Origin of the sequence: Pseudomonas sp. CFBP2511, assembly GCF_030209255.1 — a bacterium.
Taxonomy (GTDB): Bacteria; Pseudomonadota; Gammaproteobacteria; order Pseudomonadales; family Pseudomonadaceae; genus Aquipseudomonas; species Aquipseudomonas avellanae.
This window is the reverse complement of sequence record NZ_JARVSI010000007.1, coordinates 113,779-171,449: the sequence shown is the minus strand read 5'-3', so window position 1 is coordinate 171,449 and position 57,671 is coordinate 113,779. Positions and strand designations below refer to the sequence as shown.

The window sequence follows — 57,671 nt, the reverse complement described above, 5'->3', positions numbered from 1 at the left end:
CCAGTAACAGGTTGCCCAGACGCAGCGACAGCGTGTCCATCGCCCCCGAGGTGCCGACGCCGTAGCCCAGGCTGCCGTGGCGGCCCAGATCCTGAACGGTGGCCAGCGCGGTGGCGCTGATGACTTCGATCATCGAATGATCCTCTCGATGCGCAAGCGCAATTGATCGCCGGGTTGCAACAGCGCCGGGGGATGCTGATCAGCATCAAAAAACACCATTTCCGTGCGCCCTATCGTGTTCCAGCCACTGGGGCCTGCCGAGGCAGAGATACCGGTCTGCACGCCACCGATAGACACCGATCCGGCACCGATGTCGAGCACCGGCACTTTGCGCCTCGGCGTCGCCAGACGCAGGTCCATGCCGCCCAGGTAGCAATAACCGGGATGGCTGCCCAAGGCATACACCGGGTACAGCGGCTCGCAGTGCAGGTTGGCAATGGTTTCGATGTCCAGCCCGGTGTGCGCGATGACATCGGCCATGTGCGGGCCGCCGTCGCCGCCGTACACCACCGGCAACTCGATGATCCGGCCCTGCAACGGTAAAGGCTGGCAGTGCTCCCAGGCTTCCATCAGGCGGGTTTTCAGGCCGCTCAGGTCCCGTGGCGGCGTCTCGAAGGTCAGCATCAGGTTGTTCATGCCCGGCACCGCTTCGCGCACCTGCGGCCAGTTCTTGCTCAGGTCCGCCAAGGCCCAGATGCGTTGCTGCGGGGCCAGATCCAGCTCGCCGGGGGCTTCAAACAGCAAGGCAGTGGTCCCCAGCAGGGTAATCCGCGGGATGTTCGGCAACTGCAAGACGCTCATGGCTGGCTCCTTGTCTGCAACCAACGCTCCAGATGGTGAATGTCCATACCGCCCTTGCAGAACACCGGGTCCTGCAGAATGTCGCGGTGCAGCGCGATGTTGGTGGAGATCCCTTCGACGTGCATTTCGCTCAGCGCCAGACGCATGCGCGCCAGTGCCTCGTCGCGGCTGGCACCGTGGGTGATGACTTTGGCCACCATCGAATCGTAATAAGGCGGGACCCGGTAACCGTGGCTGACATGCGAATCGACGCGCACGCCAAAGCCACCGGGGACCTGCCAGCGAGTGACCTGCCCCGGCGTCGGCATGAAGCTGCGCGGGTCTTCGGCGTTGATCCGGCATTCCAGCGAATGGCCCGAGACGCTGACGTCGGCCTGACTGAAACTCAGGCGCTCGCCCATCGCCATGCGAATCTGCTGCTGGACGATGTCGATGCCAGAGGTCATTTCCGTGACCGGATGCTCGACCTGCAGGCGGGTGTTCATCTCGATGAAATAGAACTCGTCGTTTTCAAACAGGAATTCAAACGTGCCCACGCCCTGATAGCCGATCTGGCGACAGGCTTGTGCGCAGCGCTCGCCAACCCGGCTCATCAGCGCCGCATCAACCCCAGGTGCCGGGGCCTCTTCAAGCACCTTCTGGTGGCGGCGCTGCATTGAGCAATCCCGCGAACCGAGCCAGACGGCATTGCCATAGGCATCACACAGCACCTGAATTTCGACGTGGCGCGGCTGGCCGAGAAACTTCTCGATATACAGCTCGGGATTGCCGAATGCCCGACGCGCTTCTTCACCGGTCAGCGCAATGGCATCGAGCAACTGCTGTTCTTCGTGAACCACGCGCATACCTCGCCCACCGCCGCCGCCAGCGGCCTTGACGATGACCGGGTAGCCGATGTCGCGGGCAATCGCCAGAATGCTGTGCGGATCGGCAGGCATGCTGGTGTCCGGGCCGGGCACGCAAGGCACACCGGCTTCACGCATTGCGCGTTTGGCCGCAACCTTGTCGCCCATCACGCGAATACAGGCGGCGCTGGGGCCGATGAAGGTCAGGCCAGCATGCTCGATACGTTCGGCGAAGGCGGCGTTCTCGGAGAGAAACCCGTAGCCTGGGTGGATCGCCTGAGCGCCGGTCAGTTCTGCCGCATAAAGCACAGCGGCCTGATTCAGGTAACTCTGCCCCGGCGCAGCAGGCCCGATGCACAGCGCTTCGTCGGCCTGTTGCACATAACTGGCGTCCCGATCCGCTTCGGAATAAACCGCAACGGTCTGCAGGCCAAGGCCTTTGCAGGCGCGCAATATGCGCAGGGCGATTTCACCGCGATTGGCGATCAATACTTTATCGAACATCAAAAAACCCTCTAGAACCCCGGCTGGCAACAATCGCCTTTCAGCCAAGGGTGAACAGCGCCTGACCGGCCTGAACTTCTTCGCCGTTGGTAACCAGAATGTCCGTCACGACACCCGCGATTTCAGCCTTGACCGGGTGAAACATCTTCATCGCCTCGACCACCGCCAGGGTCTGGCCGGGTTCGACACGGGTGCCGACTTCAACGAACGGTGGCTGATCCGGTGCTGGGGTCAGGTGCAAGACCCCGTACAGCGACGCACAGGCCTGCGTCGAAGTGCCGGTCTGTGCAACAGACGTGGCGGTGGCATCAGTTGCCGCACGTTTTACCTGCTTCGAAACGACCGGTGTGACGGGGCTTGAGACCTGAACGTGCTCACGCAGCAAGCGCAACTGCGCATCCCCTTCACACAAGCTGAGCTCGCTCAGGTCCGATTCAGCCATCAGGTCGATAAGTGCTTTGATACGTTCTGGCTTCATGCAACGGCCCTTGCCTGACAAAAGAAATGTGGCTGAGGGCAATGTAACGAGCGCGCTTTTTGACCGCCAAGACGGTTTGACTGTGGGGTGATAAGCGCCCCTTATGACCTTTCACGTCGTTACGTACGGCGGTTGCCGCGCATTTCTGCGACCAGCTCCAGCAGGATCGCCTTGACCGCCTGAGCCGGGACCGACAACGGCAAGTGGCCTGAGAGGCACAGGGCCAGAGGCGCTTCGATCTCGGGTTCGACGATCCGGCTGAGGTTGACCGCATGCGTGTCGGCGAGCACCCGCGCAGCGGATTCGGGGAGGATCGTCGAGCCGAAACGATCGGCCACGGCGGCGGCCAGAGTCGTCGATGACTCGATTTCTGCCACCACCCGGGCGCTGCGCTCGATGCGCAAGAACGCCTCGTCCACCAGGCGGCGGATGGTGTTGTAGGTGCGCGGCAACAGCAAATCGATGTCGGCAAGCTCCGCCAGCGGTATTTCCTCGCGACTCTGGCGGGCGTCGTCAGCGCTGACCAGGTACAACTGTTCGCGCATCAAGGGTACAAAACTCAGGCCGTGCACCTCACGTCCGCCATAAAGCACCGCCATGTCCATGCGCCCGTTCATGATCAGTTCGCTGAGGGTGGTTCCGAAATTTTCATTGAGGTACAGCAAAATGCCCGGATGACGCTCGCGCACCCGTTTGAGCAATGGCAACGACAGCGTCGAAGCAGCCGTGCCAGGCGCCAGCCCCACCGAAACCGGCCCCGACAGTGCGAGGCCACTGGCGTTGACGTCGCTCTGCGCCTGCTCGCACTGACGCAGGATGACCTGAGCATGCCCGTACAGCACTTTGCCCGCTTCGGTCGGGGTAACGCCGCGCTTGGTGCGGATCAACAACTGTTGTTGCAACTCGGCCTCCAGCGTCACCAACTGCTGGCTCAACGCAGGCTGCGCGATGTGCAGCACATCGGCGGCCTGAGTCAGGCTGCCGATATCGACTATTTTCACAAAGTATTTCAAGCGGCGAAGGTTCACTTACTGCACTCCCGGGTCAAGACTGCGATGCCAGAGCAAGACGCAGGCCAGCTCGCTAATAAAGGGCTGTCAGCCTCATCATAAGCATTGCCTATGTCAGTTCAGCCTCCCTGCATTCGCTTTACCCGAATGCCCCCGCAGGCGTTGATCGCCTCGTTTTGGTGCGGGCGCGGTTCATCTGCGGTCATAAGCGCTGCCTATCAACCCAGAACAAACTCGTCTTATGGCCTGCCCTGCGCAGGCTCGTAACGTAGTCCTCGTCAAGGCCATCAACGAGGAATGCCAACGTGACCGCATCTCGCATCGCCGCACGCGTGCTCCGCATCAAACCATCGCCAAGCAGCGCTGCTGCCGATCGGGCCAATGAACTGCGGCGCGCCGGCAAGTCGATCATCAACCTGGTGGTCGGCGAGCCCGACTTCGACACCCCTGCACACATTCGCCAGGCAGCCTGTGCGGCCATCGAAAACGGTGAAACCCGCTACACGCTCAATGCCGGGACTGCAACGCTGCGCGAGGCGATTGCCGCCAAGCTTCAGCGTGAAAACGGCCTGACCTATGCGCCCGGCCAGATCGTGGTCACCAGCGGTGCCAAGGCGGCGATCTTCAATGCCTTCGCCGCAACTCTGGGCGTTGACGACGAAGTGCTGATTCCTGCGCCGTACTGGGTGTCATACCCGGACATGGTGCTGGCCTGCGACGGTCGCCCGGTCACTCTGGCATGCCCTGAAGAAAACCAGTTCAAGCTCACCGCCGAACAGCTGCGCGAAGCGATTACCCCGCGCACACGCTGGCTGCTGCTTAACTCGCCGAGCAACCCGACCGGCGCGACCTACAGTGCCGCCGAGTGGCGGGCGCTGGCCGACGTGCTGCTCGACTACCCGGACGTGCTGATCATGACCGATGACATCTACGAGCACATTCGCTATGACGACACCCCGCTCAGCCACCTGCTGACCGTCGAACCGACTTTGCGCGAACGCGTGCTGATCATCAACGGCGTGTCAAAAACCTACGCCATGACCGGCTGGCGCATCGGTTACGCCGCAGGCCCCAGCGACATCATCGGGGCGATGGCGACCCTGCAATCGCAATCCACCAGCAACGCCTGCTCGGTCAGCCAGGCCGCAGCCGTGGCTGCGCTCAATGGCGACCAGTCGTTTGTCGGCGAGAGCGTCAAGGTCTACAAGCAGCGCCGCGACCGCTGTCTGGAGCTGATCAACGCCATTGACGGGCTGAGTTGCATAAAGCCTGAAGGTGCGTTTTACCTGTACGTCAATTGCGGCGCTCTGATCGGCAAAACCACCCCGTCAGGGGCGGTGCTGCACGCCGACACCGAAGTGGTTCTGTACCTGCTGGAGAGTCAGGGCGTGGCCGTCGTGGCGGGCACTGCGTATGGTCTGGCACCGTTTTTCCGGATGTCCACGGCAACTGCCATCGAAACCCTGGAAAGCGGCTGCACGCGCATTGCGACTGCTGTCGCTGCGTTGCGCTGAGCACCTCGACATGACAACGCCGAGCCAGCCCGCGCTGACCTTCAGACAAGCCTTGTTGGCCATGCTCGGCATTTCGCTGGTGTTGATGCTTTCGGCGCTCGACCAGACGGTGATCGGTAACGCCCTGCCCAGCATTGTCTCGGAGCTCAACGGCTTCGAGCTATATGCCTGGGTCGCCACCGGCTACCTGCTGGCCTCCATCGTGACCATTCCGATCTTTGGTCGGCTGGGCGATTTTTACGGGCGAAAACCGTTCGTGCTGGCCGCCACGGTGATTTTCACCCTCGCCTCGCTGCTCTGCGCGCTGGCCGACAGCATGTTGGCGCTGGTCATCGGCCGGGCGTTGCAGGGGGTCGGCGGCGGAATGCTGATCGGAACGGCGTTTGCCTGTGTGCCGGAATTGTTTCCCGACACTCGCCAGCGGCTGCGCTGGCAGGTGTTGCTGAGTGCCATGTTCAGCGTGGTCAATGCCATCGGCCCGGGCCTGGGCGGTTATCTGGCTGGCGAGTTCGGCTGGCGCTCGGTGTTCTGGCTGAACCTGCCGCTGGGCGTGATCGCGCTGTTTTTCGCCTGGCGTTTTCTACCCTGGTATCGCCCGCAAACCGCCGGTGCGATCAGGCTCGACTGGATCGGCGCGATGTTGATCGTCCTGAGCCTGGGCAGCCTGCAACTGTTCGTTGAATGGCTCGGCCAACGCGCTCTGGCGATCAGCCTGCTGTGCGGCGTGATCACCGTTGTCGCCATGACCGGCCTGTGGTTCTGGGAACGCCGCTGCACATTTGCCTTGCTGCCCGCCGGGCTGTTTGCCAATCGCAGTATCCGCCTGCTGTTCATCATGTCGCTGCTGGCTGGCGCAATCATGTTCACGCTGCTGTTCTACCTGCCGCTGCTGTTGCAGGGCAGTTATGGCTACTCGCCGCAGGACGCCGGGCTGCTGCTCACCCCGCTGGCCCTGAGTATCACTCTGGGCGCCATCGTCAACAGCCGCATCGTCACGCGTCTGGCAAACCCCAACTGGCTGCCCATTGGCGGGTTCATCGCCTTGTCGGTTGCCTGCATTGCCCTGGCGCTGGTCGGGCTGCAGGCTGACTTCGCAACCTTGCTGGGGCTGATTCTGCTGGCGGGTCTGGGCCTTGGGTTCATTTTGCTCAACCTCACGGTGTTCACCCAGACCCTCGCCGAGCGGCAATTTCTCGGCATCGCCACCGCGCTTACCCAATCGTTGCGACTGGTGGGCGGCTTGTTGGGCACCGCGGCCATGGGCGTGCTGGTCAAGTTGCTGTACGTCACCAACCTGCAACGTGCACTGACCGCGGCTGGCCAGATGCAGGCAATGCCGCACCTGGCTGATCCGCAGGTCCTGCTGCAGCACTCGTCTGCAGATGTTGACGCCACGTTACTGCTGGCTCGCACTGCCCTCGCCCAGGCCGTCGGCACCGGGCTGATGATCTGCGCAGCGCTGGGCGTACTCGCACTGGTGGTTCTTTACCGTTTACCTCGCGTCACGCTGTATCAAGCGCCTCACACTGCGATACCTGCAACGGAATCAGCCGAAAAACACGCTCCTTAAAACAACAAGAAACCTGACTGCCGCCCGACCCTGCCTCTCACAACACTTAATGACAGCATGAGGATGAACCCGATGGAGCGTTTCAATCGCGCCACCCCTTTCGTTGCGGGCTTTTGTGGCCTGCTGATCGCGCAGCAGAGCTACGGCGAAGGTTTTCTGGAAGACAGCAAGGCCAGTATTCTGGCTCGTAACTTCTTCAGCAACGCAGACAACCGTAGCGGCGCTGCTGCCCCCAACTACACGCAGGAGTGGGGCCAGGGCTTCATGCTCAATTACCAGTCCGGCTACACGCCCGGCTCGGTAGGCTTGGGCGTTGATGCACTGGGCCAGTTGGGCGTTCGTCTGGACTCGGGTAAAGGACGCCACTACAACCCGCAAAGTACCGCGTTCAACGGCAACATCTTCCCGACGGACAGCGACGGCCGCGCGGTTGATGAGTTCAGCAGCCTGGGCGCGACGCTCAAGGCGCGCGTCTCGCAAACCGAGTTGAAGTACGGCACGCTGGTGCCGATGCTCCCAGTGGTAATGTCCACCGACCGCATGCTGCAACAGACCTTTCGCGGCGGCCAGGTTCAGTCGAAAGACCTGAAAGACTTCACCTTCACCGCAGGCCAGCTGGAACACGTCATGGGCCGGGGTTCGACCAACCAGATGGGCATGTCGATCCCCGGCGCCAACAACCCGTTGACCGGCGAATTCGTCAACAAGTTCTACTACGCAGGCGTCGATTACAAACCCGTCAAGGACCTGACCCTGCAGTATTACTACGGCAACCTGGAAAACTTCTACAAACAGAACTTTCTCGGTCTGAAATACGACCTGCAACTTGGCCCTGGTACTTTGCGCACCGACCTGCGCCACTTCGACAACCGCTCGGACGGCGCGAATGGCCACGATCCTTCGTTTTACACGGTGGGTTATTACGGCAACGGCGTCACCAAGGGTGAAGTCGACAGCCGTCTGTCCAGCGCTCAGTTCACTTACCTCATCGACGGCCATACCTTTGCTGCGGGTTATCAGGCAGTCACCGGCGACAGCGACGCGGTCTGGCTGAATCAGGGCGATGGATCAACCGCTTACTTCATGACCGAATCCATGATCGGCAAATTCCAGCGCGCCGGGGAACGCACCTGGCAAGTCCGTTATGGCTATGACTTCGCCAGACTCGGCGTGCCCGGCCTAAACGTCTTGGCCATGTACGAAAGCGGCTCGAACATCCAGACCTCCGACGGCGACAAGAAGGAATGGGAACGCAACGTGACCCTGAGCTACGTCTTGCAATCGGGCCCGGCGAAAAACCTCAGCATTGCACTGCGCCACGCACAACTTCGCACCGAGTTCGCCAGCCAGCGTGATGCCGATGAGCACCGGATCATTGTCAGCTATCCGATCAATATTTTTTGATAAGGCAAAAACTGCAGGCGGTACTAGCGTGTGCACCCTGAGCACCTGATAAACTGCGCGCCGTTATTTGCACGCCTGGGCATCTTGCCCAGGCGTTTTTGCATGCTGCCTTTGTGTACAAGGAGTTCGTAGCCCCATGGTTATAGGCACAGACCTGAGCGCAACGCTGTGAGTTGCTGGTCTATTCTGGGGCTTGATCCCCATTCTGACGTGCGCAGTATCAAGCGCCGTTATGCTGCGTTGCTCAAGCAGCACCGCCCGGACGAAGATCCGGCAGGCTTTCAGCGCCTGCGTGACGCCTACGAGCAAGCGCTGAGCTGGACCGCCGACGTTCAGGAACCGCCAATAGATCAGGACGGCCTGTCGCATGCGCCGATCGTTGTACTGCCGTCGCCGGTTCAGACTTTCAGCGCACCCGACCTGAAACGCCAAAGGGCTGACCTGCTGCTCGAAGGTATAAGTGCAGAGAACCTGGATCAGCGATTGGAAAACGCCCGAACCGCACAGTGCGATCGGGCGTTTGAAGACGGTTTGCTGGAGTATTGTCAGTCGAATGCTCCCTATGCATGTGAACTGGCGGAGCGAGCAGTCGAGCGCTTTCAGTGGCTGAGCGCCTGGCAACGCATCGACCTGCCCTTGCATTCAACCCACACTGTTCTGAACAATCTGTTACGTAATACCGAACAGATGTTGGCCAACGCGCTGAACAGCGGCAATGCCGAGTCCTTCTCCAATGTTTACCTACACCTCGACAAGGTCGCCTGGATGCAGACGCTGGACCGACGTATCTGGCTTAACAACTATCTCGCAGGACTGCTGGCCCACGCTGAAGTCTGGCACAGCCCTGTTTTCGATGCGGTGTGCGAATGGCAAGGCTGGAAGAAACCCGATGGCCGCACATCTTGTCCGGAGCCTTTCTGGAGCCGGTTGCTGGCGCGCAGTCGCCAAGCCTTGTTTCTCGAAGACCAGCAGCGTCTTGCCACGCAAAAAATCGACAGCACGGGCTCACGCGCAGCCCGCCTGCTGTTCATACCCATGAGCGATAATGCTCGCGTGTCGATGACCCTCCGTTTCACATCTGATGACTGGCAAACCTGTGAGTCGCTGGCCAATACAGTGGCGCGTCATTACCCCGATTTGGCGAGACATGTGCATGGCGAAGATCTGTATTTCTGGCGACCGCTGCGCCGTTGTACATCGTTCTGGGCACTGCCGTTTGCAATCGTTGGCGCAGCGTCCATAACCGCATTGGACAGCTATTACCGGCTGGGAAGTGATCCGGACGAAACAATGATCGCTCTATTGCTGATTGTTGGCGCACTTGGTCTGCTGGCGGGTTTGCTTTACGTCGCCTGTCAGACGCTCGGCGCATTGACCTGGCGCCTTGATGAGCAACTCACCAAGCACGTTGGCCGCTGGCTTACGCTACGCCGTCCAGTACCGCTGTTGCTGCGAGAAAGCACCGTAAGCTGGCTGCCCGCAGTGCCGACCTTCCTGGTCGGAGGATGGAAGGCGTTGCTGATTTACACCGCAATACTCGCGGTGGCCGCCGCAGGGACTCGCGTGGCCTGGCCGGAATGGCTCAAGCGGATATTTTCAATTGTTCCAGGCTCGCCGGCCAGAGAACTGATGATTGGCATCCTGCTGGGTCTGATCGTCTCGTTGCTGTTCATCTCAGGCACCATCATCAACTACCGCCCTGTGCAAGCAGGCCAAGGTCTGCAAGCATGGCCGAAACGACTATGCGCAGCCCTTCTCGATGCAAACCAGCCCTGTCGCCCGCCCTCCCGGGAGCAGTGGTATACACCCTCGTCTTCTCTGGAGGCTGGCCATGATCAGTAATCGAGCGTTTATCACCGCTATTTGTGTTTTCGCAGCCATCGCCTGGGCGCAGCACAAATTGGCCAACACCCACCGCGTTTCGACAGACTCGATTGCAGACACTTCAATGATGAAGGACGCAGCAGCCTGCCTGGTGTTTGACGATACTCTTCTGCTTGAACGCTACGCCGATTATCGCAAGCACTACCAAGCGCTGGTTGATGGCAGTCAGGGTATGCTGCCGTTTATACAAAGCTTTGCATTGGGTGGCAACAGTCGTTCCGTCGCAATGAATGAGAGTTTGGCCTGCAGTATCAGCTATCCACAACTGCTCTACCCCAAGTCCGATCCGCTTGTCATCGCCGTGATCAAGTACAGCGAGACGCTTGACACACTGCGCGACAGAACTTTTGATGCTGAGGCACTCTACAATCAACCACGCCCCGATATCGAGCGTGCCCGGCAGCTGGATGCAGACCTTGCCCAAGATATGCATCAACTTCAGCAACGCAGTCTTGCCGTTCGAAAACACTTTGAGGAACCTCAATTTCTGGCACGCAGCGAGCAACTCGCGGCCATCGACTATCGCCTTGGTCACGATCAGCACTGGCATACGCTCAACTTCATGCTCCTCGCCAGACAAACAATCAACTACCTGAATCGGAGTGAAGCCAACGCCCGGCTGAGCCCGGATGAACTCAAGGCCTTACACGCTGAACTGACTGACGCGTGGCTGGACGCAGAGCGTTATTTCAACACAATGCCCAACCTCAAGTCCGCTAACCGGAAGCGTCCGCTATGGACCGTGATCAAAGCGCCTGCGCATACCTGGCTCGCCACACTCGATACGTTGCAACAGCGCTGGGCGGCTCACGCTGACGTTGATCAGTTGAACAAACAGCTACGGGCGGTCGAGGAGGATTACGACCAACTCTTGATGCAGTACAACGCATCGGTAAGCGGACAGTATTAGATCCTCAGGCATCGGGGGGCTTTTGCGTAGGGGGGAAGCTCGGCCGTTTTGTCAGCGTCTGCTGCTTGGGCTCACGAATCCTGATCAGCGTATTCTTGACGTATAAGGACCGGGCCCGACAGGCTGAGGAAGGCTCGGGCATGCCGAGCCTTCCTCAAGAATCAGTTTGAAACCTGGTCCAGAAAAATCAGCCGTGGCGCTTCTGCAAACCACTTGCCGCTTGCAGCCGCAAACTGCTGGTAGTGTGGCGTGGCAACATGCGCGTCCAGTGCAGCCTGATCCTTGAAGCATTCGCGCATGTAGAACGTACCGTGCTCATCGCGCACCTCGAACAGCGTGTATTCGATATTGCCCGGCTCCGAACGGGTGGGTTCCACCAGTGCCAACAAAGCTTCTTTCAATGCCGACTCGTTGCCTGGACTGGCTTTCAGCACTGCGATCAACGCCAATGGCTTTGCAGGTGTATTCATTATCAATGCTCCGGTATCAAGTTCGATCAATGCGTGGGGGCTGGTGCCGTTGCGACTTTCACACGCAACAAGCTGTACGGTTTTTTACGTTGGTCGTGGCCCGAATTGAAACCGGCCTGACGGTGCAACTGGTTGACGATGAAATACAGGTAGCCGTCCGGACCGATCGACAAGGTATCAGGCCACAACATGCGCGGATCGTGAGCGACTGTCTGCCAGACGCCGTTCGGCAAGCGCTTGCGTATGGCATTGTGCTCGTAGTCGCCCGCATACACAGCGCCGTCTGCATCAGCCTCAAGACCATCAGAAGCGCCCTTTTCACCCAGGTCTTGAACGGCGGCTGCCAGTTGCTGCTCATTCACAGCGCTGTCGTTCAACAGCTCGGTGGCGACGGAATACAGGTGGCGGCTGGACAGTGGCGAGAAATACAACGTCTTGCCATCTGCCGACAACGCAATGCCGTCTGCAGCTACATGGACCGGTTTGCGCGTTCCGTCCGGGCCATCACCCAGCACGGGCACGCCTTCGACAACAGGCACGAAAGCGGGATCAGCAGAGGTTGCCTTTGCCCCGCTCAGGCGCCGCGCGGCGTGGCCGCTGGCAATGTCCATGACAATAATTGCCCCCGGCCCGCTCACCGATGAGTCAGTAACGTAGACAGTCCCCTGCGACCCTTGGCGAAAGTCGAAGCGCATGTCGTTGACGTAAGTGCTCGGCAAGATGACGTTGTCCGGAAATACCAGCCGCTTGACGATCTTATTGGTGGCCAGGTCCACCGCCACCAGCTTGGCACCTTGAGGACGTGGCGCGGCAAATTCAGGTGCCGCAGTGTCCAGAAGCCAGACACGTCCTTTGCCGTCGGCAACCACACTCTGCACGCTGATCAGGCCATCGCCGGGGTCTTTCGGGTTTTCATGATTAACTGCCAGGTCCGGGTAGGCAACTACCTTGCCATCGCGAACCTCGCCCACCGTAAACGGCACCTTGTCACCCCAGCGAGGGAAGTTGACGAAGATTCGCCCGGTTTCAGTCACTGTCACGCCGGTAGGCATTGCGTCATAAAAAGCATGAACCTGTTCAAGCTTGCCGACGGGTTTGTCGGCTGGGGCGCCTGCTGGCAACTCGACGGCGGTCATACCATACGCAAGGGAGGTCGTAAGAGTAGCGGCGGAAATGATGGCAAGTGCTGCGCAAATTGGTTTTCGATGCATGGTGCTCTCCTGATGAGTCGGACGGGGCTGCTCATCGGCATTCAGTGGTACAGGCTGTGTGCACGGCAGGTGATGATGTTCATCACCATGCGAGGCTCAAGGACGATGGATAGACAAGACTGCGAGCATTTTGGTCTTTCTCATGACAAAGAAAAACGCGGGGAATACGCTAACACTTTCAACGCAGGGGCGAAGATCCGAACGGTGTACGGACAGGCATCTCGCCCCCGGAACGGCAGCTTATGCAACCACCCTCGTGCGAGTCACATCCGACCAGTCAACAGCCGACCTTGGCGCAGCGGTCGGGTCCAGACTACTGACCGCGTCAAGCCGTTGGATCTGCTCGTCGGCCAGCGTCAGTGCCAAGGCCCCCAGGTTGTCGCCAATCTGCTCCTGCGAGCGAGGCCCGATAATCGGGATGGCCCCATGTGTACCGGCCCAGGCAATCGCCACCTGACTTGCACTGACACCAAGCTCGGCGGCGATGTCCAGCACGCTGTCGAGGATCAGGGTGCGTTGCGCGGAGTTTTCCGGCTGGAAAACCTTGCCGCCAAACCCTTCGGCACGGCCTTTCTCGCCCTGTCGGTACTTGCCGGTCAGCATGCCGCCGCCCAGAGGCGACCAGGTCACGATGCCCAGGCCAAGCGCGTAAGAGGCTTGAAAAAGATCAGCCTCGGGCTCACGGTGCACCAGGCTGTGCTCGAACTGCGCGGCTGCAATCGGCAAGGTGCGGCTGATCTCGGCCAGTGTCACGGCGCGAGCGAGCCTCCATGCAGGGAAATTGGACAGGCCCGCATAAAGGATTTTCCCGGCGCGCGCCAGGTCTTCCAGGCCTCTGAGAATTTCTTCAATGGGCGTGACGGCATCAGGATGATGCGCCCAGTAGAGGTCGATACGGTCCGTCTTCAAACGCTTGAGGCTTGCCTCCACCGAACTCACCATGGCTTTGCGGCTGTTGCCGGTGGTTAATCGGCCTGGGTTGGCTGAGGCACCGTTGGTGAACTTGGTCGCGAGCACAAAATCGTCGCGCCGGCCTTGCAGCAAGGCGCCGAGCAGCTCTTCGGACTGACCGAACTGATAGATGTCCGCTGTATCGATGAAATTGCCCCCCGCTTCGGCATACGTGTTGAACATTGCCTCGCTGACTACCGGGTCCGCCCCATAACCCCAGCCAGTGCCGAAGTTCCCCGTGCCCAGCGCGATTTGCGAGACGCTGAGCCCGGTCTTTCCGAACGTTTTGTATTTCATGGTTTTATCTCACGGTGGAGTGATCGGATTGATGCCCGCTCATGACCCGGACCGGCGTTCAGAAGCAGTCATATGATTATGATCAGCATCATAACTGTCAACTCCTTTAATGATGGTTAACATCAATGGTATATTTGCGCTCTGTCGAATGGAGCAGACAAAAGAGGCAATTCACATGAGAGTCACCAAGGCGCAGGCGCAGGCGAACCGGGCACACATCGTCGAGACGGCATCCATCCAGTTTCGTGAACACGGCTACGACGGTGTCGGAGTGGCAGACTTGATGGCCGCTGCAGGTTTTACCCATGGCGGGTTCTACAAGCACTTCGGGTCAAAGTCTGACCTGATGGCCGAGTCGGCGGCCTGCTCTATCTCGAAGACGGTGGAGCAATCGAAGGGCATTGATCCTGCGCAGTTCATCGAGTACTACTTGTCCCGAGAGCACCGCGACAATCCCGGCACCGGCTGCACGATGGCCGCACTCAGCGCTGATGCGGCCCGCCAGTCAGAGGCTGTCAAAGCCACTTTTGCCAACGGCATCGAAAGCATATTGGCCGCTTCCGTGGCCGCGGGAGCACACGCCGATGACAAAACGCAGCAACAGGCACGGGCAAAGACCATCGACCTGTTTGCCCATGCGTTAGGTGCGGTGTTGCTGTCGCGCAGTTGCCCGGACGACTCACCATTGGCAGATGAAATACTCGAAGTGTGCCGTGCGAAAATGCAGGCGCAGTTAGCGTACGCGCAGGCCTCCTGATTATTTCAAGATGCGAACAACCTGCTCAAACACGCCAGCTTCTTCTTGTAGGACGTGCGCGCTGCGAGTGCATCTTCCAGCGTGACCGCCACAAATCGGGCTTTCTGGTTGGGCTGCATCTGGCCGATCAGATCAAGGTCGGCGCTGATCACGGTGCCGATCATGGCATAGCCTCCACCAGACACCGCGTCGCGGTGTAACACAATGGGCTCCAGTCCTGCCGGAACCTGAATCGAGCCGATCGGGTAGCAACTGTCGACGATATTCGATGGATCGGAACCTGCCCCGAATGGCTGTTCCCGTGGCTGAAAAGTCAGCGCCCTGCCGCCCTTGAAGCGATAACCAATGCGGTCGGCTTCCGAGCCAACCGTCCATGACTCGGAAAAGAAGCTGGTGGCCGCAAACTCGGTCAGGCGCTCGTAATAAAGGCCGGGAACGACGCGCAGGTAGATTTCGCCGCCCAGCGACTGGCGCAACGCCATCGGCAGGCTGGCCCCTGCACGCCCCTTGCCGCTGGGCACGCCTATCGGCAACAGGTCATCAACCGCCAGCCTGCGCCCCTGAAAACCACCGAGTGCGCCCAGCGTGTAGGTCGAGCGGCTGCCCAATACCAGCGGCACATCAATGCCGCCCGCGACGGCCAGATAAGTGCGTGCGCCATCTTTGGGGAAATCAAAGCGCAACACCTGCCCGGCTTTTACCGCAAACGCGGTGTCATGGTGCATGTCCACGCCGTCCAGGCGCGCCGTCATGTGCGCGCCGCAGACAGCCACCAGCGTGTCGGATTGAAATTCCAGCTCAGGCCCCAGCAGCGTGCACTCCAGGCCGGCAGCGCCGGGTGGATTGCCGACCAGTTGATTGGCGGCGCTGAGTGCGTACTGGTCCAGCGCACCCGAAGGCGGGATGCCCAGGTGGTAATAGCCTTCACGGCCGAGGTCCTGTACCGAGGTGGCCAGACCGGGTTTGAGTACCTTGATCATGCCAGCGCCTCCTGCAGCGACTTGGGATAGCCGACAGGATCGGCCAGAAAGGCGTCGAGGGAAAACTCGACCGGTCGAATCAGCAGATCAAATCGCCCCGCTTCTACCTCGATCACGGCCAGATCGTAGGTTTCACGATCCACCGGTCTGAACTGCACAATGTCGCCCGGCCTGAAAAAAACCATGTGCTCTTTCAGGTATGCCAACCCCTGCTGCGGGTCGTAGATCGGGGCCGGGGTGACGCCGAACATCTGGTAACCACCCGCCCCGCGCACCGAGTAGATGCAACCAAAGCACCCGCCATGACCCAACGTAAGCTTTGGCGTATCGGTGCGCGGGCGCAGGTATTTGGGCACTTGCAACTGCCGCTCGCGCTCGACCATCTGGAACATGAACGGCAGCCCGGCAACAAAGCCGACCATTGACACAAACCAAGGCGCACCGCTGTGCGCAGCAATGAACGCATCGACATCGGCCAGATTGTTGATGCGCGCAGCGTATTCCAGATCCGTCGAACCAGGGTCCTGGTGCCGGTCGCGAAAGCGCATCAGGGTTTCATGGGTCCAGGGATCGTTGTAGAGCACCGGGATCTCGATGATGCGGGTCTGCAGCGTGCGCTCGGCGACCGCTCCGGCCTCGGCCTCGCGAACGGCTTCGAGCAGTGCATGAGGCGCGATACGGTCCGGGTCAAAACGAATCTGGAACGAGGCGTTGGCCAGGCACACGTCGAGTACACCGTCCAGCGCCAGGCGCTCGACCGCACGGGTCACCGCCAGCCCCTTGAAAAAAGCTTCCAGTGACATGCTGTCACTGACCTCGGCGAACAGGTGCTCATCAGCGCCAAAGCTGTAGCGAATCGGATCGGCCATGTCTGTTCCTTTTGAAAACGTTGTAGAAAGGCAGGCAAAGATCGTTACGGCGGCTCAGGGTGTCTTCGCCCCCGATGCCGCAGGCTGGCTAACGTGGCGTGCGCACTTCTATTCCGGCACCATCCAGCGCCTGACGGGTCGCCTGTGCAAGGGCCAGCGCGCCCGGTGTGTCGCTGTGCAGGCAGATGGAATCGAACTTGATGGCCAGATCGTCACCTTCGACCGTGCGCACCAGCCCCTGCTGGCAGGCGCGAATCACGCGCGCGGCCACCTCAGCCGGGTCATGGGCGCGTACGTTGCGGGTAAAGACGATAGAACCGCTGAGGTCGTAAGCGCGATCGGCGTAAAACTCGCGCACCACCGGCTGCCCCAGTTCCTGAGCCACGTTGCAGATCACCGAGCCGGGCATGCAGTAAAGCAGCAAATCAGGCTCCAGACGCTGAAGGTTTTCCACCAGCAACCGGGCAGCCTCTTCGTCACGGGCCAGGTGCATATACAAGGCTCCGTGGGGTTTGAAGTGCTGCAAGGGCACGCCCTGAACACGGGCCAGCTCGCGCAATGCACCCAGTTGGTAAAGCATGTCGTCGACCAGCTCCTGAGCGGGCGCGTTGATATGCCGGCGACCAAAGCCCACCAGATCACGGAACCCCGGATGCGCGCCAATGGCCACGCCCAGGCGTTTGGCCTGTTCAATGGTGCGACGCATGGTGCCTGGGTCGCCTGCGTGAAAGCCGGTGGCGATATTGGCAGAACTGATGAAGGCCATCAGTTCGGTATCAACGCCGTCGCCAATGGTCCATGCGCCGAAGCTTTCACCCATGTCCGAGTTGAAATCTATCTGCATGGCTTTTACTCCAAGGGCTATCTGAGTGTGTGCAAGCCACGTTAAATTCCCTTTGACCCCTTGGGTAGATCTATTAACAGATACGCTGTCTTCTGAAAAACAGATACCTTGCTGAGTGGAGTACCTATGTCCCTGACCTTGCGCCAGGTCCGCTATTTCGTAGCAACCGCCGAGATCGGGCAGATCTCGCAGGCCGCGATCCACCTCAATATTTCCCAGTCGGCAGTTACCACGGCGATCAAGGAACTGGAGAGCATGCTCGGCACGCTATTGTTTCAGCGCTCGGCGCAGGGCATGAACCTGACCGAGGCCGGCAGGCACTTTCTCAATCGTGCCTATGTAATCCTGCGCAGTGTCGATGATGCAATGAACAGCCCCTTGCCGGACATTCGTGCCAGCGGCGTGCTGCGCCTGGCGGCCAGCTACACCGTCATCGGCTACTTTCTGCCGCACCACCTGCAAAGGCTGGAGCACTGGCACCCGGACGTGGCCATTGAGGTGCACGAGCAGGAGCGGCAATCCATCGAGCAGGGCCTGCTGGAAGGTCGCTTCGACATGGCGGTGGTGCTGACCGCCAACATCACTCACCCGGATATCGTCTCGGAAACGCTGTTCAACTCCGAACGCCGTTTATGGCTGTCCAGCCACCATCCGCTTTGCCAGCGCGCCTCCGTCAGCCTCGCCGACGTGGCACGGGAGCCCTACATTCTGCTGACCGTCGATGAAGCCGAGCAAAGTGCGATGCGCTACTGGGAACTGGCCGGACAACACCCCAACGTTCGCGTACGCACAAGCTCGGTGGAGGCGGTGCGCAGCATGGTTGCCAACGGCAGCGGCGTGGCGATCCTCTCGGACCTGGTGCATCGACCGTGGTCGCTGGAAGGCAAGCGTATTGAAACCCTCACCGTCACCGACAAGGTCACGCCGATGAGCGTCGGCCTGGCCTGGCACCGCGAGCGCGAACCAACCCCGGCGATGCAAGCATTTCGTAACTACTTTCACGATGCGTTTCTGGCGCCGCAACAGCTCTCGGCGCGGCGTTGAGGGCACGGCGCTACGCCCAATCAAGCCTGCCACGCTCGCCGACCGGCGCATGCTCGGCCATCAGTTCAATCACCCAATCGATAAACACGCGCACCTTGACGCTGACATGCCGGTTCGGGGGGAAGGCTACGTAAATCGGCATGCTATCGAGTTGCCTGTCCTGGAACAGCGGGACGAACTCACCCCGCGCCAGATGCGGCCGGGCCATGTAATCGGGCAGCCAGGGAATGCCCAGTCCGGCGAGGCCTGCGGCGATGTAGGCATTGCCATCATCGACCGCCAGCGTGTAGCGGCCCTGAACGCGAACCTGTTCACCATTACGGTGCATGGCATAGGCAGGCATTCAGCGACTGCGGATCGGTACGACGCAGTCGTTTGTGTCGAACGCCAGCGGCTCTTCGAATTGCTGGAAGAACTGCCCGGACACGACATGATCGAGAAACTGCGCCTGGTCTTCAGTCACCAGGCGAATCGGGGAGTAACCATCGGTATCGGGCACGGCAAACAGCCGGGCCTTGCGTTCATGCGCCACCGCGATGAACGCCCTCTTCTCTTCATCGGTCATGGCCGAAAAGTGTTCGGACAGATTTTCCAGCGAGCGCACCGCCAGGTCCTGGTCGAGCTGCTCGTCATCCGTGAACATCAAATGCCAGACGAAATCGAAAGAAAGCTCAGCGAGGGCACGCATAGACGGGGTTCCATAGTGTTCAGAGACGCGAGATTCACTGTTCGGCACGGTTCGGTCAAGCGTTAACGGACGACCTACGTCATGTGCAGCGTTTAAATCGCGTAAATATCGCTCCCGAATAACAAATTCTGCTACAGATTGTTTATTGCAGAGTGATTGAACCATCAATTTGAGCCGATAAAAGCCGGATTCTCGATCAACAGCGCCATGCCCTGCCCGCCGCCCACGCAGGCGGCGGCAATCCCGTAACGCAGGTTTTCTTCGCGCAGTTGCCGGGCCAGGGTCATGACCAGACGCAGCCCGGTGGCAGCCAGCGGGTGACCGATGCCCAGTGAGCCGCCCTGGCAGTTGAGCCGGTCGCAGTCCAGTTCCAGTGTCTGCGCGACGGCGAGCACCTGCGCGGCCTGCGCTTCGTTGATTTCCAGCCGGCCAATGTCACTCAGCGCCAGCCCGCTGCGCTGCAATAACAACTGGATGGCGGGCGTCGGGCCAATGCCCATGAATTCCGGAGCGACGCCGATCACTGCACTGGCCAGCAGGTGCGCCAATACTGGCTTTTTTGACTGTGAAGCACGCCCCACCAGTGCCGCCGCGGCACCGTCAACCACTGCACAACTGTTGCCTGCCGTTTGCACGCCATCGGTATGGATGGCGCGCAGCCGCGACAACCCAGCCAGAGTGGTCGTGCGCGGGTGGCTGTCCTGTGTGACCGTCTCGACACGTCGCGGCAGCTCGATGCCACGCGGCTGATAGCCCGCCAGCTCGAAGCGCTCGTTGCCGACGGCAACGATTTCTGCAGACCACCTGCCCAAGACTTGCGACTCCAGCGCGCGCTGATGGCTAAGCAACGCATAGCCATCCACGGCTTCGCGGCTCAACCCGTAACGTTTCGCCAGGTTGTCCGCCGTGGCGATCATGTCCACTGCGGGTGCCGGGTCATAAAGGGCCTCCCAGAGAAAGTCCTTGAACTGCACGGTGCCGCCCAGCGGAAATCCGTCGCGATGGGTGTAAGCGGCAATCGGATTGCGTGACATGGACTCCGCCGCGACACACAGCGCCATCTGCCCGCCATCGCCCACCTGCAGCGCGGCCTGACGCAACAGTTCGAAGCCTGTGGCGCAAATCCGCTGCACACCCAACGCCGGCACGCTTTGCGCCACGCCGCTGTACAGACCGATATGCCGGGGCAGCAGGTAGGCGTCGAAACTGGCCTGCGCCATCGAGCCGGCCAGCACACTGTCAATCTGCTGCGGGTCAATGGCCGCACGGGCCAGCACCTCACGACCGACCTTTATGCCCAGATCGATGGGCGAAATCTGCGCCAGCGCGCCGCCCAGGTCGACCCACGGCGTACGCACCGCATCGACAATGACCACGTCGCTGAACGCCGAATACTGCCCGCTCACGCTGGCGACCCGGCACTGAGCCGTGAGGCATCCTGATCGCGATACAGCGCTTCGACTTTCGTGGCGCGCCACTGCAACACCGCACGCTGGTTGATCGAGCCCTTGTCAGTGATTTCGCCGCGATCGATAGAAGCCGGTTCATCCAGCAGCGCGATCCACTCCAAGCGACTGGCGTTGCCATTGGCCCCTTCATTCAAACGTGCCAGCCAGTCGGCAAACCACTGGCGTACCGGCGTGCTGGCCAATACCTCGACATCGCTCGCCTGCGCACCCAGCCCAGCCAGTTGTCGGCACTCGTGCAGGCGAGGAAACACCAGCGCCCCCAGGCACTCGCGATCCGGTGCGGTGATGACCACATCCTGAACATACGGCGAGCCTTCCAGCACCGCACGATTGCGCATTGGCCCGACGCTGACGAACACACCGGACGACAGTTTGAAATCCTCGGCCAGACGCCCATCGAACATCAGGCCCAGCTGCGGCGCCGAAGGGTCTGCCAGCTTGATCGCGTCACCGGAACAGTAAAAGCCGTTCTCATCGAACACCTCAGCGGTTTGCTGCGGCGAGCGCCAGTAGCCAGGCATGATGTGCGGGCCGCGAAAGCGCCCTTCCAGCTTGCCATCAACCGGCACCAGACACACCTCGCACCCCGGCGCGGGCAAGCCGATGTAACCGGCCATCGACAGCGGCCCGGTGGTAAAGGTGCAGGACGGTGCGGCCTCGGTCATGCCCAGCCCGGCCATCATGCGAATGCGCTCGCCACAGTGCTGCTCGGCCACCCGGTCGAGGCGGTCCCAGATACTTTGCGACAAACCGGCTGCGGCGAAGAAGAACAGCTTCATGCGCGAGAAGAATCGCTCACGCAACTCGGCGTCCTGCTCCAGCGCGTTGACCAGCTCTTCCCAGCCTTTGGGCACGGTCAGGTAGGCTGTCGGCGAGATTTCCTTGAGGTTGCGCAAGGTTTCGGCAAAGCCCTGAACAGTCGGTTTGCCATTGTCGAGATAGAACGTGCCGCCGTTGTAGAGCACGATACCGAGGTTATGACTGCCGCCGAAGGTATGATTCCACGGCAGCCAGTCCACCAGCACCGGCGGCTCTTCGCCGAACACCGGGAAGGTTTGCAGCAGCATCTGTTGATTGGCACACAGCATGCGCTGAGTGGTCACCACTGCTTTGGGCAGTTTGGTCGAGCCCGAGGTGAAAAGAAACTTGGCAATGCTGTCCGGCCCGCTGGCCATGAACGCGGCGTCGGCTTCGCTGCCGCCCGGTTGTTCAAGCAGGCTGGCAAAGCTCGAATGACGCCGGCCATTCAACTGTCCGCGTACCGTAATGACCGGTGTGTCAGCCGGTATGACAGCATCGATGGCGCGCTGGAACGGCGCGGCATCGCTGACAAACACCAGGCCTGGCTGTAACACCTCACAGACATGCCGCAATTTGGCGAAGTCCTGCGACAGAACCGAGTAAGCCGGTGACACCGGGCAATAAGGAATACCGGCGTACATAGCGCCCAAAGCGATCTGCAAATGCTCGATGTCGTTACCCGACAGCAGCGCCAGTGGCCGCTCTGCCGAAAGCCCGTAAGCCAGCAGGCTCTGGGCAATGGCGCGAACGTCGGTGAGCATGTCGGCGTAACTGACCTTGCGCCAGCCACCACGGCTGTCACGGGCGGCAATAAAGGTTTGTTGCGCACGCAGGCTGGCCCAGTGCACCAGCCGGTCGAGCAACCGATCGGGCAACGGCGCCAACGGTTCCAGGGCTCGCATGTGCAAAATGCCGTGCTCCTCACGAACCTCGATGGGCGGATGGCCAATGGAGACCTGACGGTAGCGCGGCGAACCGGCTTCACTCTGCTGCTTTGATGATCTGATATCGGAACTCACGTGCGTTCTCTCCATCAAGGGACGCTCGCACCAGACGGCGTGAAGCCGTTCGGGCCTTGCGTAGCAGCACCGGGCTGCAGCCTTGTTATTGTTATACCTGACTCACTGACGGCTCAGTCTTTTGCAACAAACCGTTGCCATCAGCACAAGAGGATTCAGATCGGGTAATGCCGTGGCCCGTTTTGCAACGTCACCCAACGCAACTGGGTGAAGTGTTCGATCGAGGCCTTGCCACCGAAACTGCCGTAGCCGCTGGACTTGACCCCGCCGAACGGCATTTGCGCCTCATCGTGCACGGTTGGCCCGTTGATGTGGCAGATGCCGGACTCGACACGTTGCGCCAATGCCAGAGCCCGGCCGGTGTCGCGGCTGAAAATCGCCGCCGACAGGCCCAATTCCGAATCGTTGGCCAGCGCCAGCAGTGCTTCGTCGCCTTCGCCGCGAATCACCACGGCAACCGGACCGAACGACTCTTCGCGGTACAGGCGCATCCGGTCAGTCACGCCGTCGAGCAACGCCGGTTGCAGAATGCTGCCCTGCAACTGCCCGCCAATCACCAGCGTCGCGCCCAGATTCACGGCATCGTCGACCAGTGCCTTGATTCGCGAGCCTGCGCTGACGTCCACCAGCGAACCCAGCACTGACTGACTGTCATCCGGGTGGCCGGCACGCAGGGTTTCGATCTTGGCGGTCAGTTTTGCCACAAACACATCGGCCACCTTCTGATCGACGATCAGCCGCTCGGTGGACATACAGATCTGGCCCTGATTGAAATACGCGCCAAATGCCGCCGCTTCGACCGCAGCGTCCAGATCAGCGTCGTCCAGCACCAGAAACGGTGCCTTGCCGCCCAATTCCAGCAGCGCGGGCTTGAGATGCCGGGCCGAGAGCTCGCCGACGATGCGCCCCACATGGGTCGAGCCGGTGAAATTGACCCGACGCACCGCCGGGTTGGCGATCAGCCGTTCGACAATGGCCGCAGCATCGGCCGGCGCATTGCTGATCACATTGACGACGCCGTCACCCAGCCCTGCATCCTGCAGCACCTGACCAATCAATCGATGCACCGCCGGGCTGAGTTCCGAGGCCTTGAGCACCACCGTATTGCCGCAGGCCAGCGGCATGGCGATGGCGCGGGTGGCGAGAATCACCGGCGCGTTCCACGGCGCAATGCCCAGCACCACACCGCAGGGTTGGCGCAGCGCCATGGCAAAACTGCCGGGAACATTGGAAGGAATGACATCGCCGGTGATCTGCGTGGTCATCGATGCGGCTTCGCGCAGCATGTTGGCGGCCAGTTGTACGTTGAAACCGTACCAGTTGGCCATCGCCCCGGTTTCTCCCGCCGCCGCAATAAATTCACCACTGCGCGCCTGCAATTGCTCGGCAGCCTTGAGCAAACGCGCCCGCCGCTCGCCGGGCGCCAGCGCCGCCCAGCCAGGAAATGCCGCCTGAGCGGCAGCGACCGCCGCATCGGCGTCTTCGAGGGTCGCCGCGGCCACCCGCGAAACCACTTCGCCAGTCACCGGGTTACAGCGTTCAAAAGTACGTCCATCACGGGCAGGGCACGACTGACCGCCGATCAGCAAGGGCACTTCCAGCATGGTGATTCCTCTCTTTATTGTTATTTAAGAGCAGCTTTAAGTTTCAAGCTGCAAGCTTCAAGTTAAAAGCCTCATGCTTGTAGCTTGTAGCTAGCGCCTAACCATCTACCGCTTATACGCTTCCAGCCCTGGCTTGATGCTCTTGTCGTCGAGGAACTGCTTCATGCCCTGCTCGCGGCCGCCTTCCTTGTCCAGCAGGCGCGACTGGTCGAGTTTGGCGTACAGGTAATCTTCGTTCTGTTCCCAGGTCAGTTCGCGGCAACGCTTGAAGCCATGCTTGGCGGCACGCAGGACAACCGGGTTCTTTTCCAGCAGATTGAGGGCCAGGTCGATGGTCACCTGGCGCAGTTGTGTCAGCGGCACGCTTTCATTGACCAGCCCCATTTCGGCGGCCTTTTTACCGTCGAAGGTCTTGCCGGTCATGATGTAGTACAACGACTGGCGATGGCCCACGGTGTCGGCCATCGCCTTGCTCACCAGGTTGCCAGGCGGAATGCCCCAGTTGATTTCCGACAGCCCGAACGTCGCCTCGTCGGCACAGATCGCCAGATCGCACGCCACCAGCGGGCTGAAACCACCGCCGAAACACCAGCCATTGACCATGGCGATGGTGGGTTTGGCGTACATGCGCAGCAGCTTCCATTGCCATTGGGAGGCTTCGCGACGAATCTTCTCCTGAAGAATTTCCGGGCCGGCGTCCACTTCGCGAAAGTATTCCTTGAGGTCCATGCCAGCGGTCCAGGCTTCACCGGCACCGGTCAGCACCAGCACACCGGCCTCGGGGTCCTGTTCAAGTGTTTCCAGCACATCGATCATTTCGCGATTGAGCGTGGGGCTCATTGCGTTGCGTTTTTCCGGGCGGTTGAGGATGACCCACGCGATGCCTTGCTCGATCTCCACCTTGACGGTTGTCCAGCGACCTTCGTACTTGCTCATGGCGATGCTCTCTTGTTCTTGATCTGAAGATGACTCCACGCTAAACGGCAAATATAGTTATGTCAATTAACCATTAGCTTGATTAATCAAAAACTTGGCACTCCGCTCTCTTGTGCTGGTCACAGTCACGTATGCCCCATAGCCATTATTCGCCAACCCCGGCAAACTGATCGGCTGATTCGCTCACCACACCAAAAGGATTGCATCTTCAATGGCCAAGCCATCCGACAGCGCCGACATTTGCCAGGCTCCTGTACAGACTGCCCAGGCACCGTTGCCGAAGGATTCTGCACTCGATGACCTGATCGGTTATGCCATGCGCCGGGCACAGCTCAAGCTGTTCCAGAACTTGATCGGACGTCTTTCCGCCCACGACCTGCGCCCTGCGCAGTTTTCGGCACTGGCGATCATCGAGCAGACCCCCGGCCTTATGCAGGCAGACCTGGCCAAAGCGCTGGCGATAGAGCCGCCTCAGGTCGTGCCGCTGCTGAACAAACTCGAAGAGCGCGCGCTGGCCGTACGTGTGCGCTGCAAGCCGGACAAGCGCTCATACGGCATCTTTCTCAGCAAGACCGGTGAGACGCTGCTGCGCGAACTGAAGCAGATTGCAGTCGACAGCGACCTGGATTCCACCTCGGCGCTGGATAACCAGGAACGCAATGACCTGCTCAGGTTGCTGAAAAAGGTTTACCAATCGTAAACACCCTTATCGACGGTGGTTTTGCCGTCGATAAGGCTCTGATTACCAGATGGGCACGCTGTACTGCACAATGAAGCGCGTCTGGTTTTCATCGCGAAACGCTGCACCTGTCGGGAAGTCATTTCGGTAAATCGACTTGCGCGCCAACAGGCCGACATTTTTCAATGGACCGCTCTGCACCACATAGCCCAACTCCATCTGAAACTCCCGCTCCTTGCGATCATCTGCGTTGAAGGCCGACAGTTCGATATTGTCGCCGCGTATGTAACGCAGGCGGCTGCGCAAGCCGACAACGCCAACCGCCGTAAAATCGTAGTCGTAGATGGCTTGCCAGGTACGCTCCCTGGCATTGAGAAAGTCGGAGCTCATCGTCATCTCGCTCAAGCCCATCAACTCGGTGCCCGACACATAGGGTGTCGCCGTAGCGCCGATGGCATGCATGTAACCAAGGCTGACGCTGTGCCCTCCCCATTTGTAGCCCAGCAATGCCGACAGGTTCTGATTGTCCACCTCACCGGCTTTTGCGCTGCCGGTGTCACGGCTGAAAAAACTGCGCAGATCAGTGGTCATTACACCGTCGCCCACGTCCAGCTTATGCAGCAGTGCCAAGGTGTTCTGGGTGTAGAGGTCAGCCACTTCAGCGTGATAGACGCGCACGCTCAGGGCTTTACTGACCTGATAGTCGCCCCCGGCGTAGGTCATATGCGATGAGGTGGCCGCTGCGTTGAAACGCCGGTTCGGCGACGCGATGCTGATCGCCTGATAATTGGTTGAGTCACGCTTGTTGACCCGGTCGATGTAGCCGGCATTGAGGGTCAATCCGTCGATCTCTTTCGAGGTCAGCGTGGTACCCCGAAAGGTCTGCGGCAGCAGACGCGAGGGGCTGGCGAAGGCAAATGGCAGAAAGATCGACACATCGCCGGTCTTGATTGTTGTTTCACGAAATTTCAGTTTGCCGGTCAATGCCAGACGTGAATATTCGTCGGCAGCGCGCCCGTCGCTGGCTGAAACAGGCAACAGTTCGGTGCCGCTACGATCCGGCGAGGAATCCAGTTTCATGCCGACCAGTGCCCGTGCATCAAGGCCCAAGCCCACCGGCCCTTCGGTAAAACCCGACTCCGCGTTCATGATGAAGCCCTGCGCCCACTCTCGAATGGCAGTCCTGGCGCCGTCGTCCTTGTAATCGCGGTCCATGTAGTAATTGCGCAGCGTCAATGTGCCGTGGCTGTCATCCACAAAACCCTGGGCCTGCGCAGCGTCGGGCAGCACGCTGATGCCCAGCAGACCAAGGGCGAGGCTGTAGTTTTTTCCACGCGCATTATTTGTAAAAACTTTTTTACGGGCGAAGGAAACTGACACAGCCATGGCTGCATCACGAGTGAGTATTGGCATGCTCGGTGTCCACTTATTGTTGTTGTTTTGGGATTCGGCCCGTCGCTTGATGGCGGTCCGTGGACGCAGAATTGAAAGATTCGGCGTTGGCGTCAATCCACACTGACCGATAATCGAACATTAATATTATTAACTACCTAGACACCGCTATTGACTTTCAAACCTAAGGCCATGTTTCAAAAGGGATAAAGACGGTTTTTCGCAAATTTTCTGCACGGCTTCATTTTTTAGTTATTTTTGTTACCTTGATTAGCACCTGTCATGACGCATCAACCGGCGCTCGGGAACAGGCACTGCACATAACAAAAACAACAATGAGGCTTGCCATGACCAGTCCACTGCGTCGCTCGACGCTGACCATTGTTTTGTGTTTCATCGTTGCGCTGATCGAGGGGTTCGACCTGCAGGCTGCCGGAACAGCGGCTGCGGGACTGCGCCAGACCTTCGCCCTTGACCCGAAAATGATGGGCTGGGTGTTCAGCGCCGGGATCATCGGGTTGCTGCCGGGCGCTTTTTTCGGCGGCTGGATCGCTGACCGTATCGGCCGCAAGAAAATCCTCGTGGCCGCGGTGCTGCTGTTCGGGGTCTTTTCGCTGAGTACGGCCTACATGCAGACCTTTTCCGGCCTGCTGCTGGTGCGTTTCATGACCGGTCTGGGGCTGGGGGCCGCGCTGCCCAATCTTATCGCCTTGTGCGCCGAAGCCGTCAGCGAGCGCCACCGCGGGCTCGCCATCAGCGTCATGTACGCAGGCGTTCCGCTGGGTGGCGCGCTGGCTGCGGTGGTGGCGATGTTTACCAGCGAGCATTGGCAGACCACCTTCATCATCGGTGGCCTGGTGCCGTTGCTGGTGGTCCCGCTAATGATGCTGTTGCTGCCCGAATCCAGCGCCTTTAGCCAGCAGACAAGCGTACGCAGCGTTCGCCACTCGACGGCCACCGCACTGTTTGGCGAAGGCCGGGCGCGCACGACACTGGCATTGTGGGCCGGCTATTTCTTTACCCTGACGGTCATGTACATGCTGCTCAACTGGTTGCCGTCGCTGCTGATCGACCAGGGCTTCAGTAAACCGCAGGCGGGCATGGTACAGATGCTGTTCAACATTGGCGGCGCATCGGGTTCTTTGCTCGGCGGGCTGTTGCTGGATCGCTGCAACGGCATCAAGGTCGTGATGTTCGTCTATGCCGGTTTGCTGCTGGCACTGACAGGCGTAGGTTTTTCGGTGGGTATCGTGCCGATGGCGGCGGCCGGCTTTTGCGCCGGGGTGTTTGTCATGGCCGCGCAACTGGTGCTCTATGCGTTGGCCCCACCCTCCTACCCGACCTCGGTACGCGCGACCGGCGTCGGCGCTGCCGTAGCCATCGGCCGCCTGGGTTCTGTGGCAGGCCCCTTGGCCGCCGGGCAGTTGCTGGGTGCCGGCGCGGGAACAGCCGGCGTGCTGCTGGCAACCTCGCCAGGCCTGGTGATCGCCGCGCTGGCAGCAATCAGTGTGCTGTCACGCTCGACGGCAACCGAGAAGCGTCAGCTCAAGGTTGCCCGTTGAACAGCTTGGGAGCACCAGAATCGGACGCAGAGCGTCCAGAACGGCATGCGACGCGGAGCGTCGCACGATAGTTGAAAAAACGCTTTTTTACCGCGATTGCACGGACGACGCAGAGTGCGACGTAAGTGACAGGGCGAAGGAACCCGACGAAGTCGGGCCGGAAACGGAGCCGGGATTTTGCATACTTTGATCCTTCAAAGTATGTCGCCGAGGGGCGAAAAGGTGCGTTGAGTCTTACATCAATACCCCTGACATCGCAGACCCCTTTTGGTACGCGCAGCGCCACAGAGGACGCAGAGCGTCCAGAACGGCATGCGACGCGGAGCGTCGCACGATAGTTGAGATTATCGTGCCTCACGCTCCGTCAGCGCGCCCTACAACTTGTGCAGAAAATTCAGCACCAGTTTGTTGCCTTCGGTACGGTTCTCCGCGCCTTGTTCGAAGTAGCTGTTGACGGTCAGCACGTTCTCTTTGTTGAAGCTGTAGAGAAAGCCCGGGCCAATGGCCCAGACTTTTTCCTTGCGGCCGCTGACGTCATGGCCATCCACCTGGGTGTCGGTGAACTGTTTGAGCCAGTAACCGTTAAGGCCCAGCGAGAGTTGTTCGGTCAGCGCATATTGCAGGGTCAGGTTGGCGTGCAGTGCCTGGCCCGCCTGGGTGTCGGAGGCGTTGCCGAAACCGGCCTGCGGGTCGTCATTCTTGCCGTTCCACAGGTACATGAAACGCCCGCTGGCCGACCACTTTGGCGAAAACCAGTAGGTGGCGGCATAGTAAGGGTTGAACGACCAGAAGTTGCTGCCGGGGTTGATCGAGCGATTGCGATTGTAGGCACCGACAGGAATCGCAATGTCCGCCTCGACCCGCTGCGTCAACAGCGGGCTGCCATCGGCGCGAGTGAGGGTCGGCAATTGCAGAAACGGGCCGATGATCACATCGCCAAAACCTGCGCGTGAACTCAACGCCGTGTTGTCCAGACCATCGTCCACGTCAACATGCGCCAGCGACGTGTTGATCGCGGTGATACCCGGCATTGCGCCATTGGCCAGCGGCTGCCCGACATAGATGATTTGCGTGGTCACGGCCAGTACATCAACGTCTTGTTTGGGAAGTTGCAGTTTGTCGCCATTGACGTCGTTGAAACGATCGGCCTTGGCGAAGTTCAAGTACTCCTCCAGATACCAGCCCGGCCCCGCCGGTGCGGGTGAGCCGTCGTAGAAACTGGTGTTGCCCAGATTGAGTCCAGGCAAGTCATAAGCGAACGCAGTGGATGACAGAACGACGAGTGACGCAGACGTGACGGTACGCAAGATAGACTTCGGCATCTTGGGATTCCTGTACTTATTGTTGTTATTTTTTTATAACCCCGGCTTCACGACCGCGTCGCCGGGGGGTGCAGCACGTTACACCGTCAGACGTAAGAAGCAGCAAGCCCTCCATCTACCGGCAGGTTCACACCGTTGACCCAGCGCGACGCATCGGAGCAGAGAAACGCAATCACCGCGGCCACTTCATCGGCCAGCGCGGGTCGTTTCATGTGCAGACTGTCGCGGGCGACCCGCTCTTCGCCGACCATACTCACAAAATCGTCCAGAATCGGGGTAAACACCGGCCCCGGCGCCACACAGTTGACGCGCACGGACTGGTCTCGAAACCACGCTTGCGACTGCTGATAACTCCAGACAATCAGCGCCTCCTTGAAGTACTGATAGCAGCTACCCTGTGCGACCGGGTTGGCCGCCAGCCACTGCTGCCCTTCGCTGTAGCTTTCGGTGGCGGCCAGTGCCTTGTGCAGTTCCAGCCGTTCAGGCCACTGCGAACCGAGTATCGATGACATATTGACAATGCTGCCGCCCGGCGCAATGCGTGGCAGTAGACGCTGGGTCAAATGACGCAGGCCGAGATAATTGACCTGAGCCACCGCCTGCACCGGCGCCGTGCCGGGTACGCCGGCAATGTTGCACAGCGCATCGATGTGCATCGGCAGGCGCTCGACCAGCGCATCGATGCTCTCAGGGTCGCCCAGGTCCGCCTGGAAAAATCCGTCCACGGTCAGCTGCGGCTCATGGCGATCAATGCCGATCACCCTGGCGCCCTGAAAACGCGCCAGACGCGCCAGCTCAGCGCCGATGCCGGAGGACACGCCCGTCACGATCAGTGTTTTGTTAGTCAGGTTCATGGTCACGCGCTCTTATTGTTGTTGGATCACGTTTATGGGTGAGTCACTTCTTGCTTGAATCACATCGCTGCTTGCAGCCAGACGCTCAGAAAGGATAAACCGGCGCCTGGTTTTTCACGGTGACCCACTGCCACTGGCTGTATTCATCCCAGTCAGAAGGGCTGCCTGCACTGCTACCGTTACCGGATGCGCCGCGCCCGCCGAAGGAGTTGATGCATTCGTCCGCGACCGTCTGATCGTTAATGTGCAACATGCCGCACCGCAGCCTGTCGCCAAGCGCCGTGGCGCGGCCTACATCCGGGGAGATGACCGCAGCCGCCAGCCCGTATTCCGAGCGGTTGGCCAGTTCGATGGCCTGTTCATCGCTGGAGAAGCTGACCACAACAGCCACCGGGCCGAAAATCTCTTCCTCGAACGCGCGCATGCCAGGCTTCACGCCGCTGAGCACCGTGGGCCGATAGAACAGGCCTTCATATTCGCCGCCGGTTTCCAGTTGCGCACCGGCCTGCAAACTGTCGCTGATCACCTGATGAACATGCTGTAACTGCCGCTGGTTGATCAACGGGCCCAGCGCAGCTTGTCCGCGCGCCGCATTGCCGACCGTCAGCGCCCGGGCCTTGTCTGCCAGCTTGCGGGTGAAAGCAGCAACAATGGACTCATGAACCAGAATCAGGCCGGTGGCCATGCAGATTTGCCCCTGATGCAGCCAGGCGCCGAATGCCGCGTTGCTGGCGGCGAGATCAAGGTCGGCGTCTTCAAGAATCACCAGCGGATTCTTGCCGCCCAGCTCCAGAGAAACTTTCTTGAGGTTGCGCCCGGCCGCTTCGGCCACCTTGCGGCCGGCACCGGTCGAACCGGTAAAGGTGATCATCTGCACATTGGTGTCGCGGCACAGCGCTTCGCCAGCGTCTGCCGCACCTGGCAATACATGCAACAGGCCTTTAGGCAGCCCGGCTTCCTCGAACAGCCGGGCGATCAGAAAGCCGCCGCTGATCGGCGTCTGCGGGTCAGGCTTGAGCACCACGGCATTGCCGGCAGCCAGTGCCGGGGCGACCGAGCGCAGGGACAGCACCAACGGGAAGTTGAACGGCGAAATAACCCCCACCACGCCGTGTGCAACACGCCGTGCGTAGGACAGACGCCCGGCAGCGCTGGGCAGGATCACGCCATGACCGTGCGCTTGCGAAAGCATGCCAGCGGCCTGACGCAGCAACACAATGGTTTCGTTCACCTCGTGCTGGCCCTTGTGCAGGCTGCCACCGGTCTCCCGGGCGACATACAGCGCCAGCTCATCGAACGCGCAGACCGCGTGATCGGCGGCCATCAGAAAAATTTCGGCTTTTTCCCGAGGACCCATCGCCGCCCAGGCAGGCTGAGCCAGTGCGGCTTCCCGACAGGCAATGGCGATGTCAGCCGCGCCCGCCATTGCCGTATTCATCAGCAACTCGCTGGTTGCAGGCTCGATGACCGGCAGCAGTGCAGATGAGGAAGGAATCCAGTTGCCATTGAATATGCATTCGGCATCGATTGCGCGTTGCAAAAAAGGGGTGCCATCAGAAGCTGACATAGTTGAACTCCGGCTTTTATGGTTGTAATCGCCTGCACCATTGATTGGGTAGCACGCGCCGTATACACACCTGAGCAAAGCCTGTGCCGAGATTGCAACCTGTTTGTCATATGAAGCCTCGACCGCTCTGGACCAAGCTTATCCAAGGTACGCAGGCGTGTAGCACACGTTGCCAGCCAGCGGTCGCGCTGATCGGGCTTGTTCATTTGATCAAGTTATGTTTATTAATCGAATTATCTATTGATCATTTCGAGCACTGCCCGGTCGAGGTACAACAATGACCCGCCCTCATTCCCAGCTTCCCGACCACCGCGTGGCCACTGAACATTTCTCGCCTCGTGGCGACAGCAGTCTGCATGACGCCGTGGGGTCACCGACTGCCGAGGAGTTGACCGGTTGCCTGTTCTTCTCGCCCGACGATGGCCGCATCTGGCTCAATGACCAGCGCATGTTGCTGCTGCATAGCTCATCGTTCGGCACCCTGCGCCGGGAAATCATCGAGCGGCTGGGGCAGGAGCCGGCGCGTGGGATGTTTACTCGCGCAGGCTACCTTTCCGGCGCACGTGACGCCCGGCTGATCCGTGAGCGCTGGCCACTCGCCGATGCCACGTCGGCGTTTCGCGCCGGCACCCACCTGCACACGCTGGAAGGCATGGCCAAGGTCGAATCGCTGCATTTCAAGTTCGACGCCGAGTCCGGCTTCTATGAAGGCGAGTTCCTCTGGCACAACTCCTGCGAAGCTGACGAGCATCTTGCAGCGTGTGGCACCGGGCAGGACCCGGTGTGCTGGACCGAAATCGGCTATGCAATCGGCTTTGTCAGCGGCCTGTTCGGGCAAATGGTGATTTTTCGCGAGGTGGAATGCCGTGGCATGGGGCACGCAAGCTGCCGGGTCATCGGCAAGACCGCCGAGCAATGGGGTGACGTCGAGCGTGACCTGAGTTACCTGAGCGTGGCCAAGACCGTCGCGCCGGCTCATACGCCTGCATTGGCCAACACCCACTATGACGCCAGCCCGCCGACGGGCACCGACCAGCCACTGATTGGCGCCAGCGCAGCGTTCAACGCGGCCACTCAGGCCTTGCAGCGCGTGGCGATGACCCCGGCAACCGTGCTGATCAGCGGCGAGTCCGGCGTCGGCAAAGAGATGTTCGCCCGCCAACTGCATCAGCTCAGCCGCAACCGGGAAGGCCCGTTCGTGGCCCTCAACTGCGCAGCCATTCCCGACAATCTGATCGAGGCAGAGCTGTTTGGCGTAGAGCGCGGGGCTTACACGGGAGCCACGCACTCAAGACCCGGACGTTTCGAGCGCGCCAATGGCGGCACGCTGTTTCTGGATGAAATCACCTCGCTGAGCCTGGCCGGCCAAAGCAAACTGCTGCGCGCCCTGCAGGAACGGGAAATAGAGCGCGTCGGTGGCGGCCACGGCATCAAAGTCAACGTGCGCGTGGTGGCGGCGACCAACGTTGATCTGCGCAAGGCCGTGGCCGAGGGTGATTTTCGCGAAGACCTGTTTTATCGCCTGAACGTCTACCCCATCGCCCTGCCCCCGCTGCGCGAGCGTCGCGATGACATTCCGCTGCTGATCAATGCCTTTCTCCAGCGCTTCTGCCACGAATACGGCCGCACGCCAGCAGGCTTGACCATGCGCGCCTTGAAAACACTGCTGCGCTACGACTTCGCCGGCAATGTGCGCGAACTGCAGAACCTCATCGAGCGCGGCCTGATTGCCAGCGATGAAGGCCAGGCCATTGATCTGGTGCATATCTTTCGTAACGAATCACTGCCGGTGGATTCGTACTCGCTGAACCACGACGGCGCACTGTCGAAGGCCGCTCCACCCATTGCACACACGGCACAGGGCGCCGCCTTGCTGGATACGCTGAGTCAGGAAAAACAGGCTTTTTCGATTGAAGAGCTTGAGCAGCAGTTGATTCGCGAGGCACTGGAAAAAAGTGCAGGCAACCTGGCGGCGGCTTCGCGTTTGCTGGGGTTGAGCCGTGCCCAGTTTGCCTATCGTTTGAAGAAGCAGCAGCCCGACGCGGTATGACGGGCGAGCGCAAGATGCGCAGCCGACCTGGCTGCGCGGCACTTATCGATCAGATCGGCAAGGTGCTGACCACGCGCAGGGCGAGGCCTTCGTAGGCGTCCAGGGTGATCGTGAACTCACCCTGCTCGGTCAGATCGCCTTCAACCCGCTCGTTGATGATGTCGACTACAGGGCCTGGCGCGATGCCCGGCAAGTGCAGCGTTTCAACGAGGGTCTCGGCGCTGAAATTGAGCGCGGTAATCTGCGTGCCCTTGCCCGCCGGTAACTCGTGAACCATGACCAACAGCCCCGGATGCTCGACATCCGGGATCAGAATCTGGCGGCTCGCGGCGATGTCGTAGGCGCGACGCACGGCAAGAATCTTCTTGAGCTGCGAGGCAAACGAGTCAGGCCGCTGGAGCTGACTGACCAGGCTGCCATACAGCGTCTTCGGACGCGGCATGTCGCCAGCAGAAAACTCGGCTTCCGGGTCCAGATCGACCAGATCATAAGCGCCACGGTGCACCCACCGCGTATCACCGTCCTGCATGAGGTGCTCGACCTGCTCGGCCGGAAGCGTCAGCGCGCCGACCAGGTCCCAGCCAGACAGCGCGAACACACCCGGCTGCATGGCGTTGTACATCACCAGCAACAGGTGAATGTGCTGGATCTGCTGAATGTCGGCATCAGTAATCGTGCTCAGGTCCCGAATGCCCAGTGCCGCCGTGATGATGCTTGCCGTCGTGCAGGACACGCCGTTGGTGACGAACTTGAGGTTGTAAGGCGCGTGTTCGCCGGAAAGCTTCTCGTACATTTCTTCGCGGATGTGCTCACGCAGAATGTTGCCGGGGAACGTCTGACCCTGATAGTGGAACGTGTCGTGGGCGTGCAGCGTCCAGAAATGCACCAGTTCCAGGGTCAGTTCGTCGTGGTTCTGCAAGGCGTGGATCAGCGAAGCGGGATCAATGCCATACGCATGAACCTGACGTAGCATCAAGCGCAGGAATTCGGTGGTGCCGGTCAGCAGCGCATGCTGATAAGCCGGGCGTGTAATGAAGTCGTAAGACAGATCAGCACCGCCCTGGCCCATGGACGCGATGTCATCAATGGTCAGGTTCAGTTCCTGAAAGCTGAAGCCGCCCGCCTTGCGGATTGCCCCGGCCAGCAATTGGTTGCCAGTGATCGACAGCGGATGACTTTCCGACCAGGCAGTGCCTTCGGCGCGACGTTCGACACCCAGAAAGCCGTTGGCGTCCAGGCGCAATACCCGTGCGCCCATGACATCAATAGCATGCAGCGCATCACCAATGATCATCTGCTGCGCGGCAAAGCTTGGGTCCAGCCAGTTCAGTGAGGGCTGGCCGTCCTTGAAGTAGTGCAGATAAACCCAGCGCCGGGCCTTGCCATCGACGCCTTGCACCACATCAGTGGCACTCCAGTCGGTTTCCTTGACGCCGGGCTCGAAGAAAATAACGCGCTGCAACTGGCCGACGATGTAATGCTTGTCGCGCAGCTGGTCGACCACCTCGGGCATCAGGTTGACGGCGTCGCGGCCAGCCGCGACCTCGGGCAACAACGGCCAGTCTTCTTCACGGATCTCGACCATATGGAACAGGCCGGGGTAATCCTCGTACGCCATCTCGGCGAGACGGAAATCTGCACCTTTGCCGGTGTGCGACGGGATGATGTCGTCAATGATCACTGCGTTGTGCGCCGCAGCGATGCGCGACAGGCTCAGCAGTTGCGCCTCGGTGCCCAGGTCCGGGTCGATGCCGAAGCTGATGCGGTCGAAGTTGCCATCGATACTTGGCGTCCGCTCGCGGCCCTTCAGCCCGCCGGACAGTTTCAGCGGCCCGTTGTGAATCCCCTGAATGCCGATCTCGGACAGCGCGTGCCACAAGGTTTCGTCGCCCAGCGCTTCAAGCACCGAGCCGCCTTCGCGAGTGACGATTGACGCCGGGTAGGCCGTGAACCAGACCGAGGCGATGGCAGAGGCGTCTCTGGGACGTGCCAGCGCGAATGGACGCTGCCAGAGCCTGCCCTGCCCCGAATAGGTCTTGGCGCGCTGTCTTGCGGCATTAAGCATCGATTGCTCGACCAGCCAGTCCACGTACTGCTTGTCCGGTATCGTCATAGCGTCCAGTCTTCCTCTCGAATCGGCGACTTTGGACGCTCCGCAGGCGGAGCGCCCTGAATGTGTTACCTACGGATATGAGCCCGGCGGGCCCGATTCGTTGCATTGATGTTCAGACCCGATGGCCTTCGACAGGGTTTTGGACCTAGTAATTAGGTGCCGCAGCGGCGGATGGTTTTTTCAACGCCTGTATCACCGCATTGGCCGCGCTGGACAGCAACGAGGCCGGCCGCGCGACTACGCTAATCTGGCGCGTTACGGCCAGTGGCAGCGCAATGGGCTCCAGCTCTCCGAGCCGGCCGCCCAGCAAGACGCTGGGCACAATAGTGATGCAATGCCGCTTCGCGACCAGATCCAGCAGCGTGTCCAGGCAGGTCAGTTCGCCACGCTGGCTGAGGCGCACCTGCGCCGCTGCCAGTTGCTGGTGCAGGCGCTCCACACCAGGATGTCGCCAGGCAACATAACGAGACACTTGCGAGAAATCGGCGAAACTCTGCGACGCCGACGGCTTGCCACGCGCGACGGCTAGCACGTAATGATCTGACCAGTGATGGTGCTCCAGATAATGTTCGTTGAGCACCGTACCGGGCACAATCAGGATATCGGCCGCCTCCCTGATCAACGAGTCCAGCGACGGGCTCTGCTCGCCCCGGTGCAGCACGTTGAGGTGAATATCGGGGTAATGATGGGCAAGAAAGTCCAGCGAGGCGCTCAGGCTGGTTTCTTCGATGTGCGTGTTGTAATGAATGGTTACGCTGCCACTGACCCCATTTTTTTTAGTTGTTCGAGCGTGGCCAGAACATTTCCAAGGGTCTGGTTGATGATTTTGCCTTCGGGCGTGAGGGTGCAGCCGGTGCGGCTGCGGATGAACAGGCGTTTTTCAAAGAAGTCCTCGACCTCTTTGATCGCGTAGCTGATGTTCGACTGGCTGCACCCCAAAATGGCGGCGGCCTCCGAGAACGAACCGTGCTGCGCAACGGTTTGCACGACTTTGAAGAAGTGGGTTTTCATGTGACCTGCACTCTGGTTTTGCGAGGGTTGACGCGTGTCGGCGGCGGAACTGGAAGCCGCTGAGCCGGAAAGGGTCGGGAAACGGAAAAACCCGCTGACACACCGACATGTCCGGGTTATCGGCCATTCAAACGTTGCATCAGACGGGGGTAAGGCACTTGCTGACTGACCCGGTAAAAGGTTCGCCATGCACGTTTCGGGCACATGGCTTCATCAGCGAAACAGGCGGCAGAGCTGGAGGTCTCAGTCGTTCTCGGTCCAGTCGAAATCCAGTTGCAAAGCAGTACGTTCGGCCAGTTCACGGCTGTGCAGGCGCTCGACCAGATGAAGGCTCATGTCGATGCCGGCAGAAATGCCCGCGGAGGTCACGAACGAGCCTTCATCGACCCAGCGCAGGGTGCTGAGCACGTCCACCGAGGGGAACATCTCCTTGAGATCGTTGATGTCTTCCCAGTGCGTGGTGACCTGCTTGCCTGCCAGCTTGCCGGTCTTGACCAGCATGAACGCCCCGGTGCACACGGCGGCTACAACGCGACCAGGCTGTGACTGATCGCTGATCCAGCCAATCACGTCGGCTTTTTCCAGTTCGGCCGTCACTACGCCGCCTGGAATGATCAGGCAGTCCACAGGCGGATGGTCGGTGATAGAGAAGTCCGGATCGACCTTGAGCCCGGCACGCGCACGTACCGGGGCCATGCTGCGGCCAATGGTAAACACGTTGAACAGTTGGCGGTCGTCACGGCTTTTGCGGGCATGCATGCGTGTCGCCGTGGTGAACACTTCATAGGGGCCAGCGAAGTCGAGAACCTCGACATCGTCATAAACGTAAATACCGATATTGAGTGGCACGAATGGGCTCCTGGGTCTGCTTGCCAGACCACTTGCATGTTAATGTTTCAACCGCGGAGATTACGCAGTAGCATCGAGCCAAACTACTGGCTGAAATGCCAATATGCGGTAACATCACGCCATGAAAAATCATCTCGTCGTCGCCCTCATCTATAACCAGCTGTGCACCTTCGAATTTGGCTGCACTGTTGAGGTATTTGCCCTCAAAAGACCCGAACTGGGGGTCAGCTGGTACGAGTTTGCAACCTTCCCGGTTGACGACGGCCCGATCACCGCGGCTGGCGGCATCACCATCGTGCCGACCCCGGGTGAGGTACTGCTGGAAAACGCCGACACCATCATCGTGCCGGGCTGGCGCGGGGTGGAGTCCCAAGTTCCGCAACGCCTGATCGAACAGCTTCAGGCCGCCCATGCCCGTGGCGCACGCATCTGCTCGATCTGCACCGGGGCGTTCGTGCTGGCGGCGGCGGGCCTGCTTGACGGGCATAAGGTCACGACTCACTGGCGCTACACCGATTTGCTGGCAACCATGTACCCGGGGCTGAGCATTCAGCCCAACGAGTTGTATGTGGATCAGGGCAATATTGTCACCGCTGCGGGCTCGGCGGCCGGGCTGGACATGATGCTGCATCTGGTGCGCAACGATCATGGCTCGCGAGTCGCCAACATGGTGGCGCAGCGCATGGTCATCCCGCCGCACCGCGAAGGCGGGCAATCTCAATACGCCTCAAGGCAACTGGTGGCGGCCAGTGACGGCCCGATTTCCAACCTCATGGACTGGATTCGCGGTGATCTGCAACGCCCGCACACCATCAAGGAAATGGCCTCGCGAGCGTCGGTCAGCACGCGCACCCTGCACCGCAGCTTCATGGAAAGCACCGGGCTGACGCCTTATGACTGGCTGCTCGGCGAGCGCGTGGCGTACGCCAAGGAACTGCTGGAATCCTCCAAGCTGCGCCTCAACGAAGTGGTGGACAGGGCCGGCTTTGGCTCGGAAGAGTCGTTTCGCCGACACTTTCGCAACCTGGTGGGTATCAGCCCGAGCAGTTACCGCAAGCAGTTCGCCCGGACCTGATGTAGATCGCGTCGACCATCGATTCGGCAAACTCGCCCCAGGCGCCAGTCGTGGCGGTGTTGGTCATCGCTACCAGGCTGATGGCAGACACCGGATCAACCCAATAATGACTGCCGTACAGCCCGCACCACGACCAACTGCCTGCGCCCTGCCGCTGCCCGGCGGCCGACGGGTCGGTGAGAATCATGGGCCCGAGGCCGAACTTCCAGCCCGGCCCCCGCGCGGCAACACGCGTCTGGCCGATGGCGTTGCTCAGCAAGCGCCGGGTGCTGGCCGTGCTCAAAACAGGCGCACCGCCCAGACGCAGGCATTCCAGCAAGCTGAGGTAGTCATCCGCCGTGCCCAGCAGGCCCGCCCCACCTGACTGGTAAGCGCTTGCGTCATAAGCGCGAGCGGACGACAGCCGAGCCCGGCCGCTGTCGAGCATCAACACATCGCTATCGCCAATTCGCTGAGGGCCACCAGCACTGTCTTTGTAGGCACTGGCTAAAGGCAAACCCTGCATGGGCCTGAAAGAAGTCGCGCTCATTCGCAATGGCCCGGTGACCATGCGCGCAATAGCCTCTGGCAACGCCAGCCCGGTGGCCTGCTCGATCACCGCGCCCAGTACATCGGTGGCCAGCGAGTATCCCCAGGCGCTGCCCGGCTCGAACAGCAACGGCAGACCTGCCAAGCGACGCAGGTTTTCCTGCAAACCGAACGCCACGCAATCCAGCCCGTCCGACACCCTGCCTTGTTCATAAGCGTTATCGGGCATTCGCTCAAAGCCGTAGCTCAAACCGGCCGTGTGCGACAGCAATTGCTGCAAGGTGATCAAGGGCTCGCGGCCACCCGCCAGACGCGGCCGAAATGCTGGCAGCCAGTCTGTCACCGCTGCATTCAGGTTCAATACGCCCACTTCACAAAGCCGCAGCACGGTCACCGAGGTCAGCAGCTTGGTCAGCGACGCTAGGCGAAAGCGCGTGTCACGACTGACCGGCATCTGTTGCTCGCGATCAGCCCAGCCCCGCGCGCTGGCGTAACGCAACTGACCGTGCTGGGCAAGCAGCAAGACCCCGCCGACAATCCGGCCCTGATCGACAAAACGCCGCCAGACTCCGTCAATGCGCCGCACCGCCGGCTCATCCAGCAGGATCACGGCTCAAAAGCCTTTAACAGCGCGGCTGAAAATCTGCGCATACACGTGGGCCGAGTGTCGAACCGGGTTGGTGTGCGAGCAGCCGTCAGCAAACGCCATCATTCCGACCTTTTGCGCCTCACGGTCATCGATACCGATCTCTGCCAGCGTGTGTGGGATGCCGATCTGTTCGCGCAGGCTCAACAGCCAGTTCATTACCCCGTCGAAGCCTGGCTCGGGCAAACGCAGGTAAACCGCCAGGTCATCCATTTGCGTGAGCAGCGCAGCACGATTGGCCTCCAGCACGTAGGGCAGCACAATCGCGTTCAGTAACCCGTGGTGCAGGTCATAAAGCGCACCCAGGCTTTGCGCGATCGCATGGACGCCACCCAGACCTCGCTGAAACGCCGCCGCGCCCAGGCTTGAGGCCACCAGCATCTGCTGACGCGCCTCCAGGTCCTGACCGTCAGCGACCACGCGAGGCAAAAACATGTTGATCATCTGCATGCCCTTGATCGAAACCGCTTCGGCCATCGGGTGCCAGACCGGCGAACACCAGGCTTCCATACAGTGGGTCAAGGCATCGGCCCCGGTAGCAGCGGTCAGATGCCTGGGCAGGTCAAGGGTCAGCGTGGCGTCCAGAATCGCGATGCGCGGCATCATGCGGATATGCAGAATGGTACGTTTGACTTGCGCCTGCTCATCGGTAATGACCGAGGCACGCCCCACCTCGGAACCGGTTCCGGCAGTGGTCGGCAGCGCGATCACCGGTGCGATGCCGTGCGGATCGGCGCGCAAATGGTTCTGGCCGATGTCTTCGAAATCCCACAGCGGGCGGTGCTGACCGGACATCAACGCCACCGCCTTGGCGGCGTCCAGCGCCGAGCCGCCGCCAAAGGCAATCACCCCATCGTAGTCACCGCTTCTGTAGGCCTCCAGCCCCTCGGCGACATTGCGGCCGGTGGGGTTGCCCTTGACCCGGTCGAACAGCCCGCAGTGACCCAATTGCCTGCGACAGTCCTCCACCGCGCTGCAGATCATGTCGGTACTGCCGAGAAAACTGTCGGTGATCAACAGCGGCCGTTTTATGCCGGTCACTCGACAGGCGTCGGCCAGTTCTTTAACGCGGCCTGCGCCTGCACGAATTGAAGTCGGGTAGTGCCAGTCGTTGCTGTGCATCGGTTTATTCCTTTAAAAGTCGATTAAACGGGGGCTTCAGTGAAAAACGCCCGTGGGCAAAAAACCGATCAGCAAACGCAGGCCGAACGCGATCATGAAAAGCCCGGTGACAATATCGATGGCCTTTTTCATTCGCTGATAGCGGGCTTGCACGGCAGGGATCGAAAACAGCGTGGCCAGCAGCACGAACCAGGAGATCGCCAGCACGGCGATAATCGACACCCCCGCAGTGCGCACCCACATCGGCATGCCCGGCGTGGTGACGGTAGTGAACACGCTGGTGTAAAACGCCAACGCCTTGGGATTGGTCAGGTTGGTCAGCAAGCCGAAGCGATAGGCGCGGCTCAGGCTGCCGATGCCCAACGCGCCGACGTCCCGGGGTTTGGGCTGGCTGCCCGCGCTGCGCAGGCTTTTGGTGCCTAGCCAGGTCAGATAAGCACCGCCAAGCAGTTGCAAGGCCGGTTGCAACCAAGGCAATTGCTGAAACACCAGCCCTAATCCGGTGGCTGCCAGCAGCGCCCAGAGAATACTGCCCGAGGCGACGCCCAGACCGGCGCAGATGCCCTGCTGCCGCGACTGGCTGAACGATAACTGGGTGATGACCAGAAAGTTGGGGCCGGGGCTGATGATCAGCACGATGAACGCGCCCGCCAGTGCAATCAGCAAAGTGATTTCGTACATATCAGTAATTCCTTTTTAATCATGTGGTTAAAGCATTTTCTTCAACTGAAAAGTGATGCAACTTGACGTGTGATCAGCCAGCGTTTCAAGGCAGGATTCGACCGCCCTGCGCGCCTCGATCAGGGCTCGGCAGCTCGGGTCCGGCGTTGGGACGTAATGGTTGTAGAAGGTGCAGCCCTCCACGGCAGGCCCTAGAACCCAGAGCCGTTGCTGCACCCAACCGTCGCTGCCGATGGCGCGGCCAGACTCATCGGTGTCGATGCCGTCGGCCGGCCAGGCGTGCGCGGCGCGAATCAGGCCTTGCTCGCGCAAATCGTCGAGCAGCGCACTGCGATTGCCCGACAGCCCACTGGGGGCGACGCGTGCAGCCATGACGCTGTCGAAGCGGCTATCTGCCTGCTGCGCGTCGCTCATAGGCGCCAGAACCGTCACCACCCCGGCGTCGATCAGCGCCAGCAGGTCTTCGTGACGCTCCTTTTGCGGGCCGCCAACCAGACGGTTTCCCAGCCCGGCCCATGTGTCATAGAACGCCAACGTCGACGATTCAGTCAGGCCGTTGCGGTCCGCGACCAGCCGCAACAGATCGCGACAGTCGCGCCACACCTCAAGCGCCTGGCGGATCGGGCTGTGTGCCGTGCCCAGCCGACTCAGCGCCAAGTCACGCTTGATCCACTCGACGAACCATTGGCCATACGTGCCCGCTTCGCCTGTCCAGCGCTGGGTAGTCAGCCATTGTTCGGGGTCGAATTCGCCCCACTGCTCTGCCAGCCGGGCAAACAGCGCGGGCCTGGCAACAGCCTCGCGCAGCGTCCGCTGGACGGCCTCAAGTTGCCGCGGCGCATCGAGCCTGACCTTCGTCTGGTAAAACACTGCGCGCATTTCATCCTTGATCAGCGGCAGCACATCGGCCTGAAAGTCGAGCTGCCCGCCGCCGTTTTGCTTGCGCAGGTCTCCAATGGCGACGGCGGTAAAAAACAGCCGGGGCAATGCTGCATGGCGGGTTGGGTACCAGTGCGGTCTGGCATGAAACGGCAGCCCGCTGCGCGAATACATAAACACCCTGGGCTCGCGCCCTGACGGCAGATAACGCCAGCCGGCAAAGCCTGCGTCGCGCACATAGCGCCCGCCGCGCCCTTGAGTCAGGCTGGCCAGCGTGTCCATCGCCGTCAGCCCCAGCCCTTCGATGGCCACTGCTGCTCCGACGTCCTGCAGCTCGGTGGCTGAAGAAGCGTGCCCGCCGGTAAGGAATAGCGCATCGACGTTCATCTCCCGAGTCAGACTGCGCAGCCTGAAACCCGGCACATCAGACCTTGAACGGCACTTGATCACCCTTTCGGCGTAATGGCGCACCTGCACATGCGCCGGACACTGCTGCAGCAGGAATCGGTAACTGTGCTGCAAATAGCGCCCGAGCAAGGCACGCGGCACGAAGTCACCGAACGCTACCGGCCTGCCCAGCCCGTTTGTGCTGACATGACCGCGCTCGTCAAGGCGCACATCCTGAGCCCCGCACCACTGCAAAAAGGTCCAGCCCGCCGGCTCGCACGCCGGGAACGCCGAAGAAAACGCGGATAATTGGCCGGCCATTGTATTGAGCATCAGGTAATCCGGCTGCTGCGCAGAATGCAGCCCGCTGCCTGGAGGCTGTGGGTCAAATACCTCGATCTGCAACGGTTGCTGATCGGCATGCCGACTCATGCCAATCAGTTGCTCCAGAATGCTCAGCCCGCGTGAGCCCATGCCGATAATGGCGACGGTTTGCGTCTGCACGGCCATCACCAGCGGTTCGACTCAAAGAAGAATCGCGGCACCGGCAGCGCGCTGCCCTCTGCAAGCGCCTGGCGATACACACGCTGGCCCACGGCAAGGTCGAGCACGCCAAGGCCGAATGGCGAGAAGATCGATGCGCGATCCGGGCTCAATTCCACCTGGCCGGTCATCAGTTGCGCCAGCGTGCCGGTAATGAACGAACGGTGCTGATAGTGGCGCACCGCAAGGTCAGGCGACGTCTGAGCCTTGAGGCAATGCTCGACGTCATCAAGGATGTTGTCGGCCTGAGCGATAACCTCCGGCCCCAGATCACGCAGTGAGATATTCAGCACCACTTGCCCTGGGCGAAACACCGGTTCCAGAACGTAAGGGCGCGGCGCGGTGGTGGCGAATACCACCACATCGGCCTGCAGGCAGGCGTGCAGGTCCGTTTGCTCGCCGCTCAACCGATGCCGACCGGCAGCGTGGCTAATCAAGGCCAGCGCTGAATCCTCGTGCTGATCGAAGACGCTTACCGAGTCCATCGCCCAGCCATCGCTGACAAACATGTCGAGAATGGTTCTGGCGATGAAACCGGCACCGATAAACGCCATTCGCCTGACGTGGCGCTGCTGACGATTCATCCAGCGTGCACCAAGTACCGCCGAGGCTGCGGTGCGCATGGCGCTGATCCGCGAGGCTTCCAGGCAGGCAAACGCATAGCCGGTCACAGGGTCATTGAGGATCAGCACCGCCGATGCACGTTGCAGGCCGGTGTCGACATTGCCCGGAAAGCTGGAGATCCACTTGATGCCGCTGACAGGCTGATCACCCGACAGGCTGGCGGGCAAGGCAATGATGCGATTGGCCGGCACCTCGGGAAAGCGCAGAAAATAGCTGTCGGGGTTGACCGTGCGCCCGGCCTCATGGGCCAGATACGCGGCCTGCACGTCGTCGATACAAGCCAGCGGATCAGCCGCCAGCAGCCGCGCCGTCACTTCCCCGTCAACCACATGAAAATCCGCTTGCGCTAGGCGCCCGGCCGCCACCTCACAAGTTGAACACACACCCTGTGGGCGCGAGCTTGCTCGCGAAGGCGTCACCAATGAACCAACGCTTTCGCGAGCAATCTCGCGCCCACAAAGAGGTGTATTTTTACTGTTCGAGAGGTCTGTCAGGGTCATGCTCAGCACTTCACGGCCGAAGCGCTGCTCGACCCATTGGTCGTCGTACAGCGTGTCTAGGTAGCGCTCGCCCCAGTCAGGCGACAGCGCAACCACCACCGAGCCCGGCTCTATCCGCTCGCGCCAGGCGTGCACCGCTGCGATCACCGTTGCCGTCGAGCCGCCGACCAGCATGCCTTTGCTGCGCGCCAGAATGCGGCACATGGCAACAGCGTTTGCTTCCGGGACCATTTCCAGTGCGTGAATACCATCGCCATTGAAGATCGGCGGCCGCTGACTGGTGCCCAGACCCGGTATGAAACGACGGCTGGCCGGGGTGCCAAAGGTCACCGAGCCCACGCTGTCGACGGCGATGATTTTGGTGGTCGGATGGTGTCGCTGAAAATGCTGCAGGCAGCCCATCAGCGTGCCAGTGGTTCCGGCCCCTACGAACAGGTAATCGACATGGCCGAAATGCCGACTGATCGAGTGCGCCGTGGTCCGCGCATGGGCTCTCGGGTTGGCCGCGTTCTCGTATTGATTGAGCCAGACATAACGCGGATCGCTGGCCACTTTCTCGCGAATCAGCGCGATGCGTGTGCCGAGAAACCCGCCGTTGGCATCCGGAATCTCGACCTGGATGACCTGCGCGCCATAACTGCGCATCATGCGGATGTTGTGGCTGGAACTGTTCGGATCGACCACGCAGGTAAAGGGAATCCCGCGCTCGGCGCAGATCATCGCCAGCGCCACACCCAGGTTGCCGGATGAAGACTCGATCAGCGTCGTCTGTGGCCCAAGCAGGCCCCGGGCCTGCACGTCATTGACCAGGCCGACGGCGGTCTTGAGCTTGATCGAGCCCGCCGGGTTGAGTGACTCCATTTTCAGGAAAAAATCGGGACCCACACCCGTGACCTTGAGGAAGGTCTGGTCGTGAACAATGTCGCCAAGGCTTTGATACCCAAGAGCTTTGTGCATGAGGTTCACGTCCACTGTGCCAGCAACGGTGCGTCGGTCGCAGGCTCAACAGCCCGCTCAAGAGCACTGGCAATCCGCCCGGCACGCAGCGCCATCAGCGAAAACGACTGGCTGTCGCTGATACCGTGGCTGCGCTCGGAAAGACCGTTGACCCAGATATTCACGTCGCACGCGCCTTGAGTTGCAACCCGGTAATCGCGGTCGATCAGCAGCCCGCCATCCACGTCGGCTGCCAGCCAGGGCTGCAACCCGCTCAGCAGCGGCGGGATCAGGTACTGCTGGTAGCCGGTGCCAAGCACCACGGCATCGACTTCCAGCACCCGAGTGCGTTGGCTGAAGGTGTCGGTGAGCTCGACGCGGTAACCGTCGGCAGTGTGTTCGATGGCGCTGATCACGCTGTAGGCATAGGTGTGCAGGCGCGTGCGACCGGCGATGGAGTCCTCGTAGATCAGTGAAAACAGCTTCTGGCTTTCATCCGGGTCAATGCCTGCATAATTGGTCGAGCGGCTCCAGTCGAGAAAACGCTGGCGCGCTGCGGGGTTCAGGCTGTGGAAGTAATCGACGTGATCGGGGGCAAATACCCGGTTGGGAAACTGGCCCAGTTGGGTGAGTTTGAAACCGGCGCAACGGTGCACTGAGTGCACCTCGATGGCCGGGTCGCGGCTGACCAGTTCCAGCACCGATTCGCTGGCGCTCTGCCCCGAGCCCAGCACCAGCCAGCGCTTGGGCAGTTGCTTGCCAAAGGCTTGCAGACGGGTCAGAAACCGGGACGTGTGAAACAGCGTCGGGCCGAGCAGCGCCTCAAACGCTTGCGGGATGCGTGGCGCGCTGCCACTGGACAGCACCAGATTGCGCGTAGCGAAGCTGCCTTGCGGCGTGCGCACGCGTACTTCGTGCAGTCGGCCATTGCGGATCACCGGATCGATCTCGGTGACCGGCGTATCGAAGCGGGTGTGACCATCGACTTGCCGGGAGACCCAGCCCAGGTAATCCGACCATTCGTGACGACTGGCCGGACGGCCCAGCAAGCCGAAATCAAACATCCGCCCCTGATCCTTGAGGTACATGGCGAAAGAGAAGCGGCTGCGCGGGTTGCGCGGCGTCACCAGGTCGCGAAACACATGATGATTGATGTCGGTCCCGGCCAGCAGCAGCTCGCGATGCCATTGGGTGTCCGGCGCAGCTTCCAGATAACCGATTGAAAGATCGCCCAGAGGCTGACTGGCCTCCCGTGCATCTTCAAAGGCGCAGGCCAGCGCAATGCCGGCCGGGCCGAAACCGATACATATGGCGTCAGAATGCAAAGAATGTGGTGTCGAGTTACCCATGAAGTTCCTGTCCTTAGAGTTGGCGTAAAGCACTGTTCTTGGTGTGTGCGGTCATCAGATCGCGGGACATAACCCGGCAGGGCCGAGGTTCCAGAGGCGCGTCAACGCGCTTCGGCATTCGCCCTGATCGAAGCTGACGACACCCAGTGGCGTGTTGAAAATGGTGCGACGCAATTGGTCCGGCAGTGGCTCGGCGTACCCGTTGCCATTGCCCAGTTCGGCCAGCACGTAAAGCATCAGCAGGCTTTCGCGGAAATAGATGTGCGGCTCGACAGCGAACAGCGCCCGGTGCAGCGCGCTGGCCTGACACATCTGTGCCGTGCTGTCGGGTCCGCCGAAACCGATAACGAAGGTAGTGCGCTCATGTTTCGAAGCGACGCCCAGATACGGCGACGCTGCGTCGTCCGTCAGCACCAGCGGTCGAGTGCTGCCCGCCAGCCGACGCGCCTGCCAATGCTCGCGACTGGTCTTGAGACGCCCGGCAAATACCTCCACGTCGGCGCACTCGCGTTCGTTGACCCGCTGCAGACCGGCGCGGGCCAGTACTGCGCCGATGGCAACAGCCAGCGCCTGCCCATGTGCGCTGTCATCGGCCTGCACGTGTACGCGCGGCCACTGACGAGACGCCAGCCAACTGACCAGATCGCCCGCCAGTTGCCGGTCCGAAGGGCAAAACCGAAACACGTTGGGGTGCTCCAGCGTCAACCGGTCAATCGTTGCCGCAGGCGTCAGCAGTGCGATACCGGCCTGCTGATACAGCGGCGCGGCACTGATCGCGGCGTCCGAAGAAAAATGGCCAACAACCACATCGGCTTGCCAGTCGATCATTTGTTGCGCCGCCTCAGCGCCGCGAGCCGCATTGGCTCCGTCATCGAGAAAGTGCCACTGCACCCGCGCAAGGGCCGGAATGCAATTGCGCGCCACTGCCAGCGCCCGCATGAACGTCCGTGCATGCGGTGTGTCAGCGGGATTGAACAGCGCGCTGACGCCGACCCGCAACGCAGGCATACACGACGCGCCCGGCATCATGGCTGCCCCCCCGCCAGAACGACGTTCGGCATTGATCGGCACGGCGAAAAGGCAGACCAGCCCGGGCATGACCGGTCTGTTTGCGCCAGGTGCGCGCGCAGTTGCTCGACCGCAATCTGAGCGATGCCGGGAGCAAACTTGAAACCCAGCCCCGACATGCCTGCGGCCAGATAAACCGGACTCTGCTCGGCGCAGAAACCCAACAGCGGGCGACCATCGGCGCTGTAGCTGTCGAAACCCGGCAGCACGTCCAGTACACGAGCATTGCCTGCAAAGCCGCACAGTTGATTGATACGCGTGCAGGCATCCTCGGCGTGCCGCGCATCAGGCCTGGCCAACTTCTCAGGCCACAGACCGCTGTCGCGCAGGCCACAGCCGGTCTGCACGATCGTGCGGGTCAGCGGGATGGCGTAGCTCTGGGTGACGGCATCGATCACCGGCAGGCTCCAGTCGCTTTCAGTCACTACCCTAGCGAGAGGAATCGAACGCGCTTCCAGCCCTGCCTGCAACAAAGAGTGCCGCAACGGTAGCGGCAACAGATGCTGACTCCAGCCACCTGCGGCCACCACCACTGCCCGGCAACGCAGCGTCGCATCGCCCATTTCGATGTGGACAAGGTCAGGCGCCCGGCACTCGATGGCCTTGATCTCACGATGTTCCAACAGCAAGCCTTGCCGGCGGACCACCTGACACAGCGCAGCAACGGCCTGGCGCACGTTGCCGACGCAGGCGTGGGCCTCGAACAGGTTGATCCGCTCGGCTGCCGCACACTGCCGATAGCGCTCGCCGTCGAGTTCATGGCCTGCCAGCAGACGCATCGGGTAACGCGCGTTGCCGTACTGTTCGATGGCGCGGCACACCGTGCCCAACTGGTCGGCAGCGGCCCGATAGATCACCCCGGTGCGCGTTAAAGCGCGGGCATACGTGCCCGCGAAAATGCCGTCGTTGATCAACCCGATGGAATACGCCGCCAGTTCCATCAGCAGCGGATCGGTGTCGTAAAGACGCACCAGCCCGCCGGAGTACCCGCTCGCCCCCAGGCTGCCGGCCGCGCCTTTGTCGATCAAGACGACAGACACACCTGCGCTGCACAGCTTCGCCGCGATACTGGCGCCGGTGATCCCTGCGCCAACCACCGCTATCTCATAATCGATGAACATTGTGGTGCATCCGTTCAGATGGAGTATTCAGCGGCCGAGCCGTTCATGAGCGTGGCGTTGACCCGGGCTTCGGGCAGCCCGAATGCGGTGATGAGCTGCGCTGACATATCCGGAATCAGCGCTTTGCCGGCCACCGCGATGAACGCCGCCAGGTGACTGACAGGGCGGCCCTCGGCCAAACGAGCGCGGGTGATGGCAATCGCATCCAGCAGAACACGAGCCAAGCCTTTCATGGAGAACTGCGCAGGCTCTGCGGCGCGGGTCCATTGCAGGCGCAAGGCTTCCAGCAAACCGGCATCCGTCCCGCAGACACCCCTCCATCCACTGTCGTCGCGACTTTTTGCGGCCTCCAGCAAGGCGGGGAAAAAGCCATTGAACAGCTCTTCCCGCCATTCAAAGAAATGCGTCATTCGAAAATCGCCCTCGCTGTCCTCAGGCGCAATGCTCGCCAGGTACAGGCGCGCGCTGTCGGCGCAGGCCTGACGGGCCAGATCGCCAACCCAAATCGCATGGTTGCGGCTGGTCGACAGATTCAGGCCATCAAGTTTGAGGAACTGATTGGGCACGAAGCGCTGGCGGACCTTGATGCCCTGCAGCACCGACAATTGCGCCGGGTAGACGATGGCGTGGCTGAACACGCAGTCAAAACCGAGAAAGTGCACCAGCGTGCCCTGCCCCGACTGCCAGTACTGACCAAACAGCTCGGGGCGGCCGATGCTGTCGGCGTACTCACGAAACGCAGCCATGTAGCCGGCCAGCCCCATGAACCAGGTATGCACCCGACACGCGCCGTCGGCTTGCAAGTCGAGCCCGCCGTCACCCGGGCGCGTCACGCCCCAGTCGTGCAGGTGCTCCAGCGTGTCGCGCAACCAGCTGTCGAGGGGCTTGCGCCACGCCTGACCGATCAGGCGATTACCCAGTTGCGGCTTGAAATCAGCCAGTTTGAGAAACGCCCGGTGCGCGGTTTTCCACTGCGACGGCTGCTGGCAGAGCTTGCAGTGCAAGCCGCTCATTAGTTCTGCGTCGGGGGCCTGGGCGCAGTTCTCGCACTGGCTGGCATCCGACTCCGCGCCACAATAGTTGCACTGGCCACGGGCAAACGCCTCGTAACCCCAGACAGCACAATCAGGGCAATAAGGCTCGCTGGAGTCGCGAAACTCGATCGCCCCGGCGTCGCGCAACGCCGTGAACACTTCGCCCACCGCTTCGGCGAACCAAGGGTTATTGTGCGGACGCATCCAGTTGTCAGGCTTGATATTGATCGCCGCCAGCGAGGCTTCGATGCGATCCGAGTTGCGATGGGCCAGCACCACCGGATCGACGCCCTGCTCCAGCCCCTTGCGCAACATGTAGGACTGGTAATCGTCGGAATAGGAGACCAGCACGCAGTCGTGACCGCGTTGGCGCTGCACACGGGTGAACACATCGGCGGCCAGAAACGGGCCGGCAATATGGCCGATGTGCAGGTCACCGTTGGGGGTCGGCGGCGTGATGGTCACGATGAACTTACTCATCAAGGCACCCCGTGGTTTCGCTGTGCTGCGCGACGAAGGCGTTGACGTGGTTCATGTCCCACCACACCACGTAGAAGTGGAAGTCCTCGGTGGAATCATTGATGACGTAGTGATCGGTGTGTTTCGGAATGGCGGCAATGTCGCCCACCGCAAAATCCATCTGTCTGTCACCCACCACCAGCCGCGCATTGCCCTTGATGGCAATGAAAATCTCTTGGTCGATCTGGGTGTGCGCCGTGCTGCTTGTGCCGGGGCGGACCACGCACCAGCCACCGGCGAACGGCATCGGATAACCTTCCCACGGCAGCAGACGGCTGCCGTCGAGCCCGTACTCATGTACAAGGGCGTCGAATGGGGTTTTACGGTGTATATCGAACTTTTCCATGCTCAGTCCCGTACGTTTCAAGTGCGGTAAAGCATGAAATTGTTGCCGGATGTTGGCTATCCGATTGCCGGATAGCTCGGGGGTGAGTCATCGAATTTCTGGATGGCTGTGGCGCCAGGCGGTACGCCGACCTATCTTTTTTGCCAATGACTGGTATCGATAACGCTGATAATTGAATCGAGGGCTGCGGTGTTACCTTCGTCGGCGATGAATCGAACATATCTCCCGGCCTCGCGAATCCGCGTCACGAGGTCAGTGAATGACTGCTCTGCTTCATCACTCCTTTGGTTAGATCTTTAAGCCATCTCACATTGCGTGCGGTGGCTTTTTTTTGCGTTTTCATAACCCTTTAAAGATCGAAGCCGTCCACCACATTACGGCGCTCGTTCTCACTGCGCATGTCGTAGCTGGCGGTGGTCGAGATATGCGTGTGATGGGCCAGTTTCTGGGCAATCGACAAATCGAACTCTTCGATTACCCGGGTGATAAACGAACGGCGGAAATCGTGCGGCATGATGTCCACGCCAACCTGCCGCCCACGCTGTTTGGCGATGAAGTAAATGGCGTGTTTGGTGATTCTGTCGCGGGTGATGTGGCTGCCGCGTCGAATACGGTTGAACAGAAACAGGTCATCGCCCTGCCCCGGCTGGAGGCACGAACGGCGCAGTTCCAGCCAGTCGTTCAACGCCTTGAACGCCCATTCGGGTGCGTATTTGATCAACTGCTTGTTGCCCTTGCCCATGACCCGCAGGCTGCGTTCGGCAAAATCGATCTGGGCCAGGTCCAGATTGACCGACTCGGATTTGCGCATTCCCGACCCGTACAGGATGGCGATGATTGCGGCATCACGCCGCCCTTGCGGCCTGGGGTCTGCTGCACAGGCTTCCATCAGTTCACGAATCAGCGTGCGGCGGATGTTGCGGCCCTTGGCCAGTCGCGTGCCGCTGACCGGTTTGATCGAGCGGATCTTCAACAATTGATCGTGGCTGATCAGGTCGTGCCGCCAGGCTTCGTTCATCACGCCGCGAATGGCATTCACGTACAACGAGGTAGTGTTGGGTGCGTAATCATCTTCGCGCAGCGTGGCCACCAGCGCAGTGACATGGCCGGGCTGCAATGTGTGCCAGGGGATGTCATGAATATCCACGTCAGCCATGCCCAGCCGGTCAGCCGCATCCTGTAGCACGTAGGTCATGGTCAGGCGGCTTGAAGGGGCAAGACGGTCGAGGTATAGCCGCAACGGCTTGTTGACGTCCGGCAACGAAGGCTGGCTGATGACGCGTGCAGTCTGGTCGGTGTGCGGGTCTTGCGGCATGTGCAGCGACGCCTTTTCGGGTGCAAGTGCGTGGAGAATAGCCCCTGCGCTCTTTGTTCGTGATTCGTGTCAGGCGGCTGACTTTAGCACGGGGGCTTTGGCCCGGCACTCTCCGCTCAGCGCAACGGGCAATCCTCGGTAACACCTTGCCGCTTGAACGAAGCCCAGCCTGAGATAGCGTTGGGCGTCTTTCCCACACCGACAGTGAGCACGTACCTTGACCCTGGCGACCCAATCCATTGCACGTCGTAAAGCGGCTGCCGGTTTCTGGCTGTTGGCCCATCAGGTCAGCCAGCGCTGCGAAGCCGAGCGACTGGCGAACATCCGGGCTGGTTTTGCGCCCGGCTGGATACGCGCCGTACGCGACGCGCTCAGCCTTTGCCCGCAGCAAATGGAAGCGTTGTTTAACGCCTCGATGTCAACGCTGGAACGCCGACAGCGTCAGCAGCAGCCGTTGAGTCTGGTGGCCTCGGAGCGTCTGGATCGCGTCGCGATGATTGCCAGTCACGCCATGCGCGTGTTTGAAACACCCGAGCGCGCTGGCAAATGGCTGATCACCCGCAATACGGCACTGGGTGGTCACACGCCGTTGCACTTATGCGACACCGGAATTGGCAGCGCTCAGGTGCAGCAGGCGCTTGAAGCCTGCGTGCGAGCCTGAACGGTAACAATAGTGACGAGCTGACTCAGCGTGCGGTGTCCACCACCACCCGACCGCGAACCTGACCTGCGATCAGTTGCGGGGCGATGTCGATCACCTCACTCAGGCCGACCTCCCGGCTGATCAGCGGCAGCAGCGACAGGTCCAGATCATTCGCAAGCCTGGACCAGGCTTCAAGCCGGTCAGCACGAGGGCGTGTCACGCTGTCGATGCCGGCCAGCGTGACGCCACGCAAAATGAAGGGCGCCACCGAGCCCGGAAACTCCATGCCCTGCGCCAGGCCACAGGCCGCCACCACGCCGCGATAGCGAATCCCGGCGCACACATTGGCCAGGGTGTGGCTGCCCACCGAGTCAATCGCCGCCGCCCATTGCTCCCTGGCCAACGGCCGCCCCGGTTGCGACAAGGTTTGACGATCGATAATCTGCGCCGCGCCAAGCGTGTGCAGGTACTCGCTTTGCGCCACGCGCCCGGTTGAGGCGATCACCCGGTAACCCAGCCTGGCAAGAATTGCAATGGCAAAGCTGCCGACGCCGCCATTGGCGCCGGTCACCAGCACGTCGCCGTGTTCCGGCGTCACGCCGTGTTTTTCCAGGGCAATCACGCTGAGCATGGCCGTATAGCCTGCCGTGCCTATGGCCATTGCCTGCGCAGGCGTGAAGGCTTGCGGCAAGGGGATCAGCCATTCGCTTTTCAAACGAGCTTTTTGCGCCAGGCCGCCCCAATGGCCTTCGCCCACGCCCCAGCCATTGAGCAGCACCGTGTCGCCCGCCTTGAATTCAGGCGTATCGCTGGCTTGGACCGTACCCGCCAGGTCAATGCCCGGCACCATTGGAAAGCTGCGCACAATCGGGCTTTGACCGGTGATCGCCAGCGCGTCCTTATAGTTGAGCGTGCTGTGCGACACGTTTACCGTCACGTCACCTGGCGGCAATTGCGCTTCGTCGATATCGGTCAGCTTGACGTTGTAACCGGCTTCATTCTTGTCGATCAAAATGCCCTTGAACATGCGCACCTCCAATTTAGACTGATCGTCTTTAAATACCCCTGAGAAGAAGCGGGCCTGAGAAATCATTGCGGCAAGCCACGAAGATAGCCGGCAATAAAGGTGTTCAATGGATTGTCACTTTTGACCAGCCGCGCGCGAAGCACCGCTCCTTCCCAGCCGATCCAGAAAAAAGCCGCCAATTCGTTGCAGTCAGCGCGCCTGGACAATTCGCCACAGGCTTGTGCAGCGCTCAGGCAAGCGGCCAGTTTCGACTGCCAATCGAGGAAAATCTGTTCCAGCGTGTCGCGAAACCCTTCCGGCAACAGGCCGACTTCCTGACCCAGATTGCCGACCATGCACCCGCGCCGATAGTCGTGTCGGGCCATGCCGTGCTTGGCGCTCTGAACGAAACCGACCAGCCGTTCCAGTGGCGACAGCGCTTCGTCCAGCAGCCAGCGGTCCAGGCGTTGGGCGAAATAACGCGAATATTCTTCCAGCACTGCCCGGCCAAAGGCCTCTTTGCTGGGGAAATAGTGATAGAACGACCCTTTGGGAATGCCGACTTCCTTGAGAATGTAATCCAGCCCGGTGGCCGAAAAGCTTTGCTCGGTCAGCACCTCCAGACCGCGACGTAGCAGTACCTCGCGGGTTTCGAGGTTGTCGCGGTCCACTTTCGGTGGCCGGCCTGGGCGTCTGGCTTTCATGGGTAATTGAGTCATGCGGGGATATTAGACCGATCGTTTCTTATGTCAACCAAGCTACGCGAGCCTGACCTTTTGTCGGCAATGCCGGTTGCCATTCACGGGCGTCTCACGCTCAATGACCACTACCTGATTACTTGGGAAACGGAGAACACATGAGCCAATGGCCTGATACTCGTATTCTTGAACTGTTCGACATCGAACTGCCTGTTCTGCAGGCGCCCATGGCTGGCGCCAGCAGTTCGCCGATGGCCATTGCTGTAGCAAAAGCAGGAGGCCTGGCGTCACTGCCCTGCGCCCTGCTGACGCTCGATCAAATCAACGAGCAAGTCACGATTTTTCGACAGCACGCCGGAAGCGCCCCGCTCAATCTGAATTTTTTCTGCCACACACCCCCAGAATACAATGCTGATCGCGCTGAACGCTGGAAGCAGGCGCTCAAGCCTTATTACGAAGAGCTGGGGGCTGACTTCGATGCGCCGACGCCGGTCTCCAACCGAGCACCTTTCGACAGCGCCACCTGCGCACTGGTCGAGCGCCTGAAGCCTGAGGTGGTGAGTTTTCACTTCGGCCTGCCAGAGCAAGCATTACTGGAACGTGTCAGGGCCACCGGCGCGAAAATCATCTCTTCCGCAACCACGGTCGAAGAAGCCGTCTGGCTGGAGCAGCACGGTTGCGATGCGGTGATAGCGATGGGCTACGAAGCGGGCGGCCATCGTGGGCTGTTTCTCAGTGATCAACTGCACACCCAGGTCGGCACCTTTGCGCTGGTGCCGCAGATCGCCGATGCCGTGAAGATCCCGGTCATTGCGGCGGGCGGCATCGCTGATGGGCGCGGGGTTGCAGCCGCGTTCGTGCTGGGCGCCTCGGCGGTTCAGGTCGGCACGGCCTATCTGTTCTGCCCGCAAGCCAGCGTCAGCGCACTGCATCGTCAGGCCTTGCTCGATGCCACAGACAGCCAGACGGCGCTGACCAACCTGTTCACCGGTCGTCCGGCGCGCGGCATCGTTAACCGGATCATGCGTGAAGCAGGCCCGATCAGCGCCCTCGCCCCGGCCTTTCCACTGGCAGGCGGCGCACTGATGCCATTGCGCGCTATCGCGGAAAAACAACACAGCAGCGACTTCACAAGTCTGTGGGCAGGCCAGGCGGTCGGCATCAAGCATCAACTGGATGCCACTGAGCTGACGCGGCAACTGGCTGAAAATGCGCTGAAAATTCTTTCGCCACTGTGAAACAACGCTTTCAGAAAAGCTGGCTATCGCTATATATTTAAATATATAGCGAAACGCCTTTATTCCGACGGCGTGCGTCTTCATCACTCAGGAGCTGTTTCATGCGAACGATCACGCTGCGCGCCGCCCTCAAGTTTTCTACACTGGCGCTGGCCATGTCCGGCGCCGCCTACGCCAGCGCTGATGAGGTGCAGGTCGCGGTTGCGGCCAACTTCACCGCGCCGATCCAGGCGATTGCCACCGATTTCGAGAAAGACACCGGGCACAAGCTGGTCGCAGCGTTTGGTGCTACCGGCCAGTTCTACACCCAGATCAAGAATGGCGCGCCGTTCGAGGTGTTCCTGTCGGCCGACGACACCACCCCGGCGAAGCTTGAGCAGGAAGGCGACACTGTGAAGGGCTCGCGCTTCACCTACGCCATCGGCACACTGGCGCTGTGGTCGGCCAAAGAAGGTTACGTCGACAGCAAGGGCGAGGTGCTCAAGGCCAATCAGTATCAGCACCTGTCGATCGCCAACCCAAAAGCTGCACCTTACGGCCTTGCGGCGACTCAGGTGCTGAGCAAGCTGGGCCTGACTGACACGACCAAGGCAAAGATCGTCGAAGGGCAGAGCATCACCCAGGCTTATCAATTTGTTTCCACCGGCAATGCAGAACTGGGCTTTGTCGCCCTGTCGCAGATCTACAAGGACGGCAAGCTGACCAGCGGCTCGGCGTGGATCGTACCCGACTCGTTGCATGACCCGATCAAGCAGGACGCCGTAATCCTCACCAAAGGCAAGGACAATGCCGCCGCCAAGGCGCTGGTCGAATACCTGAAAGGCCCGAAAGCCGCAGCGATCATCAAATCCTTCGGATACCAGCTGTAAATGCCGCTGGGGAGTGCCGATATTGCGGCGATCTGGCTGACGCTGAAGCTGGCGTCGCTGACCACCGTCATCCTGCTGATCATCGGCACGCCCATCGCGCTGTGGCTGGCGCGCACCAATTCGTGGCTCAAGGGGCCGATTGGCGCGGTCGTCGCCCTGCCCCTGGTGCTGCCACCGACCGTCATCGGTTTTTATCTGCTGCTACTGCTCGGGCCTAACGGTGCGGTGGGGCAACTGACCCAAAGCCTGGGGCTGGGCACGCTGACGTTCAGCTTTACCGGGCTG

General features: G+C 60.7%; 52 protein-coding genes and 1 pseudogene (2 of these 53 only partly in view). 15 read left to right on the top strand and 38 right to left on the bottom strand.

The genetic code is table 11. The features are described 5' to 3' along the window. The 5 genes from QRN38_RS07105 to nac form a co-directional block, all read right to left on the bottom strand. Positions 1-133, bottom strand: partial view of a 5-oxoprolinase subunit C family protein gene (locus tag QRN38_RS07105; RefSeq protein WP_054096697.1) — the 5' portion only. Its footprint begins 839 nt before the window's first position; only the first 133 of its 972 coding nucleotides appear in the window; its start codon is at positions 131-133; its stop codon lies beyond the left edge, outside the window. Continuing rightward, positions 130-801 carry a 5-oxoprolinase subunit PxpB gene (pxpB, locus tag QRN38_RS07100; RefSeq protein ID WP_024667118.1) on the bottom strand — a complete coding sequence of 224 codons (672 nt, stop codon included), beginning with the start codon at positions 799-801 and terminating at the stop codon, positions 130-132. The genes QRN38_RS07105 and pxpB overlap by 4 nt, the downstream gene beginning before the upstream one ends. Next, positions 798-2,150: an acetyl-CoA carboxylase biotin carboxylase subunit gene (gene accC / locus QRN38_RS07095; RefSeq protein ID WP_057418030.1), complete on the bottom strand. Its 1,353-nt coding sequence runs from the start codon at positions 2,148-2,150 to the stop codon at positions 798-800. Before accC ends, pxpB begins: the two co-directional genes overlap by 4 nt. A 40-nt stretch (positions 2,151-2,190) precedes the next feature. Beyond that, positions 2,191-2,628: an acetyl-CoA carboxylase biotin carboxyl carrier protein gene (locus QRN38_RS07090; RefSeq protein ID WP_057418031.1), complete on the bottom strand. Its 438-nt coding sequence runs from the start codon at positions 2,626-2,628 to the stop codon at positions 2,191-2,193. A 119-nt stretch (positions 2,629-2,747) separates the two neighbouring features. Then, complete coding sequence (gene nac / locus QRN38_RS07085; RefSeq protein WP_024667121.1) at positions 2,748-3,656, bottom strand: nitrogen assimilation transcriptional regulator NAC; 909 nt, start codon at positions 3,654-3,656, stop codon at positions 2,748-2,750. Between the two features lie 287 nt (positions 3,657-3,943). Between nac and QRN38_RS07080 the strand changes: the two genes are divergently transcribed. The 5 genes from QRN38_RS07080 to QRN38_RS07060 all read left to right on the top strand — a co-directional run bounded on the left by QRN38_RS07080 (position 3,944) and on the right by QRN38_RS07060 (position 10,920). After that, the gene (locus QRN38_RS07080) at positions 3,944-5,152 is read left to right on the top strand and encodes an aspartate transaminase (protein WP_057418032.1); all 1,209 of its coding nucleotides are present in this window, start codon (positions 3,944-3,946) and stop codon (positions 5,150-5,152) included. Then, positions 5,124-6,722: an MFS transporter gene (locus QRN38_RS07075; RefSeq protein ID WP_057418033.1), complete on the top strand. Its 1,599-nt coding sequence runs from the start codon at positions 5,124-5,126 to the stop codon at positions 6,720-6,722. The genes QRN38_RS07080 and QRN38_RS07075 overlap by 29 nt, the downstream gene beginning before the upstream one ends. A gap of 72 nt (positions 6,723-6,794) precedes the next feature. Beyond that, positions 6,795-8,126: an OprD family porin gene (locus QRN38_RS07070; protein ID WP_057418034.1), complete on the top strand. Its 1,332-nt coding sequence runs from the start codon at positions 6,795-6,797 to the stop codon at positions 8,124-8,126. Between the two features lie 168 nt (positions 8,127-8,294). Further along, on the top strand, positions 8,295-9,968 hold the full coding sequence (locus QRN38_RS07065; protein ID WP_057418035.1) for a J domain-containing protein: 1,674 nt from the start codon (positions 8,295-8,297) through the stop codon (positions 9,966-9,968). After that, a complete protein-coding gene (locus QRN38_RS07060; RefSeq protein ID WP_057418036.1) occupies positions 9,958-10,920 on the top strand; it encodes a YiiG family protein in 963 nt (320 codons plus the stop codon). Before QRN38_RS07065 ends, QRN38_RS07060 begins: the two co-directional genes overlap by 11 nt. Positions 10,921-11,081: 161 nt before the next feature. Here QRN38_RS07060 and QRN38_RS07055 read toward each other — a convergent pair whose 3' ends face one another. The 3 genes from QRN38_RS07055 to QRN38_RS07045 all read right to left on the bottom strand — a co-directional run bounded on the left by QRN38_RS07055 (position 11,082) and on the right by QRN38_RS07045 (position 13,849). Next, entirely contained in the window at positions 11,082-11,390 is a 309-nt protein-coding gene (locus QRN38_RS07055) for a putative quinol monooxygenase (RefSeq protein ID WP_007243855.1), read from the bottom strand. A 26-nt stretch (positions 11,391-11,416) separates the two neighbouring features. Continuing rightward, positions 11,417-12,601, bottom strand: a complete 1,185-nt coding sequence (locus QRN38_RS07050; protein ID WP_024667125.1) for an L-dopachrome tautomerase-related protein — start codon at positions 12,599-12,601, stop codon at positions 11,417-11,419. A 240-nt stretch (positions 12,602-12,841) separates the two neighbouring features. Further along, a complete protein-coding gene (locus QRN38_RS07045) occupies positions 12,842-13,849 on the bottom strand; it encodes an aldo/keto reductase (RefSeq protein ID WP_057418037.1) in 1,008 nt (335 codons plus the stop codon). A gap of 175 nt (positions 13,850-14,024) precedes the next feature. Here QRN38_RS07045 and QRN38_RS07040 point away from each other — a divergent pair, with 175 nt between their 5' ends. Further along, positions 14,025-14,606 carry a TetR/AcrR family transcriptional regulator gene (locus QRN38_RS07040; RefSeq protein WP_011104282.1) on the top strand — a complete coding sequence of 194 codons (582 nt, stop codon included), beginning with the start codon at positions 14,025-14,027 and terminating at the stop codon, positions 14,604-14,606. 5 nt (positions 14,607-14,611) lie between these two features. Here the strand turns inward: QRN38_RS07040 and QRN38_RS07035 are convergent, their stop codons facing one another. From QRN38_RS07035 to QRN38_RS07025, 3 genes are all read right to left on the bottom strand, one after another. Next, positions 14,612-15,586 (bottom strand): 5-oxoprolinase subunit C family protein, encoded by a 975-nt coding sequence (locus QRN38_RS07035; protein WP_005764268.1) that lies wholly within the window; start codon positions 15,584-15,586, stop codon positions 14,612-14,614. Further along, entirely contained in the window at positions 15,583-16,455 is an 873-nt protein-coding gene (locus tag QRN38_RS07030; protein ID WP_057418038.1) for a 5-oxoprolinase subunit B family protein, read from the bottom strand. Before QRN38_RS07030 ends, QRN38_RS07035 begins: the two co-directional genes overlap by 4 nt. An 88-nt stretch (positions 16,456-16,543) precedes the next feature. After that, complete coding sequence (locus QRN38_RS07025; protein ID WP_057418039.1) at positions 16,544-17,299, bottom strand: 5-oxoprolinase subunit PxpA; 756 nt, start codon at positions 17,297-17,299, stop codon at positions 16,544-16,546. Between the two features lie 126 nt (positions 17,300-17,425). On the opposite strand from QRN38_RS07025, the gene QRN38_RS07020 reads away from it, so the two are divergent. After that, on the top strand, positions 17,426-18,343 hold the full coding sequence (locus QRN38_RS07020; protein ID WP_005764260.1) for a LysR family transcriptional regulator: 918 nt from the start codon (positions 17,426-17,428) through the stop codon (positions 18,341-18,343). 10 nt (positions 18,344-18,353) lie between these two features. Here QRN38_RS07020 and QRN38_RS07015 read toward each other — a convergent pair. The 6 genes and pseudogenes from QRN38_RS07015 to QRN38_RS06990 form a co-directional block, all read right to left on the bottom strand. Further along, positions 18,354-18,677: pseudogene (locus tag QRN38_RS07015) on the bottom strand (LysR substrate-binding domain-containing protein); the annotation flags it as partial. A gap of 9 nt (positions 18,678-18,686) precedes the next feature. Continuing rightward, positions 18,687-19,031 carry a hypothetical protein gene (locus QRN38_RS07010; RefSeq protein ID WP_005764255.1) on the bottom strand — a complete coding sequence of 115 codons (345 nt, stop codon included), beginning with the start codon at positions 19,029-19,031 and terminating at the stop codon, positions 18,687-18,689. A 164-nt stretch (positions 19,032-19,195) separates the two neighbouring features. After that, a complete protein-coding gene (locus tag QRN38_RS07005) occupies positions 19,196-20,437 on the bottom strand; it encodes a thiolase family protein (protein ID WP_057418041.1) in 1,242 nt (413 codons plus the stop codon). After that, complete coding sequence (locus tag QRN38_RS07000; protein WP_005764250.1) at positions 20,434-22,320, bottom strand: feruloyl-CoA synthase; 1,887 nt, start codon at positions 22,318-22,320, stop codon at positions 20,434-20,436. The genes QRN38_RS07005 and QRN38_RS07000 overlap by 4 nt, the downstream gene beginning before the upstream one ends. Positions 22,321-22,475: 155 nt before the next feature. Beyond that, positions 22,476-23,924 carry an aldehyde dehydrogenase gene (locus QRN38_RS06995; protein WP_057418042.1) on the bottom strand — a complete coding sequence of 483 codons (1,449 nt, stop codon included), beginning with the start codon at positions 23,922-23,924 and terminating at the stop codon, positions 22,476-22,478. 105 nt (positions 23,925-24,029) lie between these two features. Then, on the bottom strand, positions 24,030-24,860 hold the full coding sequence (locus QRN38_RS06990; RefSeq protein WP_057415395.1) for a p-hydroxycinnamoyl CoA hydratase/lyase: 831 nt from the start codon (positions 24,858-24,860) through the stop codon (positions 24,030-24,032). A 211-nt stretch (positions 24,861-25,071) separates the two neighbouring features. Between QRN38_RS06990 and QRN38_RS06985 the strand changes: the two genes are divergently transcribed. Next, positions 25,072-25,560, top strand: a complete 489-nt coding sequence (locus QRN38_RS06985) for a MarR family winged helix-turn-helix transcriptional regulator (RefSeq protein ID WP_005764246.1) — start codon at positions 25,072-25,074, stop codon at positions 25,558-25,560. 42 nt (positions 25,561-25,602) lie between these two features. Here the strand turns inward: QRN38_RS06985 and QRN38_RS06980 are convergent, their stop codons facing one another. Then, positions 25,603-26,952 carry an OprD family porin gene (locus tag QRN38_RS06980; protein ID WP_057418043.1) on the bottom strand — a complete coding sequence of 450 codons (1,350 nt, stop codon included), beginning with the start codon at positions 26,950-26,952 and terminating at the stop codon, positions 25,603-25,605. A 326-nt stretch (positions 26,953-27,278) separates the two neighbouring features. Between QRN38_RS06980 and mhpT the strand changes: the two genes are divergently transcribed. Continuing rightward, positions 27,279-28,493, top strand: coding sequence for a 3-(3-hydroxy-phenyl)propionate transporter MhpT (gene mhpT / locus QRN38_RS06975; RefSeq protein WP_057418968.1), 1,215 nt, complete (start codon positions 27,279-27,281; stop codon positions 28,491-28,493). A 374-nt stretch (positions 28,494-28,867) separates the two neighbouring features. On the opposite strand, the gene QRN38_RS06970 is transcribed toward mhpT, so the two are convergent. The 3 genes from QRN38_RS06970 to QRN38_RS06960 all read right to left on the bottom strand — a co-directional run bounded on the left by QRN38_RS06970 (position 28,868) and on the right by QRN38_RS06960 (position 32,236). Further along, complete coding sequence (locus tag QRN38_RS06970; protein ID WP_024666238.1) at positions 28,868-29,815, bottom strand: SphA family protein; 948 nt, start codon at positions 29,813-29,815, stop codon at positions 28,868-28,870. Positions 29,816-29,901: 86 nt separating this feature from the next. After that, the gene (locus QRN38_RS06965) at positions 29,902-30,669 is read right to left on the bottom strand and encodes a coniferyl-alcohol dehydrogenase (protein WP_024666239.1); all 768 of its coding nucleotides are present in this window, start codon (positions 30,667-30,669) and stop codon (positions 29,902-29,904) included. An 85-nt stretch (positions 30,670-30,754) separates the two neighbouring features. After that, positions 30,755-32,236 (bottom strand): benzaldehyde dehydrogenase, encoded by a 1,482-nt coding sequence (locus QRN38_RS06960; RefSeq protein ID WP_057417644.1) that lies wholly within the window; start codon positions 32,234-32,236, stop codon positions 30,755-30,757. 277 nt (positions 32,237-32,513) lie between these two features. Here QRN38_RS06960 and QRN38_RS06955 point away from each other — a divergent pair, with 277 nt between their 5' ends. After that, positions 32,514-34,286, top strand: coding sequence for a sigma-54-dependent Fis family transcriptional regulator (locus tag QRN38_RS06955; protein ID WP_057417645.1), 1,773 nt, complete (start codon positions 32,514-32,516; stop codon positions 34,284-34,286). A gap of 49 nt (positions 34,287-34,335) precedes the next feature. On the opposite strand, the gene treS is transcribed toward QRN38_RS06955, so the two are convergent. From treS to QRN38_RS06935, 4 genes are all read right to left on the bottom strand, one after another. Continuing rightward, positions 34,336-36,399 (bottom strand): maltose alpha-D-glucosyltransferase, encoded by a 2,064-nt coding sequence (gene treS, locus QRN38_RS06950; protein ID WP_007247128.1) that lies wholly within the window; start codon positions 36,397-36,399, stop codon positions 34,336-34,338. A gap of 145 nt (positions 36,400-36,544) precedes the next feature. After that, positions 36,545-37,114, bottom strand: a complete 570-nt coding sequence (locus QRN38_RS06945) for a LysR substrate-binding domain-containing protein (RefSeq protein ID WP_230678162.1) — start codon at positions 37,112-37,114, stop codon at positions 36,545-36,547. Between the two features lie 35 nt (positions 37,115-37,149). Then, complete coding sequence (locus QRN38_RS06940) at positions 37,150-37,410, bottom strand: LysR family transcriptional regulator (RefSeq protein WP_003376691.1); 261 nt, start codon at positions 37,408-37,410, stop codon at positions 37,150-37,152. A 243-nt stretch (positions 37,411-37,653) separates the two neighbouring features. After that, positions 37,654-38,259, bottom strand: a complete 606-nt coding sequence (locus QRN38_RS06935; protein ID WP_005764534.1) for a DJ-1/PfpI family protein — start codon at positions 38,257-38,259, stop codon at positions 37,654-37,656. A gap of 121 nt (positions 38,260-38,380) precedes the next feature. Between QRN38_RS06935 and ftrA the strand changes: the two genes are divergently transcribed. Continuing rightward, positions 38,381-39,334, top strand: coding sequence for a transcriptional regulator FtrA (gene ftrA / locus QRN38_RS06930; protein WP_007247130.1), 954 nt, complete (start codon positions 38,381-38,383; stop codon positions 39,332-39,334). Here the strand turns inward: ftrA and QRN38_RS06925 are convergent. The 11 genes from QRN38_RS06925 to QRN38_RS06875 form a co-directional block, all read right to left on the bottom strand. Then, positions 39,294-40,472: a serine hydrolase domain-containing protein gene (locus tag QRN38_RS06925; RefSeq protein WP_057417646.1), complete on the bottom strand. Its 1,179-nt coding sequence runs from the start codon at positions 40,470-40,472 to the stop codon at positions 39,294-39,296. The two genes, ftrA and QRN38_RS06925, sit on opposite strands and share 41 nt — an antisense overlap. Before the next feature lie 3 nt (positions 40,473-40,475). Next, positions 40,476-41,630 (bottom strand): iron-containing alcohol dehydrogenase, encoded by a 1,155-nt coding sequence (locus QRN38_RS06920; protein WP_057417647.1) that lies wholly within the window; start codon positions 41,628-41,630, stop codon positions 40,476-40,478. A 36-nt stretch (positions 41,631-41,666) separates the two neighbouring features. Next, positions 41,667-42,311, bottom strand: a complete 645-nt coding sequence (locus tag QRN38_RS06915) for a LysE family transporter (RefSeq protein ID WP_057417648.1) — start codon at positions 42,309-42,311, stop codon at positions 41,667-41,669. Between the two features lie 27 nt (positions 42,312-42,338). Then, the gene (locus QRN38_RS06910; protein WP_057417649.1) at positions 42,339-44,087 is read right to left on the bottom strand and encodes an FAD/NAD(P)-binding protein; all 1,749 of its coding nucleotides are present in this window, start codon (positions 44,085-44,087) and stop codon (positions 42,339-42,341) included. Beyond that, complete coding sequence (gene sbnB, locus QRN38_RS06905; RefSeq protein ID WP_162491790.1) at positions 44,087-46,201, bottom strand: 2,3-diaminopropionate biosynthesis protein SbnB; 2,115 nt, start codon at positions 46,199-46,201, stop codon at positions 44,087-44,089. Before sbnB ends, QRN38_RS06910 begins: the two co-directional genes overlap by 1 nt. A 5-nt stretch (positions 46,202-46,206) precedes the next feature. Next, positions 46,207-47,529, bottom strand: a complete 1,323-nt coding sequence (locus QRN38_RS06900) for a lysine N(6)-hydroxylase/L-ornithine N(5)-oxygenase family protein (protein ID WP_007247136.1) — start codon at positions 47,527-47,529, stop codon at positions 46,207-46,209. Between the two features lie 54 nt (positions 47,530-47,583). Next, entirely contained in the window at positions 47,584-48,537 is a 954-nt protein-coding gene (locus QRN38_RS06895) for an ABC transporter substrate-binding protein (protein WP_057417650.1), read from the bottom strand. A gap of 17 nt (positions 48,538-48,554) precedes the next feature. After that, positions 48,555-49,718, bottom strand: coding sequence for an NAD(P)/FAD-dependent oxidoreductase (locus QRN38_RS06890; protein WP_057417651.1), 1,164 nt, complete (start codon positions 49,716-49,718; stop codon positions 48,555-48,557). A gap of 14 nt (positions 49,719-49,732) precedes the next feature. Beyond that, positions 49,733-51,232 (bottom strand): methionine--tRNA ligase, encoded by a 1,500-nt coding sequence (locus QRN38_RS06885; RefSeq protein ID WP_057417652.1) that lies wholly within the window; start codon positions 51,230-51,232, stop codon positions 49,733-49,735. Then, complete coding sequence (locus QRN38_RS06880) at positions 51,225-51,617, bottom strand: cupin domain-containing protein (RefSeq protein WP_005764558.1); 393 nt, start codon at positions 51,615-51,617, stop codon at positions 51,225-51,227. Before QRN38_RS06880 ends, QRN38_RS06885 begins: the two co-directional genes overlap by 8 nt. A gap of 349 nt (positions 51,618-51,966) precedes the next feature. Next, on the bottom strand, positions 51,967-52,932 hold the full coding sequence (locus QRN38_RS06875; protein ID WP_003376717.1) for a site-specific integrase: 966 nt from the start codon (positions 52,930-52,932) through the stop codon (positions 51,967-51,969). 217 nt (positions 52,933-53,149) lie between these two features. Between QRN38_RS06875 and QRN38_RS06870 the strand changes: the two genes are divergently transcribed. After that, positions 53,150-53,593 (top strand): Xre family toxin-antitoxin system antitoxin, encoded by a 444-nt coding sequence (locus tag QRN38_RS06870; RefSeq protein ID WP_057417366.1) that lies wholly within the window; start codon positions 53,150-53,152, stop codon positions 53,591-53,593. Positions 53,594-53,618: 25 nt separating this feature from the next. Here the strand turns inward: QRN38_RS06870 and acuI are convergent, their stop codons facing one another. Both acuI and acuR read right to left on the bottom strand, forming a co-directional pair. Continuing rightward, on the bottom strand, positions 53,619-54,602 hold the full coding sequence (gene acuI, locus QRN38_RS06865; protein WP_057417653.1) for an acrylyl-CoA reductase (NADPH): 984 nt from the start codon (positions 54,600-54,602) through the stop codon (positions 53,619-53,621). Between the two features lie 62 nt (positions 54,603-54,664). Beyond that, positions 54,665-55,300, bottom strand: coding sequence for an acrylate utilization transcriptional regulator AcuR (acuR, locus tag QRN38_RS06860; protein ID WP_074843451.1), 636 nt, complete (start codon positions 55,298-55,300; stop codon positions 54,665-54,667). Positions 55,301-55,437: 137 nt separating this feature from the next. Here acuR and QRN38_RS06855 point away from each other — a divergent pair, with 137 nt between their 5' ends. The 3 genes from QRN38_RS06855 to modB all read left to right on the top strand — a co-directional run. Next, positions 55,438-56,517 carry an NAD(P)H-dependent flavin oxidoreductase gene (locus QRN38_RS06855; RefSeq protein ID WP_057417654.1) on the top strand — a complete coding sequence of 360 codons (1,080 nt, stop codon included), beginning with the start codon at positions 55,438-55,440 and terminating at the stop codon, positions 56,515-56,517. A 101-nt stretch (positions 56,518-56,618) separates the two neighbouring features. Continuing rightward, positions 56,619-57,386 carry a molybdate ABC transporter substrate-binding protein gene (modA, locus tag QRN38_RS06850; protein ID WP_005764572.1) on the top strand — a complete coding sequence of 256 codons (768 nt, stop codon included), beginning with the start codon at positions 56,619-56,621 and terminating at the stop codon, positions 57,384-57,386. After that, positions 57,387-57,671, top strand: partial view of a molybdate ABC transporter permease subunit gene (gene modB, locus QRN38_RS06845; RefSeq protein WP_057417655.1) — the 5' end (the start) only. 396 nt of this gene lie beyond the right edge of the window; 285 of the gene's 681 nt are visible here — the first part of the coding sequence; it begins with the start codon at positions 57,387-57,389; the stop codon falls past the right edge of the window. It begins immediately after the preceding gene.

Bases quoted from the DNA above. Each gene is read 5' to 3' on its own strand.
- pxpB (WP_024667118.1), bottom strand. From the start codon at position 801: ATGAGCGTCTTGCAGTTGCCGAACATCCCGCGGATTACCCTGCTGGGG.
- accC (WP_057418030.1), bottom strand. From the start codon at position 2,150: ATGTTCGATAAAGTATTGATCGCCAATCGCGGTGAAATCGCCCTGCGC.
- QRN38_RS07090 (WP_057418031.1), bottom strand. From the start codon at position 2,628: ATGAAGCCAGAACGTATCAAAGCACTTATCGACCTGATGGCTGAATCG.
- QRN38_RS07070 (WP_057418034.1), top strand. From the start codon at position 6,795: ATGGAGCGTTTCAATCGCGCCACCCCTTTCGTTGCGGGCTTTTGTGGC.
- QRN38_RS07060 (WP_057418036.1), top strand. From the start codon at position 9,958: ATGATCAGTAATCGAGCGTTTATCACCGCTATTTGTGTTTTCGCAGCC.
- QRN38_RS07055 (WP_007243855.1), bottom strand. From the start codon at position 11,390: ATGAATACACCTGCAAAGCCATTGGCGTTGATCGCAGTGCTGAAAGCC.
- QRN38_RS07050 (WP_024667125.1), bottom strand. From the start codon at position 12,601: ATGCATCGAAAACCAATTTGCGCAGCACTTGCCATCATTTCCGCCGCT.
- QRN38_RS07045 (WP_057418037.1), bottom strand. From the start codon at position 13,849: ATGAAATACAAAACGTTCGGAAAGACCGGGCTCAGCGTCTCGCAAATC.
- QRN38_RS07040 (WP_011104282.1), top strand. From the start codon at position 14,025: ATGAGAGTCACCAAGGCGCAGGCGCAGGCGAACCGGGCACACATCGTC.
- QRN38_RS07035 (WP_005764268.1), bottom strand. From the start codon at position 15,586: ATGATCAAGGTACTCAAACCCGGTCTGGCCACCTCGGTACAGGACCTC.
- QRN38_RS07030 (WP_057418038.1), bottom strand. From the start codon at position 16,455: ATGGCCGATCCGATTCGCTACAGCTTTGGCGCTGATGAGCACCTGTTC.
- QRN38_RS07025 (WP_057418039.1), bottom strand. From the start codon at position 17,299: ATGCAGATAGATTTCAACTCGGACATGGGTGAAAGCTTCGGCGCATGG.
- QRN38_RS07020 (WP_005764260.1), top strand. From the start codon at position 17,426: ATGTCCCTGACCTTGCGCCAGGTCCGCTATTTCGTAGCAACCGCCGAG.
- QRN38_RS07010 (WP_005764255.1), bottom strand. From the start codon at position 19,031: ATGCGTGCCCTCGCTGAGCTTTCTTTCGATTTCGTCTGGCATTTGATG.
- QRN38_RS06995 (WP_057418042.1), bottom strand. From the start codon at position 23,924: ATGCTGGAAGTGCCCTTGCTGATCGGCGGTCAGTCGTGCCCTGCCCGT.
- QRN38_RS06990 (WP_057415395.1), bottom strand. From the start codon at position 24,860: ATGAGCAAGTACGAAGGTCGCTGGACAACCGTCAAGGTGGAGATCGAG.
- QRN38_RS06985 (WP_005764246.1), top strand. From the start codon at position 25,072: ATGGCCAAGCCATCCGACAGCGCCGACATTTGCCAGGCTCCTGTACAG.
- QRN38_RS06980 (WP_057418043.1), bottom strand. From the start codon at position 26,952: ATGCCAATACTCACTCGTGATGCAGCCATGGCTGTGTCAGTTTCCTTC.
- mhpT (WP_057418968.1), top strand. From the start codon at position 27,279: ATGACCAGTCCACTGCGTCGCTCGACGCTGACCATTGTTTTGTGTTTC.
- QRN38_RS06970 (WP_024666238.1), bottom strand. From the start codon at position 29,815: ATGCCGAAGTCTATCTTGCGTACCGTCACGTCTGCGTCACTCGTCGTT.
- QRN38_RS06965 (WP_024666239.1), bottom strand. From the start codon at position 30,669: ATGAACCTGACTAACAAAACACTGATCGTGACGGGCGTGTCCTCCGGC.
- QRN38_RS06960 (WP_057417644.1), bottom strand. From the start codon at position 32,236: ATGTCAGCTTCTGATGGCACCCCTTTTTTGCAACGCGCAATCGATGCC.
- QRN38_RS06955 (WP_057417645.1), top strand. From the start codon at position 32,514: ATGACCCGCCCTCATTCCCAGCTTCCCGACCACCGCGTGGCCACTGAA.
- treS (WP_007247128.1), bottom strand. From the start codon at position 36,399: ATGACGATACCGGACAAGCAGTACGTGGACTGGCTGGTCGAGCAATCG.
- QRN38_RS06940 (WP_003376691.1), bottom strand. From the start codon at position 37,410: ATGAAAACCCACTTCTTCAAAGTCGTGCAAACCGTTGCGCAGCACGGT.
- ftrA (WP_007247130.1), top strand. From the start codon at position 38,381: ATGAAAAATCATCTCGTCGTCGCCCTCATCTATAACCAGCTGTGCACC.
- QRN38_RS06920 (WP_057417647.1), bottom strand. From the start codon at position 41,630: ATGCACAGCAACGACTGGCACTACCCGACTTCAATTCGTGCAGGCGCA.
- QRN38_RS06915 (WP_057417648.1), bottom strand. From the start codon at position 42,311: ATGTACGAAATCACTTTGCTGATTGCACTGGCGGGCGCGTTCATCGTG.
- QRN38_RS06910 (WP_057417649.1), bottom strand. From the start codon at position 44,087: ATGGCCGTGCAGACGCAAACCGTCGCCATTATCGGCATGGGCTCACGC.
- sbnB (WP_162491790.1), bottom strand. From the start codon at position 46,201: ATGCACAAAGCTCTTGGGTATCAAAGCCTTGGCGACATTGTTCACGAC.
- QRN38_RS06900 (WP_007247136.1), bottom strand. From the start codon at position 47,529: ATGGGTAACTCGACACCACATTCTTTGCATTCTGACGCCATATGTATC.
- QRN38_RS06895 (WP_057417650.1), bottom strand. From the start codon at position 48,537: ATGCCTGCGTTGCGGGTCGGCGTCAGCGCGCTGTTCAATCCCGCTGAC.
- QRN38_RS06890 (WP_057417651.1), bottom strand. From the start codon at position 49,718: ATGTTCATCGATTATGAGATAGCGGTGGTTGGCGCAGGGATCACCGGC.
- QRN38_RS06885 (WP_057417652.1), bottom strand. From the start codon at position 51,232: ATGAGTAAGTTCATCGTGACCATCACGCCGCCGACCCCCAACGGTGAC.
- QRN38_RS06880 (WP_005764558.1), bottom strand. From the start codon at position 51,617: ATGGAAAAGTTCGATATACACCGTAAAACCCCATTCGACGCCCTTGTA.
- QRN38_RS06875 (WP_003376717.1), bottom strand. From the start codon at position 52,932: ATGCCGCAAGACCCGCACACCGACCAGACTGCACGCGTCATCAGCCAG.
- acuI (WP_057417653.1), bottom strand. From the start codon at position 54,602: ATGTTCAAGGGCATTTTGATCGACAAGAATGAAGCCGGTTACAACGTC.
- acuR (WP_074843451.1), bottom strand. From the start codon at position 55,300: ATGACTCAATTACCCATGAAAGCCAGACGCCCAGGCCGGCCACCGAAA.
- QRN38_RS06855 (WP_057417654.1), top strand. From the start codon at position 55,438: ATGAGCCAATGGCCTGATACTCGTATTCTTGAACTGTTCGACATCGAA.
- modA (WP_005764572.1), top strand. From the start codon at position 56,619: ATGCGAACGATCACGCTGCGCGCCGCCCTCAAGTTTTCTACACTGGCG.